The organism is Curtobacterium sp. MCPF17_051 (assembly GCF_003234595.1).
Classification (GTDB): Bacteria; Actinomycetota; Actinomycetes; order Actinomycetales; family Microbacteriaceae; genus Curtobacterium; species Curtobacterium flaccumfaciens.
Genome location: NZ_QKSE01000001.1, coordinates 223,174 through 277,446, shown reverse-complemented (window position 1 = coordinate 277,446; position 54,273 = coordinate 223,174). Strand labels below are relative to the sequence as shown.

Here is a 54,273-nt window from a genome sequence, read left to right as displayed (position 1 = left end):
CCACCCACCCGCACGCAACACGGCGCCGGACGGAACGCACCCGTGTCCCGTCCGGCGCCGCGGTCTCTCCCCGACCGAACGCCGGGCCCGCTGCCTCAGGCCCGACGCACGCGCAGCGTCACGATCTCGAACGGACGCAGGGTCAGCACGACCGGCTCCCCGGCCGACCACGAGCGCTCCAGCGGGCGCTCGAGCAGGTCGACCTGCGACACCGACTCGACGTCGAACCCGAAGGAGACCCCGACGTCCGTCGCCCGGCCGCCGAGCCCCTCGTACAGTCGCACGACGACGTCTCCGGAGCGGTCCTCGGCGAGCTTGACGGCCTCGACGAACACCTGCGGCGACGACACCGTGACGATGGGCGCGACCTCGGCCGACCCGGGGACGCTCCGGACCGGCAGGTTCAGCCGGTACCCGGAGTCGGCGGCGTCGAGCACCGAGTCCCCGATCCGCAGCACCGTCCGGAACACGTGGTGCCCCTGGTCGGCGTTCGGGTCCGGGAACGTCGGCCCGCGCAGCAGCGACTCCCGCACGAGCGTGGTGATCCCGCCGTCCGGCCGGGTCTCGCGCGTGATGTCGTGGCCGTAGGTCGAGTCGTTCGCCACCGCGACGCCGAACCCGGGCTCCGCGACGTGCACCCAGCGGTGTGCCGAGGTCTCGAACCGGGCGTGGTCCCACGAGGTGTTCTGGTGCGTCGGCCGGTCGATGTGCCCGAACTGGATCTCGCTCGAGGCCGACGACGCGAGCACGTCGATCGGGAACGCGAGCTTCAGCAGCTTCTGGTGCTCGTGCCAGTCGACCTCGGTCTCGACGGTCAGCTCCGGTTCGCCCTGCACGGCGGAGTAGCGCGTGGTGAGCGTCGACGATCCGAAGGACCGTTCCACCACGAGCGACGAGCCGTCGACCGAGACGGACGAGGCCGACAGCACCGTGCCGTTGCGCTGGTATGCGCGGTCGATGTCCCACGCCTCCCACTGGTTCGGGGTGTCGCGGAACACCGTGTACTCCGCGGCCGCAGCGCCGGGCGCGATCGCGTCGCGTCCGGTGGCGTGGTCGACGAACGAGACGACGTGGCCGGCAGCGTCGATGGTCGCGGTGACCACGCCGGTGTCGAAGACGAAGCGGTCGCCGCTCCGGACGGGAGGCACGGGTCGCGGCGCGTGGACGACCGAACCTGCCAGGGCGGTCACGTCCCCTGCCGCGACCGGCGAGGCGTTGAAGCGCACGACCGACGCGGCGTCGTCGGTGCCGGCGCGCGCCGTCGTCGCGCTGCCGGCGAGCGCCGTCGTCGCGCTGCCGATCAGCCCCTCGAGCACCTCGGCGACCCGGGCGTACTGCTCCTCGGCGTTCTCGTACACCCACGCGATCGAGGACCCGGGCAGGATGTCGTGGAACTGCTGCAGCAGGACGGTGTGCCAGGCGTCCTCGAGTTCGGCGTACGGGTACTCGCTGCCGAGCCGGACCGCCGCCGTCGCTGCCCAGAGCTCGGCTTCGCGCAGCAGGTGCTCGGAGCGGCGGTTGCCCTGCTTCGTGCGGATCTGCGACGTGTAGGTGCCGCGGTGGAACTCGAGGTACATCTCCCCCGACCAGACCCCCGGCGTCGGCAGCTCGGCCTCGAGCTGCTCGAACACCTGCGCCGGCGTGCCGAGCGTGACGTGTGGCGACCCGTCGAGGTCGTGCTGGCGGTGTGCGGCGCCGACCATCTCGCGGGTGGGACCGCCGCCGCCGTCCCCGAAGCCGTACAGGAGCATCGAGGTGTTCGCGGTGCCGCGTTCCTTGTTGTTCCGTTCGCCGCGGCGCAGGTCGGCGGGCGAGACGTCGGAGTTGTAGGTGTCGGCCGGGGGCAGGTGCGTCAGGACGCGCGAGCCGTCGATGCCCTCCCAGTGGAACGAGGTGTGCGGGATGACGTTCGTCTCGTTCCACGACGGCTTCTGGGTGACGAACCACTTCGACCCGGCGGCGCGGACGATCTGCGGCAGGGCACCCGAGTAGCCGAACGAGTCGGGGAGCCAGGCCTCCGGGGTGTCGATGCCGAACTCCTCCAGGAAGAAGCGCTTGCCGGCGACGAACTGGCGGGCCAGGGCCTCACCGCCGGGCAGGTTGGTGTCCGACTCGACCCACATGCCGCCGACCGGGATCCACCGGCCCTCGGCGACCCGCTGCTTGATGCGGGTCCAGATGGACGGGTACTCGTCGCGGATCCAGGAGTACTGCTGCGCGGACGAGCAGGCGAAGGTGAAGTCGGGGTCGCGGTCCATCAGGTCGAGCACGTTCGAGAACGTCCGCGCGCACTTGCGCTTCGTCTCGCGCACGGGCCACAGCCAGGCGGAGTCGATGTGGGCGTGCCCGACGGCGATCGCGCGGTGGGCGGCGGGGCTGGCGGGGACGGCGAGCACCGGTGCCAGGACCTGACGGGCGTCCGCGGCGGTGCCGGCGACGTCGTCCGGGTCCAGCGCGTCGGCGGCGCGTTCGAGTGCCCGCAGGATGTCGGCGCCGCGGGTGCCGTCGGTGGGGAGCTCGGCCATCAGCCCGCGCAGTACCCAGAGGTCCTGCTGCAGTTCCCACACGGTGTCGTCGCGCTCGACGACCTCGAGTGCCCTCAGGCGGTAGATCGGGTCGTCGCCGGCGGTGGAGCGCGAGCCGAGCGGGGTCGCACCCTGGAACGAGTCGCCGCCGATGTCCGGGTTCGCCCCCGCCTCGATCCAGAGCTCGAAGGACTCCCCCGGGCCGACCTCGAGCGGCACGGTGTCGTTCCGCGGCTCGATCGCCTTGATCGTGGAGCCGTCGGCGCGGAACGCGAGTCCCTCGGCCTGGAACCCGGGCTGCCGCTTGGTGAACCCCAGGTCGACGAGGAGCTCGGCGGTGGTCCCCGGCGCGGTGCCGAAGTCCGCCGGCACGGTACCGGTCACCCGGAACCACGTCGTGCCCCACGGGCGTCCGCCCCAGTGCGACCCCACCGTGAACGGTGTGTACGTCTCGCCCACGGCGGCGTCGAAGGGCACCGGTTCACCCGGCACCTCCCACGCCTCGATCGTCACCGGCGCCGAGCGACGGAGGACGGCGGGGTCGACACGGTCGCGCACGAGGCGGGCGATCCGGGCCTCGACGAGCGGTTCGTCCTGGTGCATGTGCTTCCTTTCTGGTTCGCGGGACACCGGTGTTCGCGGATCGGACCGCGGTTCGCGGGTGTTCGACGCGCGAACACCGGTGTCTTGCGGGGGTGGGGGCCGGCGTCAGCCCTTGATGCCGCCGGCGAGGGCGTTGCCGCCGCCGAGGCCTCGGGACACGATCACGTAGAGGGCGATGACGGGCACGGAGTAGACGATCGAGAACGCGGCGAGCTGGCCGTACGCCACTGCCCCGTTCTGCCCGAAGAAGTTGAAGATGCTCACCGCGGCGGGCACCTTCTCGGGCGAGAGCAGCAGGACGAACGGGACGAAGAAGTTCCCCCACGCCTGGATGAACACGAAGATGAACACGACGGCGATGCCCGGACGCATGAGCGGGATCACGATGCGGGTCAGGGTGGTGAGCATCGAGGCGCCGTCGGTCCACGCCGCTTCTTCCAGCGAGATCGGCACCGAGTCCATGAAGTTCTTCGCCATCCAGATCGCCATCGGCAGCGACGTGGCGGCGAGGAAGAAGATGCAGCCCCACACGTTGTCGATCAGGTTGAGCGACACGAACAGCGCGTAGACGGGCACCATCATCGCGGTGATGGGCAGGCCGGTGCCGAACAGGATGCTGTACAGGAACGGCTTGTTGACGCGCATCTTGTACCGGGACAGCGGGTACGCGGCGAGCAGCGCGAACACCACGGTGACGACCGCGGTGCCGCCGGAGAGCAGCAGGCTGTTCGCGAGCGGGATGAACGACAGCTCGGGGGTGAGCACCTTCGCGAAGTTGTCGAGGGTGAACTGCGAGGGCAGCTTCACCGACAGCGACGCCTGGGTGTCGAACGAGGCGAGCACGAGCCAGAGCAGCGGCACCGCGAAGCACACCGCGATGACGAGCAGCACGGTGTTCGACACCCACCGCATCGTGCGGCCGCGCGGCGACGTCATGTGCATCGACCCCGGTGCGGTCACCGAGCGGGTCGTGGTCTGGTCGAGGGACGGGGCTGTCATGGCCATCAGTCCACCTCCGGCTTGAGGGCCCGGATGTAGATGATCGAGAAGACCGCCCCCACCACGAGCAGGATGGTCGCGATCGCGGTCCCGAAGCCGAGCTGCGAGAACTTGAACGCCTCCTGGTACGCCAGGATCGGCAGGGTCGACGAGTTCGTGCCCGGACCGCCGCCGGTCATCACGAAGATCAGCGTGAAGACCGACAGGGTCTGCAGCGTCGTGAGCATGAGGTTCGTCGAGATGCTCCGACGGATCACCGGGAGCGTGATGTAGACGAGCCGCTGCCAGCCGGTGGCTCCGTCGACCTCGGCGGACTCGGTGATCTCCTCCGGGACCTCCTGCACGGCGGCCGAGTAGACGAGCATCGAGAACGCGGTGCCACGCCAGATGTTCGCCAGGATCACGGCGAGCATCGGGTACGTGTAGAGCCAGTTCGCGCCGGTGATCCCGATCGACGCCAGGAACGTGTTGAGCGTCCCCTCGTCGTTGAAGAACGCGTACGCCGCGAACGACGCCACGATCTCCGGCAGGACCCACGCAGCGACCACGAAGGTGCCGACGATCGCCCGGACGGCCTTGTTGGCCGAGCGCATCAGCAGGGCCAGCCCGAGGCCGAGCACGTTCTGTCCCACCACGGCCGAGGCCAGCAGGAAGACGACGGTCAGGATGACGGACTTCGGGAAGTCCGGGTCCTGGAACAGCTCGACGTAGTTCTGGAACCCGACGAACTGCTGGTCGGCCGCGCTGGCACCGGTCAGCGCCGAGTTGGTGAACGACCCGTAGAACGACGAGATGACGGGGCCGAGCAGGAAGATGACGAGGAGGACCAGGGCGGGCAGGAGCGGGACCGCTCGTCCGACGTTCCGCAGTGGTCGCCGCTTCCGCGGCACGGGTGGATCGGTGCGCTTCGGCGCACCGGGCGCCGACAGCGTCGGCGCGAGGGGGGTGCTGGACACGATGGGTGCCTTCCGGGTGCGGAGGGGTTCCGAAGGTGGGGAAGGACGGACGGGAGGCGCGGTGCGGGACCGCCCCGCGCCTCCAGGCCGTCAGTGGGTGACGTCCGTCAACCAGCGGAGACGGTGTTCTCCTTGCCGACCACCTGCGTGACGGCCTTGTCGTAGGCGGCAGCCGCGTCCTTCGGCGACTGCTGACCCGTCATGACCGCTTCCATCGCGACCTGGATCGCGTTGGAGACCTGCGAGTAGTCACTCGTCGCCGGGCGGAAGTTGGTGTTCTCCACCAACCCCGAGAAGAACTTGAACGTCGGGTTCGCCGCCGTGTAAGCCGGGTCGTCCGCGACGTCCTTGCGGACGGCGATCTGACTGTTCTCGGTGTCGTACTTCAGTGAACCGTCCTTGTCGAGGAAGCTCGTGATGAAGTCGAACGCCGCCTGCGGGTTCTTCGACTTCGCGCCGACCGCCAGGGTCCAGCCGCCGGACATCGAGTTGTAGCCGGGAGCCTGCCCGTTCTGGGTCGGCATGGGTGCCTGGCCCATCACGTCGTTCCACTCGGGCCACGGCGCGGTGCCGGACTTCAGCCACGTGCCGGACTGCCACGAACCGTCCAGGTCGATCGCGAGCTTGCCCTTCGGCAGCCACGTCTGGGCGATGGTCGTGCCGACGTTCGTGTCGAGCGCCTGCTGCGGTGTCGGGCCGAGGCCGCCCTGGTAGACGTCCTTCACGAACTTGAGCGAGTCCTCGAACTGCTTCGAGCCGGTGACCCACTTCTTGTCCTTGTACAGGGTGTTGCCGGAGCCGTCGGCGCCGTACAGGAGCATCTCGAAGCCCTGCATGGTCGAGGCCTCGCCCTGCGCCTTGCCCGAGTAGATGTTGAACGGGATGACGTCGGGCTGCTTGTCCTTGATGGTCTTCGCTGCCGCGAGCACGTCGTCCCAGGTCTTCGGCTTCCACGGGACCTCGAGCCCGGCCTTCTCGAAGATGTCCTTGTTGTACCAGAGGGCTCGGGTGTCGGTGCCCATCGGGACGCCGTAGATCTTGCCGTCGTCACCCTGCCCGGCCTGCTTGGCGTTGTCGAAGAACTGGTCCCACTCGTCCCACTTGTCCGTGTACTCGTCGAGTGGCAGCAGGTAGCCCGCCTCGGCATCGGCCTTGACGAGGAACGTGTCCTCGTACATGACGTCCGGGGCGGTGGCCGGCGCCTTGTTCATGAGCGCGAGCTTCGTGTAGTAGTCGTTGCCCTGCGCCTGGATGGGCACGAGGGTGACCTTCTTGCCGGGGTTGTCCTTCTCGTACTGCTTCTTGACGACCTTCATCTGGGCGTCGAGCTGCTGGAAGGCGCCGAACTTCTGGTACGCGATCTTGATCGTGTCGCTCGAGGCGGACCCCGAGCTCGAGCAGCCAGCCAGACCGACTGCGGCCACGGCCACAGCTGCGAGTCCGGCGATGATGCGGGTGCGTTTCATCGGTGCTCCTTTGCACGGGTGATGTCCGCGGGCACCATCGCCCGCGCGCAGGATTAGTCCACCGTATTGACTTAACCGTGTCAAGGAGTTTCTGGGGCGGAATCGGGCGTGCCGGGCGGAATCGGGCGTACCGGGTCGGAAGTTTCGACCAGGTACGCCCGATTCCGCTTCCCATCGCGTGCGTTCTGGGAAGGAACGTCTGTCAGGAGATCGGGGTCGCGCTCCCCGTCACCGTGATCCCGCCGGCCTCGGGCACGTCCACGAGCAGCAGACTCGGACGCCCGACGTGCCGCCCCTGCCGGATCGTGACGCGGTCGCCCGGCTGCGCTGCACCGATCTGCCGCAGGTACGCCCCGGTCGACGCCGCGGCCGATCCCGTCGCCGGGTCCTCGGTGATGCGCCCGGCGGGGAACAGGTTGCGCGCCTCGTACTCCCGGTCGTCGGTGCGGTACAGCACCGTGATGATCCCAGCCCAGCCGGCCGAGCGCTTGAGCTCGGCGAGGGGCCCCGGCGCGAACCGGAACTGGTGGAACAGCTCGCGGTCGTGCAGCACGAGCACCGGGTTCCAGTTGCCGGCGAAGGACTCCAGCACGGGGAACCCCGGAGCGATGTCCACTGCCTCGAGTCCGAGCAGGTCGAACAGCCGCGCCAGCAGGGCTGGTTCGATGTCCCGTGTCGCCGGCTCGACGCTCGTCATCGCGACCTGCACCGCGCCGTCCGAACCGACGGTCGCATCGAGGGCGACCTCGCCGGCCAGGGTCGTGAACACCCGGCGGCCCGGCCCCTCGCGCTCCGCCAAGGCGACGGCCAGTGCAACGGTGGCGTGCCCGCAGAACGGGACCTCGGCGCTCGGCGAGAAGTAGCGGACGCGTGGCCCGGTCACCGTCGCACCGACGACGAAGGCGGTCTCGGGGTACCCGACCTGCCGGGCGATCGCGAGCATCTGGTCGTCGGTCAGTCCGGCCGCGTCGAGCACGAGCCCGGCGGGGTTGCCTCCGCCCGGCTCGGCGGCGAACGCGGTGTACCGGAGGATCTCCTGCTGCATGCCCCGACGCTACTGCAGCGTCACGACCGGGTGCGCGGGCCGATCGCCCACGGGTGGCCCGGACTGCTGCGGTGCCGCGGGTGGCTCCGAGGGCAGCGCGAGGAACACGGCGAGCGCGATGTTGCCGGCGGGCACGAGGTACAGCAGGACCCACCAACCGGATCGGTTCGTGTCGTGGAGCCGCCGCACCGCGATGGCGATCCAGGGCAGCAGCGCCGCGAGCCCGACGACCACGAAGACGCCCAAAGCGGCCTTGGCGAAGACCGGCATCGACGTGAGCAGGAACCACCAGACCGGGAACGGGTTGAAGGACTGCATCGCCTGGTCGAGGACGCGCGTCTCGTCCGGGCTCGGCACGGTCGGCGGCGTCATGAAGAGTCCGACGCCGTACACGATGTTGATCGCAGCGGAGATGATCGCCCACCAGAGCGCCCACCACCAGAACTCGGCGCGAGCGGCACGACCCCGGAACACGAGGTACCCCCGCCAGAACCGCGAGAACGAGGCGGGGAACGTCGCCTGGTGCCAGGGGACTCCGACCGGTGGCTGCTGCGTCTGGTGCACCGAACCTGCTTACCGAAGCGACCTGAGCAGGCGGGTGGGGGTAACCCCCGGCCGCTTCCGGGTGCGCACGTGATGTTTCAGCGCCGCGTCCGTCGTGAGACTGGATCCATGAGCACCGACACGCGCCCCACCACCGCCCGCCGCACCCTCCGGATCGCCCTCGCCTCCACCGCCGCGGTGTCCGCCCTGCTGCTGACCACCGGCTGCAGCGCGATCCAGGACATCGTGCCGAACAAGACCCCGCAGAAGCACTTCGACGCGTACTCCGACGCCCCACGTTCCGGGGAGTCCGAGGACCTGGCGTTCTTCATGCCGAAGTGGGTGCCGGAGGACGCGAAGGACATCGATGTCCGCCTCCACGTCTCCCGGCCCGGGTACGTCATCGGGTTCGCGTCGAAGGACGGCGTCGACGTGGACGACTGCACCGCGCTCGATGAGTCGTACGGCGGCACGGCGATGACCGCCGACTTCCTGCCCGAGGAGATCCCGAGCAAGGGCCTGGTCACCTGCGGCGACGGTCGCGCGGTCACCGAGATCGACGGCCGCTGGTACGGCTGGACCACGAAGGACGCCATCCCCGGTCAGGACGACACCCAGACCATGCACGGTTCGGCGCACTGACCCCGCCCCGCTGTCGGCCGGGAGGCGCGGAGCGGCCCCGCACCGTGCCTCCCGTCCGCCCTGGGGCCGGCCCCACCGCCCATGGCGTGCAGAAACGGTCGGGTCCCCGCTGCTGACCCGACCGTTCCTGCACACGGAGTGGGCGGAAGGCCGTGTCAGCGCTCCGTGACCTCCGAGAAGTCCGGCGTCCCGTCGGGCAGCGCGGGCAGGGGCGTGCCGTCGACGTAGCGGGGCCACGCCAGCGCACGGGAGGCTGCGGGACGGGCCGCGTAGCGACGACCGTCGGACGCCACGACCGTGTCGGGGGCCGGCGTCGGCGTCGGTGGCGACGCGGGCGGGACGGGCGCGGCGAGCAGCGGAGCCGCGGGCACGGGAGCGTCGGGCGTCGGCGTCGCGCTCCATGCCGGCTGCGGGTCGGGCACCGACCACGTCGCCGACGGCACCGCGGCCCGCGGACGGAACAGTGCGTTGCTGAGCGGCACCACGACGGTCCCGAGCAGGTCGAGGATCACCACCACCCAGACGAGCCGCCAGTAGCCCCGCGCGTAGTCGACGTCCGGCGCGAGCAACGGGATCGAGAGCAGCAGTGCGAGCAGGGCGATCACGCCGACGGTGGCCTTGGCCACGACCTGCAGCGCTGGGGTCGGGTAGCGGCGATGGATGACGAGCAGCAGGTGCACGTGCAGCAGTGCCACCCGGGCCACGCCGACGAGCCACATCCAGTGCCAGAAACGCTCCAGGACGAGCCAGATCCCGTCGTCGTCGGCCAACGGGCTGCTCGGCACGATCCACACCTTGACCAGCCCGGCGACGAGCAGGTACATCGACGTGACGATGCTCACGAAGGCGAAGGTCCCCGACCGCCTGGACGAGACGTCGGCGTCGTACCAGGACAGCAGCGCGAAGACGACCACCACCACGACGGTCAGGAGCAGCTGCACCGCGACCCGTCCGAAGTCGCCGATCAGTACCGCGATGATCCCGATGAGTCCCGCGGCGACGACCGCGCCGATGATGGTCCGGAAGACGAGCGGGCGCACCCGGGCCCACCGCGGGTCCATCGCGTCGGTCGCATTCGCCGCGTCCGTGGCCTGCGTCGTGTTCGTCATGCGTCCCCCACCGTTCCCCGCCTCGGGGCGGATCGTCGATCGGCAGCGTAGCGGGCCGAGGCGGGTACGACGCGGCGTGCGGACTCAGCGCCGGATCAGCAGGGTGCTGGCCCGTGGCGAGAGCGCGGCGTCGAGCACCAGGCAGGCGGCACCCACGGCGGCGACGTCGGCACCGCGGTCGCTCTCCACCACCTGCACGGCGTGCTTCGGCACGAGCAACGGCGACCCGACGATGGCGGTCCGCGCGGCCGGCAGAGCAGCACTCGCGATGCGCGACCAGAACGGGCCGCCGAACACCACGCGGTCGATGTCGAGCAGGTTCACGATGAGGACGACGGCGTTGCCCATGACGGTGCCGGCATCGGCCGCGAGCGTGACGGCGGTGTCGTCCCCGTCCGCGATCGCCACGGCGAGTTCGTCCCACGCGGCGTTCACAGCGTCGACATCGGCGGCGTCTGCATCGGCATCGGCGACCGCGCCGCCGCCCGACAACCCGAGCCCCCGCGACCGGGCGATCCGCACCAGCCGGTCCGGCGCGACGGCTGCACCGACCTCGCCGCGCGTGCCCGAGCCGTCCGGGGTGCCCGCGAGCGACCCCTGGTCGACCATGATGTGCCCGGCGTCGCCCGCGTTGGACCCCACCCCGCGCACGGGTTCGTGGTCGACGACGAGCCCGACGCCGAACCCGGTGCCGAAGTACACGAACGCGAAGTTCCGGGCCGAGGACTCCCCCGCCAGGAACATCTCGCCGACCGCGGCAGCCGTGACGTCCTTCTCGAGCAGGACCGGGTACCCGGTGGCCTCGGCGAGCGCATCGCGCAGCGGCACGTCCCGCCACCGGGGCAGGAACGGCGGGTCGACCACGATGCCCGCCTCGACGTCGATGGGTCCGGGACTCGCGATCCCGACTCCGAGCACGCTGTCGACGGCCACCCCGGCGTCGGCGACGAGCCCGTCGACGGCCGAGGCGATGGTGCGCACCACCTCGGACGGGTCGTCGGCCGTGGGGGTCGAGGTGGTGGACGCGGCGACGACGGTGCCGGCGAGGTCGAGCAGCACGTAGGTGACGACGGCCGGGTCGACGTGCACGCCGACCGCGTACCGGCTGCCCGGTTCGAGCCGCAGGATCGTGCGGGGCTTGCCGCGACCGGACACGACGGTGCCGGACTCGACGATCATGCCGGCCTCGATCAGGAACCGGGTGACGTTCGACACGGTCTGCGCGCTCAGTCCGGTGCGGGCTGCGAGTTCGACGCGGCTCAGGCCGTCGGGTGAGCGGCGGACGGCGTCGAGGACCACGGTGCGGTTGAACCCGCCGATCGACGGGAGGTTCGCTCCGCGTCGATGCTCTGCCATGCCGCGACCATACCGCGGCAACGGTGCGGTCTCGGTCTGCCGTCGTCTCTGGCTTCCGCACGGTCTGCACCGTTAGCCTGGCCGCATGTCCGACCTGCGCCTGGAAGAACTCTCCGCGAAGACCGCTGCCGCGGCCAACTCCCTGACGCTCAAGCCGGGCCAGGAACAGTTCGTGCAGCCGACCACCTACGGGGTCGCCGAGTCCGACGTCAAGCCGAGCTCCGCGTGGACCCGTGTCGTCCTCGACGACGACGAGGTCCTCGGACTGATCATCGGTTCGTTCGACGCCGACAACGCGCAGGAAGAGCTGCGCAGCTGCATCTGGCGCGTCAACGTGGCGGCGAGCGCGCAGGGCCGGGGCGTCGGTCGCTTCGCCGTGCACGGCCTGGCGGACGAGGCACGCAGCCGCGGGTTCGAGCGGCTGACGGTCGTGTACGAGCCGGGCGGTGACGACAGCCCCGAGGCGTTCTTCCGCGCCGTGGGCTTCGAGGTCGTGCGCGAGACCCAGTACGGTGACCACTTCGCGGTCCTGACGCTCTAGCGCTCTCCGACGCCGTGCCCTCCGACGACGTGGCATCCGACGATGACACCGTCGACTTCGGCGCCGCCGTCGCCGAGGTGGTGCGGATGATCCCGCCGGGTCACGTCATGACGTACGGCGACGTCGCCGCAGCCCTCGGGTCGCGGGCGTCGCGTGCCGTCGGCAAGGTGATGGCGCACGAGGGCGCCGACCTGCCGTGGTGGCGCGTGGTGCGGGCGGGCGGGCACCCGCCGCTCCACCACGAGGCCCGGGCACTCGAGCACTACCGCGTCGAGGGGACGCCGCTCGTGCAGGGGACGTCGGCCTGGAGGCTCGACATGCGTCGTGCGCGCTGGTCACCCAGCACGGACGCGGACGACCCGTTCTGACCTCGCGCCACGCAGGTCGGCCTCAGCGGTCGAAGCGCGCACCCTTCGGGTTCGCGGGCAGCAGGCACAGCACGTACACGATGAGCGAGCCGAGGCCCGGCAGCACGTGCAGGAACTGCCAGAAGCCGGACAGGTTCGCGTCGTGCAGCCGTCGGGCGCCGAGCGCGAGCGACCCGATGAGCGTCGCGAGCACCCACAGCATGAACAGGTACGAGCCGACGGGGTTCTCGAGCGCCGGGGAGTCCGGCGTGAACACCTGCGGCACGAGCTGCAGCACGAGTCCGATCGCGAACGACGTCAGCCACCACCACCAGAACTCGGCGCGCGATGCCCGTCCGGTGAACACGGTGTACTTCCGCCAGAACCGTCGGACGGCCTCGGTGAAGGGGGCACCGTAGAAGGGGTCGTGCAGGGCGACGCCGCCGGGCTGCACCACGCTGTCGTTGCTCATGGAGCAAGCCAACCACGTGGTGCAGCCCGATCGGGGCCTAGACGAGCGAGTCGCGCCAGGCCGCGTGCAGCTGGGCGAACCGTCCGGTGCCGGCGATGAGGTCGGCGGGGGTGCCGTCCTCGACGATCCGGCCGTGTTCCATCACGAGCACCCGGTGGGCGATCGCGACGGTGGACAGGCGGTGCGCGATGATCACCGCGGTGCGGTCGGCGAGCAGGGTCTCCAGGCCCTCTTGCACCAGTCGCTCCGAGGGGATGTCGAGCGACGCCGTGGCCTCGTCGAGGATGAGCACCTTCGGGTCCGCGATGAACGCCCGCGCGAACGAGAGCAGCTGCCGCTGGCCCGCCGAGACACGGCCACCGCGCTTGTTCACGTCGGTGTCGTACCCGTCGGGCAGCGCCATGATGAACTCGTGCGCGCCGACGGCCTTGGCGCTCGCCTCGATCTCCTCGCGAGACGCACCGGGCTTGCCGAGCGCGATGTTGTCCGCGACGGTGCCGGAGAACAGGTACGCCTCTTGCGTGACCATGACGATCGCGCGGCGCATGTCCTTCGTGTCGAGGTCGCGCAGGTCCACGCCGTCGAGCTTGACCGAGCCCTGCGTCGGGTCGTAGAAGCGCGCCATGAGCTTGGCGAGCGTCGACTTGCCGGCACCGGTGGACCCGACGAGGGCGATGGTCTGCCCCGACGGGATGTGCAGGTCGAACTCCGGCAGCACGACCTTGCCCTTGTTGTAGGCGAAGACGACCTCGTCGAAGTCCATCTTCCCGGTGGCGTCCGCCAGACGGGTGGGCTTCACGGGGTCCGGCACGCTCGGCCGTTCCTCGAGGACGCCGGAGATCTTCTCCATCGCCGCCGAGGCCGACTGGTACCCGTTGTAGAACATCGCGAGTTCCTGCGCCGGGTCGAAGAAGCGCTTGGCGTACAGCGCGACCGCGAGCAGCGCACCGACCTCGAGCGTCCCGCCGACGATCCGGAAACCACCGACGATGACGACCGCGGCCAGCGTCGCGTTGCCGATGAGCACGAGCACCGGGTCGAACGTGCCGAACAGGTTGAACACCTTCGTGTTCGCCACCCGGTAGTCCTCGACGAAGCCGCCGTACTCGTCACGGTTGCGGGACTCCTTGCGGAACGCCTGCACCGCTCGGATGCCCGTCATCGTCTCGACGAAGTGCACGATCACGCGCGCCGAGGTGACGCGGGTGGCGCGGAACAGCGTCTGCGAGTTCGTCTGGAACCAGCGGATCAGGAACCAGAGCGGCACGAGCGACACCGCGAGCACGAGCCCGGACGTCGGGTCGAGCAGCACCAGGGCCACGGCGGTGAACACCATGTACAGCACGCCCTGGATCAGCTGGTTCAGCCCGGAGTCGAGCAGCTCGCGGATCGAGTCGAGGTCACTCGTCTGGCGCGAGATGATCCGGCCCGACGTGTAGGTCTCGTGGAACTCGAGCGAGAGCCGCTGCGTGTGGAGGAACACCCGCTTGCGCAGGTCGAACAGGATCGCCTGGCTGATCCGTGCCGCGAGCACCGTGTACCAGGCCGTCAGCACCGCACCGAGGACGGCCACGACGATGTACGTCGCGACGACGCCGAACGCCGGCACCCAGTCGTTCTGGTCCATCACCGCGGGCAGGGCGTTGTCGATGCCCCACGCGATGAGCGCCGGACCCGCGACGGTGCCGGCGGTCGAGACCACGACCACGATGCCGAGCAGCACCAGCCGGAGCTTCAGCGGTGCGGCGAGGGACCCGAGCAGGGCGAGGGACCGGCGCCGCAGGCGCTTGCTCTCGGCCTTCGTGAAGTCCTCACGCTCCTCGCCGCGCACGCCCATGGTGGTGATCGAGGCGGTGACGGGGGCGGCAGCCTGCTCGTCCGGAGCTTCCTGCGGGACGGACGCCGTGCCTCCCGGCAGGTTCTGGTCGGTCTGCTGGCTCATGCCATCGCCTCCTGTCGTGCGGTCGCGTCGTCGTCGTCGAGCGACGAGATGACGTAGCGGTAGTGCTCGTTGGTGGCCATCAGCTCGTGGTGGGTCCCGACGGCCGTGACGACGCCGTTCTCCATCAGGGCGACCCGGTCGGCCAGCGTCACCGTCGACGGACGGTGCGCCACGATGAGCGACGTGGTGTCGGCGAGCACGCGGCGCAGGCCCGCCTCGACCCGCGCCTCGGTGTCGACGTCGAGCGCCGACAGCGGGTCGTCGAGCACGAGCACCGACGGCCGGGCGGCGATCGCGCGGGCGAGTGCCAGGCGCTGGCGCTGGCCACCGGACAGCGACAGCCCCTCTTCACCGACCCGGGTGTCGACGCCGTCGGGCAGGTCGTCCACGAAGGACGCCTGCGCGATGTCGAGCGCCTCGCGCATGAGCGCCTCGGCCTCGGCACCCTGCACGTCCGGTCGCCCGAGGAGCACGTTCTCACGCACGGTCGACGAGAACAGGGTGGCGTCCTCGAAGGCGACGCCGACGTGCCGGCGCAGTTCCTCGCGGGTGAGGTCGCGGATGTCGACCCCGTCGATCGTCACTGAGCCGCCCGTCACGTCGTACAGACGCGGCACGAGCGAGAGCAGCGTCGTCTTGCCGCAGCCGGTGAGCCCGACGAGCGCCATGGTCTCGCCCGGCTGCAGCTGCAGTTCGACGCCGTTGATCAGGTCCGGGTACTGCGGTGCGGAGTCCTGGTACCGGAAGTGCACGCCGTTGAACGACAGGGCGCCGTGCGGCTGGGCGATCGTCTTCGGGTGCTCCGGGTCCGTGATGGTGTTCTCGGAGTCCATGACCTCGAAGAAGCGGTCGACCGCCGTGCGGGTGTCGAACGTCATCGAGAGCAGGAAGCCGATCGACTCGATCGGGAACCGCAGCACCGTCGCCGTCGCGAAGAACGCGAACAGCTGGCCGACGCTGAGCTGCCCCTGCGACGCCAGCCAGATGCCGGCGAGCAGGCACAGGGCGAACGCGACGTCCGGCACGAGCAGCAGCCAGAGCCAGATGCCCGCGATGGCCTTCGCCTTCTTGATCTCGGTGCCGCGCAGCGCCTCGGCCTGCTCGCTGAACTCCTCGAGCTTCGCGCCGCCGCGTCCGAACGCCTTGAGCACGCGGATGCCGTGCACCGACTGCTCGACGCTCGTGGCGAGGTCACCGACCTGGTCCTGGCTGCGGCGTGCGACGGCGGAGTACCGGCGCTCGAACAGCAGGCCGTTGATCCACAGCGGGATCGAGGCGATCAGGAAGATCAGCCCGAGGATCCAGCCGAAGGTGAACAGCACGACGAAGCCGACGACGATCGTCACGATGTTCACGACGAGCAGGACGACCCCGAAGGCCAGCCAGCGCCGGATCAGCGACAGGTCCGACACGGAACGGGACAGCAGCTGCCCGGACTCCCAGCGGTCGTGGAACGCGACCGGCAGGTCCTGCAGCTTCGCGTAGAGCGAGTTGCGCATGCTGGTCTCGATGCGGGTCGAGGGGCGCATCACCAGCCGGCGGCGCGAGGCGATGAAGAACGCCTCGAGCACACCGAGGGCGAGCACCCCGAGCCCGGCGGGCCAGATCTGCGCCGAGTCGCGCGACGACAGCGGACCGTCGACGAGCCACTGCAGCACGTAGGGGATTGCGAGCGCCACCAGGGAGGCTCCCATCGCTGCGGCCATGCCGCCGATGAGGCGCCCCTGGTAGGGCTTCACGTAGGGGTAGATCCGCGCGATCGCGCGGAAGGTGGACGGGCGCGCCGTGGTGGGCGACTTGGACATGCGTTGCGTCCTCATGCGTCTGCCGGGTCCCCGGGTCGCGCTGCGCGGTGCTTGCTCGCTGCTGCTTGCTTGCTTGCTGCTTGCTTGCTCGCGTCGCACGGCTTCGGCCTGGAGGCTCGGTGTGGCGTTGCGTGGTGATCATCGGCCGGGCGCGTGGTCGCGTCTCCGCCGTCACTCGCATGACGTCGGTCGGGCCGGAGGCACCGAGGGACAGTCGTCCCCCGGGTTCAGGCGGGTGGTTCGCGGACGCCGGTGCTGCTGCGCCGCGGGGCCGTGGGAACGGCCCGACTAGACGGCGGCCGCGGCGCGGGGCCGCGGTGCGATCAGGGATCGCCGTGCGGGAGTGGTCCCCACGACGGACACGAGACCTGCACGGGCGGCCGTCGCCACGGTTCCGGTCATGTTGTCCATCGTCACTCCAGTCGTCGTCTTCGTCACCGTTGTGTCCGCGGTGCCGCCGGTCCCGAGGGATCGTCGGCTGCCTGCCGCGGAGCCTTACAGACTATTCACAGTGACTCATGGCGCGCAATGGTTCGCCACCGATTGTTCACATCAGTGGAAGAAGTGGCGCTCGCTCGTGAAGTACATCGTGACGCCGGCGGCCTTCGCCGCGGCGATGACCTCGTCGTCGCGGACGCTGCCACCGGGCTGCGCCACCGCGCGGACACCGGCGTCGAGCAGCACCTGCAGGCCATCGGCGAACGGGAAGAACGCGTCCGACGCCGCGACACTGCCGGTCGCGCGGTCACCGGCACGGTTCACCGCGAGGTGGCAGGAGTCGACCCGGTTGACCTGGCCCATCCCGACACCGACACTCGCGCCCTGGTTCGCCAGCAGGATGGCGTTCGACTTCACCGAACGGCTCGCCCGCCACGCGAAGGCCAGGTCGGCGAGGGTCTGCTCGTCGGCGGGCTCGCCGGCGACGAGGGTCCAGGTGGCCTGGTCGAAGCCCGTGAAGCGGTCGGCGTCCTGCACCAGGAACCCGCCGGAGATCTGCTTGACCTCGCGGTCGGCGAGCGCGAAGTCGGCCGGCAGCGTGAGCAGGCGGATGTTCTTCTTGCGCGACAGGATCTCGAGCGCCTCGGGGTCGAACCCGGGGGCGACGACGACCTCGGTGAAGATGTCCTTCACGGTCTCGGCCATGGCCACGGTGACCGGGCGGTTCGCGGCGATGACCCCGCCGAACGCCGAGAGCGGGTCGCAGGCGTGCGCGGCGGCGTGGGCCGAGGCGATCGGGTCGGCGGAGTCGGCCGGGGCGATCGCGATGCCGCACGGGTTGGCGTGCTTGATGATCGCGACGGCGGGCTCGTCGAAGTCGAAGGCCGCACGGACCGCTGCGTCGGCGTCGACGTAGTTGTTGTACGACATCTCCTTGCCGTGCAGCTGCGTCGCCTGCGCGATGCCGGTGCCGTCCGACGTCGTGTAGAGCGCCGCGGCCTGGTGGGCGTTCTCGCCGTAGCGCAGGGTCGCCGACAGCTCGGCCTCGGCCGCCAGGTGCTCGTCGAACGCACCGGGGGTCCGGATGTCGCCGGCGGTCGTCGGGGCCGCAGCGGCGGTGACGACGTCGCTCGCGAAGTAGGACGCCACCGCGGTGTCGTAGGCGGCGGTGTGCGCGAAGGCCTGGGCGGCGAGGCGCTTCCGGAGCTCGAGCGTCGTGCCGCCGGCCCGCACGGCCTCGACGACCTCGGGGTAGGACGCCGGGGACACGACGATCGCCACGTTCGGGTGGTTCTTCGCCGAGGCGCGGACCATCGCGGGGCCGCCGATGTCGACGTTCTCGACCACGGTCGCGGTGTCGGCACCCGACGCCACGGTCTCGACGAACGGGTAGAGGTTCACGACGACGAGCTCGAACGGCGCGATGTCGAGGTCGGCGAGCTGCTGCTCGTGCGACTCGAGCCGCAGGTCGGCGAGCAGGCCGGCGTGCACCGACGGGTGCAGGGTCTTCACCCGGCCGTCGAGCGACTCGGGGAACCCGGTGACGCTCGCGACGTCGGTGACGGCGTAGCCGGCGTCACGGATGGTCTGCGCGGTGGAGCCGGTCGACACGATCTCGACCCCGGAGTCGGCCAGGGCGCCGGCGAGCTCGAGCAGGCCGGACTTGTCGCTCACCGAGATCAGTGCACGGCGGACCGGGACCACGTCACGGTCGCGGTAGAGGCTGGGGTCGGCTGCGTGCACGCTCATGCGCTCGGGGTGCCCTTCAGGTCGGTGGTGCCGTTGGCGATGTCGAGGATGGTCTGGATGAGCAGGCGGCGCTCGACCGGCTTGATGCGGTCGTGCAGCGTCGACTCCGTGTCACCCGGCAGCACCGGGATGCGCTCCTGCGCGAGGATCGGCCCCGTGTCGACGCCGTCGTCGACCGCGATGACGCTCGCGCCGGTCTCGGTGACCCCGGCGGCCAGGGCATCCCGTACGCCGTGGGCACCGGGGAACTCCGGCAGGTACGCCGGGTGGGTGTTGATGATCCCCGGGGCGAACTCGGACACCACGGCCGGGGGCAGCAGGCGCATCAGGCCGGAGAGCACGAGCAGGTCGGGCGACCACGGGCGGATCTGCTCCGCCAGGGCCTGGCCCCACTCGGCGCGCGAGTCGTAGCGGGTGAACGGCACCGTGAAGGTCGGGATCGAGAACTCCTCGCCCAGGCCGAGGCCCTCGGCGTCACGGTCGGCACCGATGGCGACGACACGGGCGGGGTACTCGGCGTCGAAGGTCGCTTCGAGCAGGGCTCGGAGGTTCGACCCGGTACCGGAGATCAGGACGACCAGTTCGAGCACGGCACCAACCCTACCGGGAGCCGCGGCGTCGACGGGCGCTGTTACCGGTCGCCCTTCGGCTGCCGCCACCAGGGCAGCTCGTCCTCGGGGATCTGGTCGGTGACGTCCCACTTCGTCGGGCGGGACTGCTCCGCCGGCCTCGAGGCGGGCGCACGCGTGTCCGGCGCGACGTCCACGCGGTCCGCCTCCGCCGTCTCGTCCACGTCATCCCGGCCGGCGACGAACTCCTCGGTGCTCCACGGGAACGCGGGCTGGGCGTCGGTCGGTACCGGGGTGGGTGCAGCTGCCGGGGCGGGCGCTGCGGGCCGCTCGGAGCCGGGGCGCTGGGGCTCGGCATCGGAGCCGGTCACGCGGTCGCGGAGTGCACCGGCTCGTCCTCGGACACCTTCGGCCGCACCGGCCAGGCGGTCGCGGAGGCCACCCAGGGCTGCTCGCCCGGCACTGCGGCGCTCCGGTTCGGGCTCGGCGGTCAGGCGGTCAGCGGCCACCGCATCGGTCTTCGCCCAGTCGGGGAGCTCGACGTCGTGGTCGGTGTCGTGGTCGCGCGGTGCGTCGGGCGTGGGTGCGGGTGCGGAGGCGGGCTGTGCGGGTGCCGTCTCGGCCGGCTCGCTGCCGATCGACGCGCTGCGGACGGGCTCGCTGCTGACCGGCCCGGTCGGGCGTTCGGTCGTCGCGCGGGGCCGTGCACCGGTCGACCCGTCGTGGGACTCCTCGACCACGAAGCGGTGCACGTCGGTGGTGCGCCCGGCACCGGCCTGGTCGAGCGCGGCGAGCAGGGAACCCTCGCCGAGGTCGACCCCGGCGCGCGCCGTGTCGCGGTCATCGTCGGGATCGTCGGCCTCGGTCCAGCGCTCCCGCGTCCATCCGCTCTCCGGCAGCCGGACCAGGTCACTGCCCGCGGCGAGGGCGATGATCGCCGGCAGGCCGACCTCGAGTGCGGCGAACCCACCGACCGCCAGGGCGTCCGGGCCGACGTCGGCCAGGCGCCCGGGGCCGAACGAACCGGACGACACCCAGGCGATCAGCCCCGTGAGCACACCGGCCACGAGTCCTGCGACGACACCACCGAGTGCACGGTGCAGCGCGGAGTCGGCGGCACCCAGCGCCCGCACCAACCGCGGTCGCATCGAGCCGCCGATCGCGAACCCCGCGATGACCGGCACGAGGATCCAGACGAGCCCGAAGGTGTGACCGGAGGTCGGCAACGCGCCGAAGACCGGCAGACCGGGGATGGGGCCCAGGGTCGTGGCGATCGGGGACACGCTCGACCCGGTGCCGATGGCGAACCCGGGGCCGATCAGCCACGAGGTCGCCCACCCGACGAAGTCCGGCAGGAACGCGAGCTGCCCGACGGTGAGCGCGACGCCGCCGATGACCCCGGCGTGCGACTGCTCGTACAGGGTGATGACCTCGGCGAACGAGGTGAAGAGCAGCAGACCGACCAGCACCGCGGCCACCCCGACGACCACGGCGGTCGCGGCGGTCCCGGCGCGCAGGCCGAACCCGGCGACGGACCGCCACACGGCGGGGATGCGGTCCACCAGGTCGATGACGCGCTGGGTGCCGGCGTCGGCGGGCAGGTCACGGCGACGACGGCAGACCTCGGAGGCGGCGAGTGCGGGGATCCCGAACCAGAGCGCCGGCAGCACCACGGCCTGCCAGAGCGTGGGGCGGGTGGCGGCGGAGGTCGACGACAGCGCGACGGCCAGACCGAGGAGCGCGACGGCGGCGGTCCCGACCAGCAGCCCGGTGGTGCGGTGCTCCGTCTCGGCGAACCGACGTCCGGCGCGGGCGCCGAGCCAGGCCGTCACGACCGCGAACCCGAGGGCCGCGAGGGTCACGTGGATGGGGTCAGCGGCGCCGCTGACCCCGGTGCTCTCGGCGAGTGCGGACCCGAGCAGGAACGAGACGTCGACGCCGTGCCCGACGAGCCACACGCTGCCGGTGGCCTTCCAGAACACGTCCCAGTCGACCTGCAGGCCGTACTCGAACCCCCAGAGCAGTGTCAGGGGCACGAGGGCGATCCCGATGCCGACGCCGACCGTCACGATCGCCTCGATCGCGGCGAGCAGAGCGGTTCCCAGGCGGTTCATCGCAGCGAGGATACGTGAGCCGCAGCCGGAACGACGGGAGGCTCGGCGCGGAACCCGCACCGAGCCTCCCGGCTTCCTCCCGACCGTCTGCCGGGCGCTGGTCACTAGCGAGCGGCGACGACCTCGCGCAGCAGCGCGGCGGTCTCGGACGGCGTCTTGCCGACCTTGACGCCGGCGGCCTCGAGCGCCTGCTTCTTCGCCTCGGCGGTGCCGGCCGAACCGGACACGATCGCGCCGGCGTGGCCCATCGTCTTGCCCTCGGGAGCGGTGAAGCCCGCGACGTAGCCGACGACCGGCTTGGTGACGTGCGCCTTGATGAACTCGGCGGCGCGCTCTTCCGCGTCGCCACCGATCTCGCCGATCATCACGATGGCCGAGGTGCTGGGGTCGGCCTCGAACGCGGCGAGCGCGTCGATGTGCGTGGTGCCGATGACCGGGTCGCCGCCGATGCCGATGGCGGTCGAGAAGCCCAGGTCACGGAGCTCGTACATCATCTGGTAGGTCAGGGTGCCGGACTTCGAGACGAGCCCGATCGGGCCCTTGCCGGTGATCGTCGCCGGGGTGATGCCGACGAGGGACTCCCCCGGGGTGATGATGCCGGGGCAGTTCGGCCCGATGATCCGGGTCGTGCCGCCCTTCGCCTTGGCGTGCGCCCAGAACTCGGCCGAGTCCTGCACGGGGATGCCCTCGGTGATGACGACGACGAGCGGGATCTCGGCGTCGATGGCCTCTGTCACGGCGTCCTTCGCGAACGCCGGCGGGACGAAGACGATCGAGACGTCGGCACCGGTGGTGTCGATGGCCTCGCGCACCGAGCCGAAGACCGGCAGCGACACGTCGCCGTGGGTGACGGTGGTTCCGGCCTTGCGGGCGTTCACACCGCCGACGACGTTCGTGCCGGCCTTGAGCATCAGGGCGGTGTGCTTCGTGCCCTCGCCACCGGTGATGCCCTGGACGATGACCTTGGAGTCCTTGTTGAGGAAGATCGACATGGTCAGTCCCTTCAGGCCGCTGCGGCGGCGAGTTCGGCGGCCTTCTCGGCCGCATCGTCCATGGTCGCGGCGACGGTGACGAGCGGGTGCGCTGCCTCCGCCAGGATCCGGCGACCCTCTTCCACGTTGTTGCCGTCGAGTCGCACGACGAGCGGCTTGGTCGCCGCGTCGCCGAGGATGCCGAGCGCGGCGACGATGCCGTTCGCGACGGCGTCGCAGGCGGTGATGCCGCCGAAGACGTTCACGAACACGCTCTTCACCTGCGGGTCGCCGAGGATGACGTCGAGGCCGTTGGCCATGACCTCGGCCGAGGCGCCGCCGCCGATGTCGAGGAAGTTGGCGGGCTTCACGCCGCCGTGGCGCTCACCGGCGTAGGCGACGACGTCGAGGGTCGACATGACGAGCCCCGCGCCGTTGCCGATGACGCCGACCTGGCCGTCGAGCTTGACGTAGTTCAGCCCGTGGGCCTTCGCCTTGGCCTCGAGCGGGTCCTCGCTGGCGGTGTCCTCGAGCTGCTTGTGGCCCTCGTGCCGGAAGTCGGCGTTCTCGTCGAGCGACACCTTGCCGTCGAGTGCCAGGATCTGGCCGTCGCCGGTGCGGACGAGGGGGTTCACCTCGACGAGGGTCGCGTCCTCGCCCTTGTAGACGTCGTAGAGCTTCACGAAGACGTCGGCGACCTGATCGCGGAGCGACTCCGGGAAGTTCGCCTGCGCGGCGATCTCGAGCGCGGCGGCCTTGTCGATGCCCGTCAGCGGGTCGACCTCGACCCGGGCGAGCGCCTCGGGCTTCTCGACGGCGAGCTGCTCGATCTCCATGCCGCCCTCGACGCTGGTCAGCGAGAGGTAGGAGCGGTTGGCCCGGTCGAGCAGCACGGAGAAGTAGAACTCCTCGGCGATGTCGGCACCCTGGGCGACCATGACGCGCTGGACGGTGTGGCCCTTGATGTCGAGGCCGAGGATCGCCTGCGCGTGCTCGAACGCCTCGTCCGGGGTCTTCGCGACCTTCACGCCGCCGGCCTTGCCGCGACCGCCGACCTTCACCTGCGCCTTGACGACCACGACGCCACCGATCTTCTCGGCCGCCGCCTTCGCCTGCTCGGGGGTGTCGGCGATGATCCCCTGCAACACGGGGACGCCGTAGGACTCGAAGAGGTCCCTGGCCTGATACTCGAAAAGATCCACGCTGTTCTTCTTCCCGCACGGTTCGTGCGATCGGCATCGGTTTCCCGGTCGCGCTCTCCACATCGAGGGTCGCTCGATGTCGAGACAACGGCCGCCACGCAGCCTAGCGCTGCTCGGTGGACGGCCGGTGCACGGGAACCAGGCCCGGGTCGGCCTCGACCCGCACGAGCCGCTGCGCGCAGCGCTGGGACCGGCCCGAGGTCCCGCTCGGCACTGTGGATCGGTGCAACCCGAACTCCGTACCCGTGCCACCGAGGTCTTCGGCTGGACGCTCCGCCCCGACCAGGAGTCCGTCATCGACGCGGTGCTCGACCGCCGCGACGCCCTGGCGGTCATGCCCACCGGATCGGGGAAGTCCGCGATCTACCAGGTCGCCGGTCTCGGGCTGGACGGCCTCGTCGTGGTCGTCTCCCCGCTCGTGGCGCTGCAGGAGGACCAGGTGGTCGGGCTCGAGCACCATCCCGACGCCCCTCGCGCCGTCGCCCTGAACGCCACGAAGAAGGCACGGGACGTCGCCGATGCGTGGGACGCCGTCGCCGCGGGCGAGGTCGGGTACGTGTTCCTCGCCCCCGAGCAGCTGGTGAAGGACGACGTGCTCGAGCGCCTCCGCGATGCCGGGGTCGCGCTGGTCGCCGTCGACGAGGCGCACTGCATCTCGTCCTGGGGCCACGACTTCCGACCGGACTACCTGGCGCTCGGCGAGGTCGCGGAGCGCCTGGGCCGCCCGCCGCTGCTCGCCCTGACCGCGACGGGCTCCGCTCCGGTGCGGGACGACATCGTCGAGCGGCTCGGCATGCGCGACCCGTTCGTGCTCGCCTCCGGGTTCGACCGTCCCGGCATCCGGCTCGAGGTGGTCCGGCACGCCGAGGACGCCGAGAAGCGCCAGGCCGTGGTCGACCAGGTCGCCGAGCTCGACGGGCCCACGGTCGTCTACGTCGCCACCCGCGCCGCGACCACGGAGTACGCCGACGCCCTCGCCGCCCGCGGTCGCCGTGCGCAGCCGTACCACGCCGGCATGCCGGTGGCGGAGCGCGAGGCCGTGCACACCGGGTTCCTGGACGGCGGCGTCGACGTGGTGGTCGCGACGAGTGCCTTCGGCATGGGCATCGACAAGCCCGACGTCCGGTACGTCGTGCACGCCGACGTCCCCGAGTCGATCGACGCCTACTACCAGGAGATCGGACGGGCCGGGCGGGATGCCGAACCGGCGGGCGCCACCCTGCACTACCGCGCCGAGGACTTCGGCCTGCGCACGTTCTTCGCGTCCGGCTCGCCGCGGCCGGCCTCGGTCCGGGCCGTGTTCGATGCCGTCCCGGCGACCGGCTCGATCGCCCGCTCCGCACTGGTGGAGGCCTCTGGTCTGTCGTCCCGCACCGCCGGTCGAGCACTCAACGCCCTGCTCGACGCCGGTGCCCTGCGCGACGACGTCGACGGTGTCTCCCGGGTGCCGGACGGCCCGCAGGACGCCGACCGTGCTGCCCGTGCCACAGCCGACCGTGCCGCCGAACGGGAACGGGTCGAGGAATCCCGCATCGCGATGATGCGCCAGCTCGCCGAGACGACCGGGTGCCGCCGGCAGTTCCTGCTCGGCTACTTCGGCGACGAGCTGCCGGAGCCGTGCGGGAACTGCGACACCTGCTCGTCCGGCACGGCCCGCGACGCCTCTGCACACGTCGCCGACGGTGCGAACGACGAAGCGTGGCCGCCGGATGCGCGCGTCGAGCACGCGGAGTGGGGCACGGGCGTGGTGATGAGCACGGAAGAGGACCGCATCACGGTGTTCTTCGAGTCCGCCGGCTACCGCACCCTCGCACTCGCCGACGTCGAGCAACGCGACCTGCTCGAACGCGTCTGAACGGACCAGGGACGAAAGCGCAGGCGGCCAGCGCGTCGGCCCGGACGACCCGGGCGGGGAAGGCGCGGTCGCTCGACCACCCGTCGGCGACCGCGCTCCACTCCCCCGAGCATCGGCGATGCTGCCGTGGCGGTGTGACCGGCAGGTGACGTCCGGGTGAACACGACACGAAACCGGACGGCCGCCAAGCGCCGACGGGTAGGCAGGAGGCCCGCAACGGAAAGGAACCACCATGAGCGACCCCGGCATCAGCCCCGTCGACGACTTCGAGTCCCAGCAGCGTCGCGACGACGACATCGACCGTGAGCACGTCGGCCCGTACGAGGCGGACGAGGCCGAGGAGTCCCTGCAGACGGTCACGAACGACGCGGTCGCCGGCGAGACCGTGGAGCCGCAACCCGGTGACGGCTCCGACGACGGTCCGACCGGTGGCTCCCCGCGCGAGGGCTCGCCCGACCTGTGGGAGCACGAGAACGAGCAGGACGAGGACCGCGCCGACCTCGGCAACGACCTCGGCACGAAGCCGCTCTGAGCTGATCAGGCCCCCCGGGACACGGCTCGGTAGCATCGGGCCGTGTCCCGACGAGTCCGTGCCAGCGTCCGCAGCATGCCCTCGGCAGCGCGGCTGCTGGCGGTGGCGGTGATGCTCCTGATCGCCGCCGCGGCACACCTCGCCGCCCGCTCGGAGCCCGGTGGTCGCTGGGTCCCGCTCCTCGTCGTCGGCGTCGTCGGTGCGGTCGTCACCGGATCGCCGACCCGCCTCTGGCCGCTCCCCGCGATCTGGCTCGTCGTGACGCTCCTCGCCCTGACCGGTGCACCGGCCGACGCCTCGTCCGCACTCGTCGCCCTGGTCGTCGGCGCAGTCGCGCTCCTCGCGGCGATCGCCGTGGACCTGCGGCCCGTCCTGTGGGCGCGACGCCGACGGGGTGCAGCGTGAGCACCCCAGGGCCTGGAGGCGCGACGCACGACCCGCGCCGTGCCTCCCGTCCGCCTGCTGGGCGCGTCCACGACCGTCACCTGCGTCGGTTCCTCGCCGACAGCACACCCGTGGCCGCGGGCGGCCGCGCCATCCTGCTGCAGATCGCCGACCCGGTCGTCGCGGCCGGTGTCCGACGGCACTCGGACTTCGCCCGGCGACCCCAGCAGCGGCTCGCCCACACTCTGATGTTCGTCTACGCCGTCGTCATCGGCACGGAGACCGACTCGGCGACCGCTGCCGGCTTCGTCAACCGTGCGCACCGGCCCGTCGCCGGCGCCGACGACGTCGACCGGCAGCTCTGGGTGGCCGCGACCCTGTTCGACTCCGCCCGGCGGGCGCACGAGCTGTTCGGCACACGCGTCTCCGCGGCCCGCGCCGAGCAGGTCCTCGCCGCCTACGCCCCGATCGCGACCGCGCTGCGGGTGCCGCAGGAGCGTTGGCCGACCTCGGTGGCGGCGTTCGACCGGTACTGGCAGCGGACGCTGGAGGGGCTCGAGGTCACCGACGACGCCCGCGGGGTCGTCCGTGACCTGCTGCACCCGCGGTTCGCGCCGCTGTGGGTGCGGGCGGCGATGCCCCTCGTCCGCGTCGTGACCGTGGGGATGCTGCCGGAACGGGTGCGCACGGCGTACGGCTTCGCGTGGGGGCCGCGGGAGGAACGGCGCTTCCGGCGCACCGTCCGGGTGGTGGCCGGGGTGCGGGCGCTGGTGCCGAGGGCGCTGCTGCGACTGCCGGGTCCGCTGCTGCTGCGGGCGATGCGGCGGACCGCGGGGCGACACGTCACGTGACCCGTTCGGTGCGTCACCGCCGGACTCCCTGAGCGCCGACCGCCGGCGCACGGTTGGGTGGGTGCATGTCCTCTGCCCCGCTCTCCGGTGACGACTCCCTGCACCTGCCCGAGTTCGACAGCCCGCCGGCGTCTCCGCTCGACCTCGCTCGCGAGTGGCTGTCCGCGGCGAAGGACCGACAGGTCTCCGAGCCGTTGTCGATGACCCTCGCCACGGCCGGGGCCGACGGCCGCGTGTCCGCTCGCACGGTCGACGTGAAGCGCATCGAGGCGGACGGACTGGTCTTCGGGACGTCGGAGGACAGCCCGAAGGGCCGGCAGCTCGCCGAGAACCCGCACGCGGCCCTGCAGGCGTACTGGCGCGAGACGATGCAGCAGCTCCGGTTCGAGGGCCACGTGGTCCGGCTGTCGGACGCCGAGTCCGATGCCCTGTTCGCGGACCGCTCCCCGAAGTCCCGTGCAGCGACGGCCATCGCGGACCAGTCGGCCGTGCTCGAGCCGCGGACCCTGCAGGACCTGATCGACGACGCGAACGACCTGCTCGACGACTCCGGCGACGACGTCCCCCGGCCGGCACGGTGGGTTGCCTGGCGTCTCGAGCCCGACATCGTGGAGTTCTGGCACGGCAGCCGTGACCGGATGCACCGACGACTGCAGTACGCACTCGCCGAGGGTGCCTGGTCGGCCACTCGCCTGCAGCCGTAGTCGGCGCGGCTCCGAGGCCCCGCCCCCTACCGCCCGATCGGGTTCGCCATCACCCCCGCCCGGATGAGCGACGCCGACTGGTCCGCCAGGTCCACCATCGACAGGGTGTTCCGCAGCTGCAACCGGTTCAGGCACGAGTGCTCGAACGTCGGCACGCGCAGGTCCAGGGGACGACGGCGGTCCGGGTGCGCGTCGGCGTGGGCGTCGATGCACTCCCCCACGACCCGCCAGAAGCGGGACTCCGGCAGCACCTCGTCGTCGTCGAGGATCGCGGCGACGAACCGCAGCACACCGTCGAACACGTCGGTGAACACCGCGAGCGCGGCCTCGTCGTCGGGCACCGGGTGCACGATCCGGTCGATGTCGGCGGGTACCGGGCGGTCGTCGTGCCGCCCGAGCACCGCGGCCTCTTCCCCGATGTCCTTCATCACGGCGCGGACCACGACGCCGTCGCGCACGACGAGCACCAGGTTCTCGCCGTGCGGCATGAACACCAGGTCGTGCACGGTCAGGCAGTGCACGACGGGCAGCAGGTAGGCGTCGAGCCAGCGCCGGACCCAGACGTCGGCGGGCAGACCGGAGGCCTCGATCAGCGCCGAGACCACGGCGTTCCCCGAGGCGTCCCGGTGCAGCAGCGCCGCCATCGTCAGCAGTCGCTCGCCGTCCGTCACCCGCGGCAGCGGGCTCTCCCGCCACAGCGCCGCGAGCATCTTGCGCTGCGGTGAGGACACGTCGACCCGGTGGTAGGCGTCCCCCGTGTAGCCGATGGCGGCGTGCTCCCGGAGCACCGAGAACCCGACAGCGGCGAGCGTGGGGTCGGCGGAGACGATCGACTCGACCCAGTCGTTCACGGCCGGCGTGTTCCGCATGTACGCGGGGGACATCCCCCGCAGGAACCCCATGTTCTGCACGGCGAGCGCCGTCTTCACGTACGACCGTGCCGGCTCGGTGCGGTTGAACGCGGTGCGGATGGACTGCTGCGGCTGGTACTCGTCGGGTCCCTCGCCCAGGTCGACCAGGTCCTGTCGGCCCAGGTCGGGTGCGAAGGTCACGGCGATCCGGTGCTGCCACTGCCACGGGTGCACGGGAAGCCACACGTAGTCGTCGGGGTCGAGCCCGCGACGCTCCAGCGTGGCACGGAACCCGGCCACGACAGCCGGCGACAGCTCTGACTCCCAGTGCGCCTGCTCGGTCCGGTCCGCGGCGAGCGCCAGGTGTGTGTGCTCGCGTCGAGCGGCGAGCCACCGGTACCGGAACCGGCCGCCGGACTCCGGCGCGAACGCCCGGTACTCGTCGAGCCCGAACCCGATCCGGCCGTTGGCGGCGACGAACGCCGGGTGTCCCTCGGTCATCGCCGACTCGACGTCCTGGAAGGAGGCAACAGCGGCGTCGACGGATCCCCCGGACCGCGCCCGCGCCGACTGCGCAGCCGACGGACCGCCCCGCCGGTGCTTCGCCGCAGCACTCGCCAGCGTCGACGCGATCTCCTCCAGGTACGTGCCGAGCAGTTCGTCGGGGATCCCGAGCACCGCGCGCAGTTCGAGCACGAGCTCCTGCGCGCTGAGCGGTGCCGGCACCCCCGCACGGGTCCGCGTCAGCGAGGCCTCGTCCACCGACCAGTGCTCGAGCACGTGCTGCCGTGCGCGGAACCGGTAGGTCGACTCCCCCGCGTCGAGCCGCCACCCGTCCCCGTCGGGCACGGGTGCGATCAGCCGTTCGTGGGTGAACTCCGCGATCGCCTTCGCGACGAGGTGCCGTTCGGCGGGTTCCAGGTGCTCGGGTCGCAGGTGTGCGGCCGGCCCGTCGTCGTCGGTCTCGCCGATCCGGTCGGTGTCGAGCACCGACAGCAGGGCCCGTTTGCCGTCGACGTCCACCTGGCGCAGCGCGCGGAACCCGACCTCGGCGTTCTTCGCCTGGACGGCGGTGTTCCGCACGTCCGGTTCGACGACGACCCGGCGCGCGCCGAGGGCGTCCCGGCAGTGCTCGACGACGGCACGCATCACCGCGCTGGTCAGGCCGTGGACACGACCCTCGACGGGCACCGGCGCGACGAGCAGGTGCATGCCGACGTCGCCGGGTTCGGCCGCCCACACGTCGGTGAGCAGGACGGCGGAGGGGTCGTAGGTCTCCGCCAGGAAGCACGGTTCGCCGTTCCGGCGGCCGAGCCACGCTGCCTGCGCGGGGTCCGCCTGCACTCCGGCCAGGTAGGCGCGCACGCCGTCCACGTCGAGGTCGCCCATCTCCCACCACGACGACGCCGGGTGGGTGAGCCACGACTGCACGACGGCGGCGTCCCGTTCCGGGTCCACGGGTTCGACGGTCAGGAGGCCCGGCTCGGCTCCCCCGGGCGCGGTCGCCCCGTGCGCGTCGACCGTCGCAGTGCCCGTGCCATCGCTGCCCGTCACACCGGTGCTGTCGACGACGGCGCTCATGCGGACACCTCCGCACGCTCGGACGCGGGCCGGGCCGGCGCGCGCTCCGCGGCGCCGGGGCGGGCGGTGGACGGCTCCGAGGCGGGCAGGCCGAACTCCTGGAAGGCGATCCGGGCCTCCAGGCCGTACACGGGGCGACCCGTGACGGACCGGATGATCGACGCGTTCCGCCACGCACCCATGCCGAGGTCGGGCGCGGTCAGGCCGTGCGTGTGCTCCTCGGCGTTCTGCACCCAGATGCGTCCGCCCAGGGTGTCGACGTGGTGGTCGCGGGCGACGGCCAGGCGACCGCGGGAGTCGCGGGCGACGAGGTGCTCGACCGGGTCGAGGAACCGCGGGACCCGCGGGGTGTACCCGGTGGCCAGCACCAGCTGCTCGACCTCGTGCTCGTACGTCTGGTCGAGCTGCTCGTGCCGGAGCGTCAGCCGGTACGCGCCGCGGTCGGCAAGCCAGGCGGCGTCGACGACGCTCGTCTCGGTCCGGAGCGTCGTCGGGACCGGCCCGCGCGCACTGATCCGGTAGAGCTGGTCGTACAGGTCGTCGACCAGGTCGGCGCTAATGCCCTTGTACAGGCCACGCTGCTCGCGCCCGAGGCGGTCGCGGACGGCTTCGGGCAGCCCGTGGAAGTGGTCCGTGTACTCCGGGCTCGTCATCTCGAGGGTGAGCTTGGTGTCCTCCATCGGGAAGAACCGGGGCGAGCGAGTGATCCAGTCGAGGCGGTAGCCGTCCTGCCGGATGTCCTCGAGCAGTTCGCGGTAGACCTCGGCGGCGGACTGCCCGCTGCCGACGACGGCGATGGACCCGGCGTCGCGCAGGGCGTCGCGGTTCGGCAGGAACTCGGCGGAGTGGACGGCCGGCCCGCCGATCCCGCGCAGCGGGGCGGGCACGGACGGCTCGGTCCCGATGCCCACGACGACGTGGTGTGCGCGGTACGTCTCGGGACCCTGATCGGTCTCGGCGTGCACCGTGAACGTGTCGGCGACCGGGTCGTGCTCGACGGCGGTCACCCGGCGGCCCCACCGCAGGGTGTCGAGCCGGTCGGCGGCCCAGCGGCAGTAGGCGTCGTACTCGCTGCGCAGGGGGTGGAAGTCCTCGCGGATGTAGAACGGGTACAGGCGCCCGGTGTCCTTGAGCCAGGCGAGGAACGAGAACGGCGAGGTCGGGTCGGCCATCGTCACCAGGTCGGCGAGGAACGGCACCTGGATCGTGGCGTCGTCCAGCATCATGCCGTGGTGCCAGGCGAAGCCGTCGGCGGCGTCGAGGAACACCGCGTCGAGGTCGGCGATCGGGTCCGTCAGACAGGCGAGGCCGAGGTTGAACGGGCCGATGCCGATGCCGACGACGTCGTGCACGACGGGGTCGGCGGTGGTTGCGCGGTCCGTGGTGCGGTCGGCGGTCATCGGGTCGCTCCCTCGGTCTCAGTGGTGGCTGCGCGCACCCGGGCGGCCGTCGCGACGACGTGCTCCAGCGACGCGCGCATCTGCTCCGGCGTCGTCTCCGGGTTGAGCAGCGTGAGCTTGTTGCACGGCCGGCCGTCGATGACCGTCTTGGCGATCAGCACCCGGCCCTCGGCGAGCAGGGCCGAGCGGATCGGGGCGACCAGCGCGTCGGCGGCCTCGTCCGTCATGCCGGCGGGCTGCCAGCGGAACAGCACCGTGCTGAGCTGCGTCGGCGCGACGAGCACCAGGTCGGGGTGCTCCTCGACGATCCGGTGGGTGGTCACGGCGAGGTCGATGACGGCGTCGAACGCGGCCCCGATCGCGTCGGCACCGGTCGCCCGCAGGGTCGCCCAGAGCTTCAGGGCGTCGAACCGGCGGGTGGTCTGCAGCGACTTGTCGACCTGGTTCGGCTCGGCGGCGTCCTCGGGGTTCAGGTAGTCGGCGTACCAGGCGGTGCGGCGCAGGTCCTCCGGGCGCTGCACGAGCAGGGCGCTCGACGACACCGGCTGGAAGAACGACTTGTGCAGGTCGGCGGTCACGCTCCGGGCCCGTTCGACGCCGTCGAGCAGGTGCCGGCGGGTCGGGGACACGAGCAGCCCGCAGCCGTACGCGGCGTCGACGTGCAGCCAGACTCCCTCGAGGTCACAGACGTCCGCGATCGGCTCGAGCGGGTCGATCACCCCGCGGTCGGTGGTGCCGGCGGTGGCGACGACGGCCATCGGCGTCTGCCCGGCTGCGCGGGCGGCGGCGATCGCCTCCGCGAGGGCGGCCGGCACCATCCGGCCGGCGTGGTCGGTGGCGACGGCGACCACGGCCTCGAGCCCGAGCAGCCGCGCCGACTTCGCGATGCTGAAGTGGGTCTCCGCGGTCGTGAACACGGTGCCGCTGGTGCCGAGGGCCTCGCGCGCCAGCAGCAGGGCCTGCAGGTTCGACTGCGAGCCGCCCGAGGTGAAGACGCCGTCCCCCGCGGCGAACCCGATCCGACCGGCGAGCCAGGCGACGACGTGCCGCTCGATCTCGGTGCCGATACGGGACTGGTCCCAGGTGTCGACCGACGGGTTCACGGCGGCCAGGACCGACTCGGCGGCGACCGCGGGCAGCGCGACCGGGCAGTTCAGGTGCGCGAGGTACGCCGGGTCGTGGAACCAGACGGCCTCGCGGACGAACAGCTCGTCGAGTTCGGCGAGTGCACGGTCCGTCCCGAGGGGTTCGGCGTCGAGGTCGACGTCCTGCACCCGGGCCCGGAGGACCTCGGGAGCGGTGTCGGTCGTCGGACGGTCGGCGGCGGCGAAGCGGTCGGCCAGGCGGTCCACCGTGGACGTCACGGCGGAGCGGTAGCGCTCGGCGGTGGCGGTGGTCAGGAGTTCGATGGGAGGTGTCACGTTAGGTAAGGCTAACCTCACAAACCGTGATCGTGCCACCCGAACGAGGGGTGCCTGTCCGGCCGTGCGTGTCAGACGCTCGTCTGCCGGACGGGCCAGGCATCCCCGCCCGGCGAGACGAGGGCGTGCGTCGTGAGGATGACCGGGGTGTGCGGGCCGCAGCGGGCGTCGCGGTCATCATCCGCGACGGCCGGGGTGCTGCCGATCACAGGGGAACGCCCGGCTCCGTTCCGTGAACTCCGGACCGGCCGCGGCTGCCGGTTCGGTGTGGACCGGTGAGAGCTCCTACAGCTTCTCGATCGGGGCGATCTTGATGAGGAGCTTCTTGCGGCCCGCTGAGTCGAACGCGATCTCGGCGATGCGCTTGGCACCCTGACCCGTCACCGCGGACACCGTGCCCTCACCGAAGTCGACGTGCTTGATGCGGTCGCCGGCGACGAGTTCCATGTCGCCGTTGTCGCGCACCTGCCCGGACACCCGGTTCGCCCACTCGGTCTTCGGGCGGGTCTTCGAGGCCGCCGCTGCGCGGTCGTACGAGCCGCCGCCCCAGCCGCCACCACCGCGGTAGCCACCGCCACCGCCGCCGCCGCCGAAGCCGCCGTCGCGCTTGGCGTTCAGGGCGCGGGGCTGCGTGCCACCACGGCTGTTCGCCATGCCCGGGGACTGCTTCCACTCGATGAGCCCCTCGGGGATCTCCTGCAGGAAGCGCGAGGGCATCGCCACGTTCACGTCGCCGAACTGGGCGCGGGTCATCGCGAGGGACAGGAACAGGACCTTCTTGGCGCGGGTGATGCCCACGTAGAACAGCCGGCGCTCTTCCGACGGCCCGCCGGGTTCGTTGGCGGACATCCGGTGCGGAAGCAGGTCTTCCTCGACGCCGGTCAGGAACACCGCGTCGTACTCCAAGCCCTTCGCGGTGTGCAGCGTCATCAGCGACACCGTTCCCGAAGAGTCGTCGAGCTCGTCCGCCGCGGCGACCAGCGAGACCTCGGTCAGGAAGTCCGACAGCGTGCCCTCGGGGTTGTTCTTCTGGAACTCACGCGTCACGGCCACGAGCTCGTCGATGTTGTCGGCACGGGCTGCGTCCTGCGCGTCGGGCGACTTCCGCAGGTTGTCGAGCAGCCCGGAGCCGTCGAGCAGCTGCGTCAGGGTGTCGACCACCGGCTGCGTCGGGGCCTTCTCGGACACGGAGTCGAGCAGCGCCGCGAACTCGGTGATGGCGTTCCGCACCTTCGGCCCGAACCCGAGCTCGCCCGCGTGCCGCAGGGCGTCGCGCATCGTGGTCTCGTGCTCGTCGGCGTAGCGCTGCAGCGTGGTCTCGGTGACCGAGCCGATGCCGCGCTTGGGCACGTTGAGGATGCGGCGCAGGGCCATCGGGTCGGCCGGGTTGGCGACGGTGATCAGGTACGCCATGGCGTCCTTGATCTCGGCGCGCTCGTAGAACTTCGTGCCGCCGAGCACCCGGTACGGGATCGCCGCACGGATGAAGATCTCCTCGAGCGCACGGGTCTGCGAGTTGGTCCGGTAGAACACCGCCATGTCGCGGTAGTCCATGCCGTCTTCACGCAGGCGCTGGATCTCGTCGGCGACGAACTGCGCCTCGTCGTGGCCGGTGTACCCGGTGAAGCCGACGATCTTCTCGCCGGCACCGACGTCGGTGAACAGGCTCTTCGCCTGGCGGTCGAAGTTGTTCGCGATGACGGCGTTCGCCGCGTCGAGGATGTTCTGCGTCGAGCGGTAGTTCTGCTCGAGCAGGATCGTCTTGGAGTTCGGGAAGTCCCGCTCGAACTCGACGATGTTGCGGATGTCCGCCCCGCGGAACGCGTAGATCGACTGGTCGGAGTCGCCGACCACCGTCAGGGACGCGGGGGCGATCGACCCGTCGGTCTCCCGCATCCGGGCGACGTGCTGGCCGGAGTCCTCGAGCTTGTCGACCTGCTCGACCGGCACCGGGCGGGTGAGCTCACGGATCAGGGCGTACTGGGCGTGGTTCGTGTCCTGGTACTCGTCGACCAGGATGTACCGGAAGCGGCGCTGGTACAGGGCAGCGACGTCCGGGAAGGCCCGGAACAGGAACACCGTCTGGCCGATGAGGTCGTCGAAGTCGAACGCGTTCGCCCGGCGGAGTTCGTTCGTGTAGCGCCGGAACACCTCGGTGAACATGACCTCTTGCGGGTCGTTCACGTTGATGTTGCGCGCGTAGGTGTCGATGTCCTGCAGCTCGTTCTTGAGCTTCGAGATCTTCGACGCCGCGGCGCCGACGGTCAGCCCGAGGGAGTCGGCCTCGAGCTCCTTGATGATCCGCTTCAGCAGCGCCTTGGAGTCGGCGGAGTCGTAGATCGTGAACGACTGCGGGAACCCGAACCGCTCGGCTTCGCGCCGCAGGATGCGCACGCACGCCGAGTGGAACGTGGAGATCCACATCCCCTCGGCCTCGCCACCGACCAGGGCCCGGACGCGCTCGCGCATCTCGGCCGCGGCCTTGTTCGTGAACGTGATCGCCAGGATCTGCGACGGCCAGGCTTCGCGGTTGGCGAGCAGCAGCGCGATGCGGCGGGTCAGCACGCTCGTCTTGCCGGAACCGGCACCGGCCACGATCAGCAGGGACTCGCCGCGGTACTCGACGGCTTCCTTCTGCTGGGGGTTCAGACCCGCGGTGAACGGGTCTTCGTACGCGCGGGCACCGGCGCCCGGTTCGGGCGTCGATTCGAAGGGGTCGAGCACGATCGTCATGTCCGGGACAGTCTAGGCGGGACCCCCGACAGCGGACCGGGCGAGCACCGCCAGGTCAGGGTGGTCGGCGAACACCCCGTCGAGTCCGGTGCGGATCACGGACGTGAACCACCGCTCCCAGTCGCCGAACGCCGCGACGTCGCCACCACGACGCAACGGCGACGGCAGGAACCGGTTCTCCGGCCGGAGGGTCCACGTGTACACCGCGAGCCCCGCGGCGTGGGCGCGGTCGACGATCGCGCTGCGCACCGGCGTCGGGTCGTCGAGCGCGACGCTGTCGACGCCGGCCATCAGGGTGCCGAGGTCGACGCTGATGCCGTGGAACTCGGTCGCGAACGACGCGAGCGCGTCCTCGGAGCGCTCGGCGGCGTAGGTGGGGGCGAGCGATCCGTGGGACGCGAGCTCGTCCGCGGCACTGCCACGGGCCTCCTGGAGGTACACGAGTCGACCACCGGTCCCCCGCTCGCGCAGGTCGCGCAGCACGCCCTTCTCGAAGCTCTCCACCGTGAGCCGCTCGTCCCGCCGCCACCCGGCCTCGCCGAGCGCGGCGTCGACGAGTTCACCCATCGGGAACCCGGCGCGGTCGAAGTACGCGGCGTGCTTGACCTCGGCGACGAGCCCGACCGGGCGGGGTGCGGCATCGAGGACGGCGAGCAGGTCGACGAGCCGCAGGATCGGCTGCACACCGTCGTGCTCGGCGGATCCCGGGCGGAGCACCGGCAGGCGCTCGCGGGTGCGGAGCGTCTGCAGCTCGGCCCACGTGAAGTCCTCGGTGAACCAGCCGGTCAGGGTCTGGCCGTCGACGGTCTTCGTCGTGCGCAGGTGCCGGAACTCGGGGTGGTCGGCGACGTCCGTGGTGCCCGAGACCTCGTTCTCGTGCCGGAGCACCAGCACGCCGTCCTTCGTGGGCACCAGGTCCGGTTCGATCGCGTCGGCGCCGAGTTCGATCGCGAGGTCGTACGCGCTCCGCGAGTGCTCGGGACGGTAGCCGGACGCACCGCGGTGGGCGATCACGAGGGTCATGGCGCGACCCTACTTGCCGCGGGTGACCAGCGGGCGCCTGTGTCTGGGGACACACCCGTCGCTCCGAGCGCCGCTGTTCCCAGCGGCGACGCGGAGCATCACCGCATGACCGTCCGTTCGCTCTCCACCGCCGTCGAGGCCCGGATCGACCGGGCCGCACGCCGTTTGCTCGACGCCGGGCACCAACCGCACCGGCCCGTCCGTGTGTTCGTCACCGAGTTCCTGGTGTTCGGCGCGAAGCAGGCCTGGGCGTGCGCGTTCGGGGCGCTGCTGCTCACGACCATGGCCGTGGTGCACCTGACCGTGCCGGCGGCGATGCGGAACGACGTGCTGACGATCGCGGCCGTGCTGCTGCAGGTCGGCATGCTCGTGTTCGGGCTCGAGACCGTCCGCGAACTCCGCGTCGTGCTGCTGTTCCACGTCGTCGGCACCGCGATGGAGGTGTTCAAGACCCACATGGGCTCGTGGACCTACGAGCCCGGAGGACTGTTCGTCGTCGCCGGGGTACCGCTGTTCTCGGGCTTCATGTACGGCGCCGTCGGGTCGTACATGGTCAGGGTGTACCGGCTGTTCGACCTGCGGTTCGACCGGTACCCGCGGCAGTGGCTGCTGGCGGTCGTGGCGTGCGGGATCTACCTGAACTTCTTCGGTCACCACTTCGTCGCCGACGCCCGGTACCTGCTCCTCGCGCTCGTGCTGCTGCTCTTCGCCCGCACGACCATGCACGTCCGGATCCACCGGGCGACACTGCGGATGCCCGTGCTCGTCGCGATGGGCCTCGTCGCGGTGTTCATCTGGGCAGCCGAGAACGTCGCGACCTGGGCCGGGGCGTGGAGCTACCCGGCACAGCTCGCGGTGTGGCAGCCGGTGGCGCCGACGAAGATCGTGGCGTGGTTCCTGCTCATGACGATCTCGGTCGCGCTCGTCACCTGGCTCTACCCGGCGCTGCCGTCCGGACGGGCCGGCTCGACGGGCTCGACGGGCTCGACGGGCTCGACGGCGGACTCTCGACGTCCTCGGGGCGCGCGTGCAGCGGGCGACCCTAGGCTTCCCTCGTCGGGGCCCGCTGGGCCGCGTCCGCTCGCCGCGAATCCTCAGCCTTCCGCGACCGAGCGCCCCTAGGCTGAGAGGACTCGAATCTCCTAGGAAGAGGACACCATGGCCTTCAAGCCCGGTTTCGACCAGTCCCCCGCCTTCAACGCACAGGGGGCAAACACCTGGGGCGGGCGCGGTGCTGGTCAGCAGCAGGCCGGCTGGGGACAGACCCCGCAGCAGGCCCAGGGCGGCATGACCCCCGAGCAGCTGCAGTACATGTACGACCGCCCGACTGCGTCCCCGGTGGACACCGACCGCATGTCGTACGAAGACACCATCGTCAAGACGCTGCTCGCGTTCGGCGTGCTCGTCGTCGGCGCGGTGGCCGGTTGGAACCTGCCCCCGGTCGTCTGGATCGTCGGCGCACTCGTCGGGTTCGTCCTGGCGCTCGTCAACACCTTCAAGAAGAAGCCGTCGCCGGGTCTGATCCTGACGTACGCGTTCTTCGAGGGGCTGTTCGTCGGCGGTATCTCCGGGTTCTACAACACCGCGTTCGAGGGCATCGTGCCCCAGGCCGTGTTCGGCACGCTCGGTGTGTTCTTCGTCACCCTGCTCCTGTTCCGCTCGGGCAAGGTCCGCGCGACCCCCAAGGCCACGCGCTTCTTCCTGATCGCGATGGTCGGGTACATGGCGTTCTCCCTCGTGAACCTGGTCCTGATGTGGACCGGCGTGACGCAGAGCGCGTTCGGCCTGATGGGCGTGACGCTCTTCGGCATCCCGCTCGGCGTGCTCATCGGCGTGTTCGTCGTGCTGATGGCCGCGTACTCGCTGATCCTCGACTTCGACCAGATCAAGACCGGTGTCGAGCGCGGCGCGCCCCGCATCTACGCCTGGACCGCAGCGTTCGGCCTCATCGTGACGCTCGTCTGGCTGTACCTCGAGATCCTGCGCATCCTCGCCATCATCGCGAGCAGCTCGCGCAACTAGTACCACCGCACACGCGAAGGGCCCCGGCGCTGCCGGGGCCCTTCGTCGTTCCCGGGCCGGCGGTGCTGGCGGGAGCGGCGGCGGGGTGGCCCCATTGGTCACAACACCCCGCCAACGCCCGCCGACTGGTCACGAAGTGTCGCCTGGGCCGCGGCCAGCCGACACTTCCTGACCGCTCGGCATCGGGCCCGCGGGGTGTTGTGACCGCTCGACGGACACCAGGACCGCACTGCGCCCGGCAGCGCCGCCCCCGGACGCACGAAGGCCCGGCACGCGTGACGCGTACCGGGCCTTCCGTTGCTCAGGGGAGCCCTACTCCCACTCGATCGTCCCCGGCGGCTTCGACGTGACGTCGAGCACGACCCGGTTCACGTCGGGCACCTCGTTCGTGATGCGGTTCGAGATCTTCGCGAGGGTGTCGTACGGCAGACGCGTCCAGTCGGCGGTCATGGCGTCCTCGGACGAGACCGGACGGAGCACGATCGGGTGCCCGTAGGTCCGGCCGTCGCCCTGCACGCCCACGGAGCGGACGTCGGCGAGCAGCACGACCGGGCACTGCCAGATCTCCTGGTCGAGGCCGGCCGCGGTGAGCTCTTCGCGCGCGATCTTGTCAGCGGCACGGAGCAGTTCGAGCCGCTCCTTCGTGACCTCGCCGACGATGCGGATGCCCAGGCCCGGGCCGGGGAACGGCTGGCGACCGACGATGACCTCGGGCAGCCCGAGTTCGCGGCCGACCGCACGGACCTCGTCCTTGAACAGGGTGCGCAGGGGCTCGACGAGCTCGAACGTCATGTCCTCGGGCAGGCCGCCGACGTTGTGGTGCGACTTGATGTTCGCGGTGCCCGCTCCGCCGCCGGACTCGACGACGTCGGGGTAGAGCGTGCCCTGCACGAGGAACTTGACCTCGCCGGCCTCGTCGTCACCGCGAGCCTCGAGCACGAGTGCCTCGGCCGCGCCCTCGAACGTGCGGATGAACTCGCGCCCGATGATCTTGCGCTTCTGCTCGGGGTCGCTCACGCCGGCGAGGGCGTCGAGGAACTGCTGCTCGGCGTCGATCGTGATGAGCCGGACACCGGTGGAGGCGACGTAGTCCTCTTCCACCTGCTTGCGCTCGTCGGCACGCAGGAGCCCGTGGTCGACGAAGACGCAGGTGAGCTGGTCGCCGACGGCCTTGTGCACCAGGGCTGCGGCGACGGCGGAGTCGACACCACCGGAGAGCCCGGCGATGACCCGTGCGGAGCCGACCTGCTCGCGGATGCGGGCGACCTGCTCCTCGATGACGTTGCTGGAGTTCCAGTCGCCGGGCAGGCCCGCGGCACGGTGCAGGAAGTTCTCGAGCACGGCCTGGCCGTACACGGAGTGCTTGACCTCGGGGTGCCACTGCACGCCGTAGAGCTTGCGCTCGTCGGACGCGAACGCCGCGACGGGCGTCGATGCGCTCGAGGCGAGCACCTCGAAGCCTGCCGGGGCCTTGGCCACGGAGTCGCCGTGCGACATCCACGTCACCTGGTCCGCCGGCTGGTCGCCGAGCAGGGTGCTGGTGCCGGGGGCGAGGGTCACGTCGGTGGCGCCGTACTCGCGCAGACCGGTGTTCGCGACCTCGCCACCGAGGGCGGTCGCCATGGCCTGGAAGCCGTAGCAGATGCCGAGCACGGGGACGCCGAGGTCGAGGATGTCACCGTCGAGGGACGGCGCGCCTTCTTCGTACACGGACGACGGACCACCGGACAGCACGATGGCCGCCGGGTCCTTGGCGCGGATCTCGTCCGCGGTGATGGAGTGCGGCACGATCTCGCTGTAGACGTTCGCTTCACGGACCCGACGCGCGATGAGCTGCGCGTACTGGGCCCCGAAGTCGACGACGAGGACGGGACGCTGTTCGGTCTCGCTCACCGAGCGGCCTCCTTCTCACGCTGCTGGGCAGCGATCAGCTCGTGGTAGGTGTCCATGGCCTGCTGCTGCATGCGGTGTTCGACCACGAAGGACATGAACGGGATGATGCCCCCGAGGGCGATGAGCAGGAAGCGCGACGGCCTCCAGCGCATGATGCTCCACAGACGGAAGTCAGTGAACAGGTAGAGCACGTACAGCCAGCCGTGGGCGATGAGGATCGCGATCGACAGGTTGAACGTGCCCGGGGTCTCGCCCGCCGTGCCGTTGGGCACGAAGAACGGACCGTTGCCGAGCTGCATCTCGAGCTGCAGCGGCGTGTACTTGATGATGACCTCGACCACCAGGGCGAGCAGCAGCACACCGGTGATGTACGCCGAGACGCGGTACCACTTCACCGCCCCCGGGATCTTGGGGATGTCACGGGTTCGGACGGTCAGGGCCATGCCGGCAATCCTACCGTCGGAGCGCGTCGGCTTCGGTGGCGAGCGCTGCCTCGCGCTCCTCTTCCTGCTCGCGCTCCCAGGCGTCCTTCACGAACCGGTACCAGAGGAACACGGCGAAGCCGGCGAACACGACCCACTCGATCGCGTAGAACAGGTTGAGCCAGTCGAACTGGACCTCGCGCGACGGTGCACGGTCGGCGATGGTGCCGAGGTCGGCGGCCTTCGCGGTGGCGCCGTCGGCGACGACGTACCCGAGGTACATGCGGTCGTCGAAGGCCTGCCAGGTGTTCACGAACCGGGCGGGCGCGACGGCGGAGTACTCGCCCTTCTTGTAGGCGTCCTGGTCGGGCGACTCGGCCGGGTAGTAGCGACCCTGGATCGTGAGCGTCTGCCCGTCCGCCAGGCGCTCGCCCCCGGCGATGGCGGCCGACCGCTGGTCGGACCACCCGATGACGACCGGGAGGCTCGCCCCACCGTCCGAGTCCACCAGGTGCCCGACGGTCTGGTACTTCCCACCCCCGGTGCGGCCGGTCAGGACGGTGGTGTCGTCGGCGACGAAGGTCCCGGTGACGGTGACCCTCTGCCCGGCGAGGCTCTCGCTGACGGGGCGCTCGGGAGTGGTGACCGCCTCGAGCGTGCGGCGGGTCTCGGTGGTCGCCGGCAGGGGTTTGCCGTTGGCGATCGACCGTTCCAGCTGCCACTTGCCCAGCCCGGCGAACACCGCCGCCAGCACGAGCGCCAGCAACAGCAGCGCGATCCACCTCGGTCGTCGGGCAACGGCCCACATCTGTATCAGTACTCCGGATCGCGCTGTCGGACCGGGCGCTCGGGGCGCTCGGCGGGGATCTCGACCGGCGACGTCACGGGGGCGGACGTCGGCTCGGACCCCTCATTGTCTCGCTCGTCCCTGCCAGCAGCCTCGACGAGCGCGAACTCCTCGGCGAACTGGCGGTCCCGCTCGGCCTTCCGTGCCGCGGCGCTGGCGTCCGCCTCGGCCTCGGCCGCTTCGGCGCTCTCGGCGGCGGCTGCCGCGGCGACGGCACGTCGGCCGCCCAGGCGTCCGCGCAGGCGGATGAGCCGACCCGGGCGCACCACGAGGCGGCCGATCCGGTCCGAGTTCACCGCGAGCAGCGGCCCGAGGACGGCCATGCAGAGGACGTAGAGGCCCGCGAAGGCGGTGATCCGCGCCTCCAGCCCGGCGGCAGCCGACAGCGTCGCGAGGATCAGCGCGAACTCGCCACGGTTCACCAGGATGACGGCGGTGTTGATGCCCTGCTGGACGTTGAAGCCGTTCATCCGCGCGACGATCTGGCCGGCGACCGCGTTGAGCACGACCGTCATGCCGATGGCGCCGAGGACGGGCCAGAGCACCTCGCCGAAGGTCGACAGGTCGAGGCCGAGCCCGAAGTTGACGAAGAAGAACGCGGCGAAGACGTCGCGCATCGGCAGGGCGAGCTGTTCGATGCGGTCGCGGTACCGGGTCGCTCCGCAGAGCAGGCCGATGACGAAGGCACCGATGGCGTCGGTCACGCCGAGCAGGTCGCCGATGCCGCCGAACATGACCGCGAGTCCGAAGAACAGCACCGTGAACAGCTCGTCGTCACGGGTGGCGAAGATCTTCGAGACCCACTTGCCCGCGAAGCGCGCGAGCGTGAACATCACGATGAGGAACCCGAACGCGAGTGCCAGCTTGCCGACGACGGCCCAGACGTTGGTGTCGCCGGACAGCACCACGGAGACGATCGCCAGGTAGACGGCGATGAAGACGTCCTCGATCACGGTGACGCCGAGGATCATCGGGGTCTCGTCGTTCGCCAGGCGCCGGAGCTCGATGAGGAGCTTCGTCACGATGGCGCTCGAGGACGTCGCCGTCATGCCCGCGATGATCAGGGCTTCACGGGTGCCCCAGCCGAGCGAGAACCCGAAGGCGAACCCGACGCCCATGTTGATGACGACGTAGGTGCCGCCCGACACCAGGAGCTTGCCGGCGTTGCCGTAGAACTCCTCTTGGTCGAACTCGAGCCCGAGGTTGAACAGCAGCAGGATGAGCCCGAACGTCGCGATGAGCTCGATCGTGTGGGACTCGACGCTCAGCCCGAACCACGGCGTGTTCGGACTCGCGACGAGTCCGACCACCATGTAGATCGGGATGGCCGGCAGACCGATGGTCTTGCCGAGCCGGCCCAGGACGTAGGCGATGACGAAGAGCACACCGATGGTGAGCAGCTCACCACCCAGGTGCATGCGCTAGCTCTTCCGCGGGGCCTCGGCCGAGGCGGCCGCAAGCTCTCCGCTGCGGTAGAAGGAGAACGCCTTGGCGACCTTCTCGGGGGAACCGGCGACGACGATCGTGTCTCCGGGGAACACGACGAAGTCCGACGAGGGTGCCGGGTTGGCGCTGTCGCCGCGGACCACGGCGACGACGGTCAGGCCGATGAAGCCCGAGTCGTGCAGGTCGCCGAGGGGCTTGCCCGCGATGGCGTCGTCGTAGTCGACGGAGAACCAGTCGATGGACAGCCCCGGGATCTCGTCGAGCTTGTCGAGGCCCTCGGTGATCCGGGTGCCGCCGAGCAGTTCGGCGAGCGTGTGCGCTTCGTCCTCGCTGAGACGCAGCGAGACCTTCTCGGACTTGTCCGCGCCGTCGGAGACGTCGGCGAACGAGATGAGGTCGGAGTGCCCCGACCGGTGCGTGATGACACCGCACTTGCCACCGTCGTCGGTGTAGAAGCTGTGCAGCACGCCGACTCCGGGGAGTTTGACGCGATGGACGTCGACCATGATGGCTCCCTCTTCGAGTACCCCCATGCTAACCACCCGGTGGTCCCGCGCATTCCGCGCACTACTGTTCTGCGGATGGGGAGAACACGGATCGTCGTCGCCGTCGTCGGGGTGCTGGTCGTCGCGCTGTACGCGGCACTGCTGGCGGTGAACGCACTGGTGCTGGACCCGCTCGCCGCGGTCCCCGGTGCGACCCTGGCCGAGATCCACGCCGAGCTCACGCAGCAGGGCTTCCCGGTCGGGGCGGACGTCGCGACCGTCGTCGGGATCGCCGTCGTCGGCGTCCTGTTCGCCGCGGGGCTGTCGGTGCTGCTGCTGGTCACCCGGGCGCCGGCGCACGTCATCGCGGCGGTGCTGCTCGCCGTCGTCGTGGTGGGGACGCCGATGTCGTTCGTGGCGGCGCTCGCCCTCGGCATGGACGTCGCGGACGCCTACGGGGTCGGCGGCGGTGACCACACGATCTGGTCGGGCGTGCTGTACGTGACGAGCCTCGTCGCGCTGATCGCGATCCCGGTGGTGCTCGTGGTGGGCCAGTCGGTGCACGTGCGCCGCGCCGCCCTGCGGGCGCGCGCCGTCTGACGGACGAACCACGGGCCTCCAGTCCGTCCTTCCGTCCTTCCGTCCTTCCGGTCTGGAGGCGCGGGTGGACCCCGAAAGACGCCGTCGTCTTGTCGAGACGCCGCGTCGACACCGAGACGCCGCCAGTTCCGGCGGCGTCTCGGTGACACGACGGCGTCTTCTGGCCTCGCTACTCCGGCTCGCTCGTCTTCTCGCCGACGACCTGCTCGTCGGACGCCTTCGCGCCCTCGGCACCGTCCGAGCGACCCCCGCCCACGACCACGTCGTCCTCGTCGAAGCCGAACGCGATGTCCGGGGCCTCGAGCCGCACACGGTCAGCGCTCTCGTCGTCGGGCTGCAGCTGCGACTCCCGTTCGGCGGCGACGCGCTTCAGGTAGTTCGCGACCTCGTGCTCGGTCGTCTCCTGGTCCCACCCGAGCACGTCCGCCATGAGCTTCGCGGCGACGGGCGCTGCCGAATCGCCGCGGTCCCAGGCCTCGATGGAGATGCGGGTGCGACGGGCGAGGACGTCCTCCAGGTGCAGGGCGCCCTCGTGCGAGGCGGCGTAGACGACCTCGGCGCCGATGTAGTCGTCGGCCCCCGGCAGCGGTTCGGCGAGCGCGGGGTCCTGCTCGACGAGCTGCAGCACCTCGGTCGCGAGGGTGCCGTACCGGTTGAGCAGGTGCTCGATGCGGACCTTGTGCACGTTGAAGCTCCGTGCGGTGCGGGCGCGTCGGTTCCACGCGGCGGGGTAGCCCTCGGCACCGAGGAGCGGGATGTCCTCGGTCGTCGACTCCGGGATCCTGCCGTCCATGGCCGCGACGGCCTCGTCGATGGCGTCCTTGCCCATCACCCGGTAGGTGGTCCACTTGCCGCCGGCGACCACGACGAGGCCCGGGACGGTGTGGGCGACGACGTGCTCCCGGCTGAGCTGCGAGGTCTGGTCGGACTCCCCCGCCAGCAGCGGCCGGAGTCCGGCGTAGACGCCCTCGACGTCCTCGCGGGTCAGCGGGACGGCGAGCACCTTGTTGACGTGCTCGAGGATGTAGTCGATGTCCGCCGCGGTCGCTGCCGGATGCGCCTTGTCGAGGTACCAGTCGGTGTCGGTCGTGCCGACGAGCCAGTGCCGGCCCCACGGGATGACGAACAGCACGCTCTTCTCGGTGCGCAGGATCATGCCCGTGTTCGATTGGAACCGGTCTCGGGGGATCACGAGGTGGACGCCCTTCGACGCGCGCACCTTGAACTGGCCGCGGGTGCCGATCATCGCCTGGGTGTCGTCGGTCCAGACACCGGTGGCGTTGACGACCTGCTTCGCGCGGATCTCGAACCGTTCGCCGGTCTGGATGTCGTGGGCCTGCGCGCCGACCACGCGCTCTCCGACCTTGATGAACCCCTCGATGCGGACGCGACTCGCTGCCTCGGCGCCGTACGAGGCCGCGGTGCGCACGAGCGACGCCACGTAGCGCGCGTCGTCGACCTGGGCGTCGTAGTACGTCATGCCGCCGACGAAGGCGTCCTTCTTGAGCCCGGGCATGTTCCTGAGCACCTGCTTCCGGCTGAGGTGCCGGTGGTGCGGGACGCCGGGCGGACGGCCGCCGGACCAGCTGAACACGTCGTACATCGCCATGCCGATGCCGATGTAGAAGCGCTCCCACACCCGGTGGTTCAGCGGGTAGAGGAAGCGCACGGGCTTCACCAGGTGCGGGGCGATGCGCTGGAGCAGCAGGCCGCGTTCGATGAGGGCCTCGCGGACGAGTGCGAAGTTGAGCTGCTCGAGGTAGCGGATGCCACCGTGCACGAGCTTGGACGAGCGACTCGACGTCCCCGAGCCCCAGTCGCGGGCCTCGACGATGCCGACGCTCAGGCCGCGGGTCACGGCGTCGAGCGCACTGCCCGCACCGACGATGCCGCCGCCGATGACCAGGACGTCGAGCTCCTTGGTCTTCAGCGTCTCGATCGCGGCCGCACGTTCGTCCGGTCCGAGCTTCGCCGCGGGGTCGAACCCCACGCCGGGCGCGACGTCACGTGGACGTCCGGCCGTGCTGGTCTGCTTCGTCGTGCTGGACTTGGCCATCGTCGCCTCCGGGTCACGGTCGGCGCCGTGGCGTCACCCGGGGTCGTGCCCGGGTGCCACCGTCACTGGTGGTACGGCGCCACGACCACTTCTACTCGCTGGAACTCCTTGGCGTCGGAGTATCCGGTCGTGGCCATCGAGCGGCGCAGGGCACCGACGAGGTTCGCGCGGCCGTCGTGGGTCGGCGTCGGGCCGTTCAGGACGTTCTCGAGCGGGGCGATCGTGCCCACCTCGACCCGGCGGCCGCGGGGCAGCTCGGGGTGGTGCGCCTCGGCACCCCAGTGGTAGCCACCACCCGGGGCCTCGGTCGCACGGGCCAGTGCGGTGCCGAGCATGACCGCGTCGGCGCCCACGGCGATGGCCTTGACGATGTCGCCCGCGGTGTCGAGCCCGCCGTCGGCGATGACGTGCACGTAGCGGCCGCCCGACTCGTCGAGGTAGTCACGACGGGCACCGGCGACGTCCGCGACGGCGGTGGCCATCGGGGCGTGGATGCCGAGCGCGGCACGGGTGGTCGACGCTGCGCCGCCACCGAACCCGACGAGCACGCCGGCTGCACCGGTGCGCATGAGGTGCAGCGCCGACGTGTACGTCGAGGCACCGCCCACGATCACCGGGACGTCGAGCTCGTAGATGAACTTCTTGAGGTTGAGGGGTTCCTCGGTCTGGGAGACGTGCTCGGCCGAGACCGTGGTGCCGCGGATGACGAACAGGTCGACACCGGCGTCGACGACCGTCTTCGAGAACTCCTGGGTGCGCTGCGGGCTGAGCGAACCGGCGACCGGCACACCGGCTGCGCGGATCTCGGCCAGGCGTGCGGTGATCAGCTCGGCCTTGATCGGCTCCGAGTAGATCTCCTGCATGCGCTTCGTGACGTTGCCGTCGGTGAGCGACTTGATCTCGTCGTAGTACGGGGTCGGGTCCTCGTAGCGGGTCCACAGGCCCTCGAGGTCGAGCACACCGAGGATGCCGAGCTTGCCCATCTGGATGACCGTCGCCGGCGAGGACACGGAGTCCATCGGCGCCGACAGGATCGGCGACGCGAACGTGAACGCGTCGATCGACCACTGCACGCTGACGTCGCGCGGGTCACGCGTCCGCCTGGAGGGGACCACCGCGATGTCGTCGAACGCGTACGCCCGACGTCCGCGCTTGCCTGCACCGATCTCGACTTCGCTCACTCGGACAGCCTACCGGGCGGGCTCTGCGGCGTGCACGGGCCGGACGGTGCGGGCCGAGTCGTCAGCGCGGACGCCGCGGCGCCCGTCGGCGCTTCCGGAGCGCCCGCAGCACGAAGCCGAGCAGGAGCGCGAGCACCACGAGCACGACGAGCAGCACGGCCGCGACCTTGACGAGCAACGCCGCGCCGACGAAGAGCGCGATGAACACGAGCCAGACGAGGGCGTCGAGCACGAGGGGTCCGGAGGTGCGCACCCGCGGAACGATACCGACCCGCGCGGGGCGAGCCGCGCCTCCGGGCCGGGGTGCGACGGAGGACGCCGTCATCAACGGAAGACGCCGTCGTCAGCGCAGGACACCGCCCTACGAACGAGACGCCGCAGGATTCCGAGGCGTCTCGACGGGACCGCGGCGTCAACAGAACACGACGGCGTCATGCGACCACAGTCATGCGACCGGACGCGAGCCGCGCCTCCGGGCCGGGTACAGGAGCGGGGCCGTGCGGCGCGAAGCGACCACGCACGGCCCCACCCGTCACGGATACCACCCCCACAGCGGTACCCGTAGCCGACGACAGCGCTAGCGCTGTGCGTCGACGTCCTTGGCGAGCGTCCCCAGGTAGAGCTCGATGACCTTGGGGTCGTCAGCGAGTTCCTTCCCGGTGCCCGAGTACGCGTTCTTCCCCTGGTCGAGCACGTACCCACGATCGCAGATCTGCAGACAGCGTCGCGCGTTCTGCTCCACCATGATGATCGACACACCGGCCTTGTTGATCCGGCGGGTCCGCAGGAACGTCTCGTCCTGGCGCACGGGGGAGAGTCCGGCGCTCGGCTCGTCGAGCAGCAGCACCTTCGGGTCCATCATCAGCGCACGGGCCATCGCGACGGACTGCCGCTCACCACCCGAGAGCGATCCGGCCCGCTGGTTCCGCCGCTGAGCGAGGACCGGGAACAGGTCGTAGATGACCTCGAGCCGTTCGGCGAACTTCCGGGGCCGCAGGTACAGCCCCATCTGCAGGTTCTCCTCGATCGACAGCGAGGGGAACACGTTGTTCGTCTGCGGCACGAAGCCGACACCGGCCTGCACGAGCTTGTTCGCCTTGAGGTTCGTGATGTCGTCACCCTGCAGGGTCACCGAACCCTCGCGGATGGACACGAGCCCGAACAGCGCCTTGAGGAGCGTCGACTTGCCCGCACCGTTCGGCCCGATGATGCCGATGAGCTCGCCCGGGTAGCAGTCCAGGTCGCAGCCGTTCAGGATGTTCACGCCCGGCAGGTAGCCGGCGACGAGGTTCTTCGCGCTGAGCACCGGCTCGCGTTCCAGCGTGGCCGCCGGGGACGGACTGGAGGCACTGCTCGCGTTCGTGGGGTCCGTTGCGTCCGTCATCGGGTCGTCTCCTCTGCTGCGTCCTCTTCGGCGACTTCCTCCGCCAGTTCCTCGAAGGTCTCCTCGGTGAGGAGCGAGTCGTCACCCAGGTCGGTGTCGTGGTGCGCACCGAGGTAGGCGTCGATCACGGCCTGGTCGTCCATCACCGTGTCCGCCGGGCCCTCGGCGACGACCTTGCCCTCGGCCATCACGACCACCCAGTCCGAGATGTGCCGGACCATGTGCATGTCGTGCTCGACGAACAGCACGGTCATGCCGTCGTCGCGCAGGGACTGGATGTGCCCGAGGAGCGACTGGGTGAGCGCGGGGTTCACGCCGGCCATCGGCTCGTCGAGCATGATCATCGTCGGGTCGGACATCAGCGCCCGCGCCATCTCGAGCAGCTTGCGCTGCCCGCCGGACAGCGAACCGGCGTAGTCGTCCGCCTTCGTGTCGAGCTTGAACCGGGCGAGGAGGTCCTCGGCCTTGGCCGTGATCTCGCGCTCCCGCTTCGCCCACACCGGCTTGACCAGGGCGGCGAAGAAGTTCTCGCCGGGCTGGTCGCGGGCACCGAGGAGCATGTTCTGCATCACGGTGAGCCGGGACAGCGCCTTGGTCAGCTGGAAGGTGCGGACCATGCCCTTGTTCGCGATGTGCGTCGCGCTCGTCTTCTGCAGCGTGGCGCCGTCGAACTGCGTCTTCGCACCCGGGCTCGGCTTGTCGAACCCGGTGAGCAGGTTGAAGAACGTCGTCTTGCCGGCGCCGTTCGGGCCGATGAGGGCCGTGATGGAACCACGCTGGACCTCGAGGTGGTCGACGTCCACGGCGGTCATGCCCCCGAAGCGGCGGGTGACGTCGTCGACGGTGAGGATCGGGTCGGCCTTGGGGTGGCCGTAGGTCTCAGACACTGAACGTCAGCTCCTTCTTGTTGCCGAGCAACCCCTGTGGACGGAACACGATGAGCAGCATGAGCGCGACGCCGACGAGCACGTACGAGAACTGCTCCGCCTGCTGCGCGTTCATGATCGAGTCGGGGATGAAGTCGCCGGCCAGCGTGCGGATGAAGAGCCGGACGACGAAGAAGAGCACGGCTCCGAGCACCGGTCCGAACACCGTCGCCGCACCACCGAGGATGAGCGCCGTCCAGATGAAGAACGTCATCGAGCGGCCCATGGCGTCTGGTTGCACCGAACTCGGCAGCACGTAGATGATGCCCGCGATCGCACCGAGCGCCCCACCGAACACGAGCGCCTGCATCTTGTACGAGTAGACGTTCTTGCCGAGCGAGCGGACCGCGTCCTCGTCCTCGCGGATGGCCTTCACCACGCGGCCCCACGGGCTGCGCATCAGCAGGAAGAGCACCAGGGTGAACAGGGCGACCATGGCCCACGCGGCGATGCGGATCCACCAACCGTTGACGCCGTTGTTCGCGTACGTGAACCACAGGATCGTGGTGGTGCCGTCGGGCAGCGGGCTGAGGGCGGTGAACGGGTCGCGGTAGCTCGACCCGGTGATGCCGTTCGAGCCGCCCGTGGTCGAGGTGAGCAGGCTGGAGCGGCCCACCATGCGGATGATCTCGGCGCCGGAGATCGTGACGATCGCCAGGTAGTCGCCGCGCAACCGAAGGGTCGGGATGCCGAGGATGATCGCGAACACGATCGCGACGAGCAGGGCGATGAGGACCGCCATCACGAACGGCAGTCCGTTCGTGATCGAGATCGCGAAGCCGTAGGCACCGAGCAGCAGGAACGCCGCCTGGCCCATGTTCACGAGGCCGGTGAGCCCGAAGTGCACGTTCAGGCCGATCGCGGCCAGGGCGAACGCCGCCGTCGTCGGGGCGAGTGCCTCCTGGGTGAGCGAGGACAGCAGGTTGAGGATGTAGTCCATGCGCGTGCTCCCTTAGCCGATCCGCTCGGCGCGGCCGAAGATGCCCTGCGGCCGGAACAGCAGGATGAGGATGAGGATGACGAGGGCGGTGGCGTACTTGAAGTCACCGGGGAGCACCAGGTTCGTGAGCTCCACGACGACGCCGATGATCATCGAGCCGACCAGGGCGCCGTACGCGGTGCCGAGGCCACCGAGCGTGACCGAGGCGAACATGAGCAGGAGCAGCTGGAGCCCGGTCTGCCAGTTCACGCCGTTCAGGACGAGTCCGAGCATCACGCCGGAGAGCCCCGCGAGGCCGGCGGCGAGCGTCCACACGAAGCGGATCACCCGGTCGACGTCGATGCCGGAGGCCGCGGCGAGCGCCGGGTTGTCCGACACGGCGCGGGTCGCCCGGCCGAAGCGCGTCTTCGCCAGGAAGAGCCCGGTCGCGACGAGGACCACGAGCGCGATCCCCATGGCGACGTAGGACTGCACCGTCAGGGTGACGCCCGCGAACCGCACGGTCTCCGGGTTGCCCTGCTGGATGCGCACCGTCGAGGCACCGAAGAAGTACTGGAACGCGTACTGGGCGGCGATCGACAGACCGATCGTCACGATCATGAGCTGCGTCAGGCTGATGCGCCGTCGCCGGAGTGGCCGCCAGATCGCGGCGTCCTGCAGGTACCCGGTCGCGGCGCACAACAGCGTGACGACGATGCCGGTGACCCAGATGTTCCAGCCGAGCTGGTTGGCGAACACGTACGCCAGCAGGCCGCCGAGGGTGACCTGCTCACCGTGCGAGAAGCTCGACAGCCCCGTCGTGCCGTAGATGAGCGAGAGCCCGATGGACGCCAGGGCGATGAGCAGCCCGAGCCGGAGCCCCGAGGCGAACTGCTGCCAGGCCCGCTGGATGCTCACGCCCGACGAGTCCGCCGAGGTCGTGGCGCCCTTCTGGTCGGACAGCTGGAAGATCTGCCCGACGTTGGCGTTCAGGGTGGCCTGCACCTTGCGCTCGGCGTCGGCGGCGTTCGTCAGGTACTGCCCCTTCGGCAGGGTGCCCTGGTCGACGCTCACCGTGTACTCGCCGGCCGTGTCGACGCTGACCGACCAGCGGCCGTCGGCGTTCGTCGTGGCCGTCTCGTCGAAGCCGCTCGGGCCGGTCACGTCGACGTCGACGCCCTCGGCCGGTTCACGCTCGGAGTCGGTGATCGTGCCCTGGATGCACCCGTTGTCGGGGCTGACGGTGCACGCCTGGCTGGTGGCCGGTGCCGAGGTGGCACTGAAGGCCGGCAGGGTGACCGCCCAGTCGATCAGGAAGGTCGCCAGGAACGCGGCGACGAGCACGGCCGCCAGGACCGGTCGTCGTCGTGCGTGGCGGAGGCGGAACAGGCGCGGCTGCGCCCGTCCCGGAGGAGTGATGGATCCCACGGAAGAGCCTCTCGTTCGGATGACGAGGAACCTATGGGGATTTTGTGACACCCGTGTTTCCAACACGTTCCCTGTGTGATTCGTACCCGAACTGTGACGTTGTGGAGGAACGCTCCGAGGCGGGCGCGATCCGTGCCTCCAGGCGGAATGCGGCGACAGCCGCTCGCGTTACCATGTCCTATCCGGAACCCGTCGTCGTGTTCCCGGTGTCTCGACACTTCACTCGCCCACGAAGGGGACCCATGGACCAGCCGGATCCGTTCGGATTCATCGGACTCACGTACGACGACGTCATGCTGCTGCCCGGGCACACCGACGTCATCCCGAGCGAGGCGTCCACGGCGTCCCGGCTCACCAAGCGGATCTCCGTCAACGTCCCGCTGCTCTCCGCCGCGATGGACACCGTCACCGAAGCCCGCATGGCCATCGCCATGGCGCGCCAGGGCGGCATCGGGATCCTGCACCGCAACCTGTCCATCGAGGACCAGGCGGCCTACGTCGACAAGGTCAAGCGCTCCGAGTCGGGCATGATCACCAACCCGGTGACCACGACCCCGGACGCCACCGTGGCCGAGGTCGACGCGCTCTGCGGCCAGTTCCGCGTCTCCGGCCTCCCGGTCGTCGAGCAGGACGGCACCCTCGTCGGCATCATCACGAACCGCGACATGCGCTTCGTGGCCTCGTTCGAGCAGGCCACCACGTACGTGCGCGACGTCATGACGAAGGCCCCGCTGATCACCGCGATGGAGGGCATCGACCCCGAAGAGGCGATCGCCATCTTCGCGCAGCACAAGATCGAGAAGCTGCCGCTGGTCGACGCCGAGGGCAAGCTCCGCGGCCTCATCACCGTCAAGGACTTCGACAAGAGCGAGCAGTACCCGGACGCCACGAAGGACGACGAGGGCCGGCTCCGCGTCGGTGCCGCGATCGGCTTCTTCGGCGACGCCTGGCAGCGCGCCGAGGCCCTGCGTGACGCCGGCGTCGACGTGCTCGTCGTCGACACCGCCAACGGCGAGAGCGAAGGCGTGCTCGACATGGTCCGTCGCCTGAAGGCCGACCCGACGTTCGACGCGATCGACGTCATCGGCGGCAACGTCGCCACCCGCGCGGGCGCCCAGGCGCTCATCGACGCCGGTGTGGACGCCGTCAAGGTCGGTGTCGGCCCGGGCTCCATCTGCACCACGCGCGTCGTCGCCGGAGTGGGTGTGCCGCAGGTGACCGCCGTGTACGAGGCCTCCCTCGCCGCACGCGAAGCCGGTGTGCCGATCATCGCCGACGGTGGCCTGCAGTACTCGGGCGACATCGCCAAGGCCCTGGTGGCCGGTGCCGACACCGTCATGCTCGGCTCGCTGCTGGCCGGCACCGATGAGTCCCCCGGTGACCTGGTGTTCGTGAACGGCAAGCAGTTCAAGGCCTACCGCGGCATGGGGTCCCTCGGTGCCCTGCAGACCCGTGGCAAGAAGACCTCGTACTCGAAGGACCGCTACTTCCAGGCGGACGTGCCGAACGACGACAAGCTCATCCCCGAGGGCATCGAGGGCCAGGTGCCCTACCGCGGTTCGGTCGGCAACGTCGTCTACCAGCTCACCGGAGGGCTGCGGCAGTCGATGTTCTACGTCGGCGGTCGCACGATCCCCGAGCTGAAGGCCCGTGGCAAGTTCGTCCGCATCACGGCGGCGGGGCTCAAGGAGTCCCACCCGCACGACGTCCAGATGGTCGTCGAGGCGCCGAACTACCGCAGCTGAGTTCTGGTCCGGGCCGATTCTGGTCCGCAAGACGCCGTCGTGTCGTTGAGACGCCGCCGAATTCGGCGGCGTCTCAACGCTTTCCAGGCGTGGTTCGGAGACGACGGCGTCTTGCGACTCCTCCACAGCCGGAAACGGCCTGGAGGCTCTCCACCGGTCCGACGTGCGAGTCGCCTCGCGCCGTGGCCGC

General features: G+C 70.6%; 46 protein-coding genes. 12 read left to right on the top strand and 34 right to left on the bottom strand.

All coding sequences use genetic code 11. The features are described from left to right. Window positions 1–95 precede the first annotated feature (95 nt). The 6 genes from DEJ35_RS01405 to DEJ35_RS01380 all read right to left on the bottom strand — a co-directional run bounded on the left by DEJ35_RS01405 (window position 96) and on the right by DEJ35_RS01380 (window position 8,158). Window positions 96–3,128, bottom strand: a complete 3,033-nt coding sequence (locus tag DEJ35_RS01405; protein ID WP_111191899.1) for a glycoside hydrolase family 38 C-terminal domain-containing protein — start codon at window positions 3,126–3,128, stop codon at window positions 96–98. A gap of 105 nt (window positions 3,129–3,233) precedes the next feature. Further along, on the bottom strand, window positions 3,234–4,127 hold the full coding sequence (locus tag DEJ35_RS01400; RefSeq protein WP_371836703.1) for a carbohydrate ABC transporter permease: 894 nt from the start codon (window positions 4,125–4,127) through the stop codon (window positions 3,234–3,236). 5 nt (window positions 4,128–4,132) lie between these two features. Next, on the bottom strand, window positions 4,133–5,083 hold the full coding sequence (locus tag DEJ35_RS01395) for a carbohydrate ABC transporter permease (protein WP_110894824.1): 951 nt from the start codon (window positions 5,081–5,083) through the stop codon (window positions 4,133–4,135). A 107-nt stretch (window positions 5,084–5,190) separates the two neighbouring features. Next, a complete protein-coding gene (locus DEJ35_RS01390; RefSeq protein ID WP_110859553.1) occupies window positions 5,191–6,549 on the bottom strand; it encodes an extracellular solute-binding protein in 1,359 nt (452 codons plus the stop codon). A gap of 202 nt (window positions 6,550–6,751) precedes the next feature. After that, window positions 6,752–7,594, bottom strand: coding sequence for a PhzF family phenazine biosynthesis protein (locus DEJ35_RS01385; RefSeq protein WP_111191898.1), 843 nt, complete (start codon window positions 7,592–7,594; stop codon window positions 6,752–6,754). A gap of 9 nt (window positions 7,595–7,603) precedes the next feature. Next, complete coding sequence (locus tag DEJ35_RS01380; protein WP_111191897.1) at window positions 7,604–8,158, bottom strand: DUF805 domain-containing protein; 555 nt, start codon at window positions 8,156–8,158, stop codon at window positions 7,604–7,606. 108 nt (window positions 8,159–8,266) lie between these two features. Here DEJ35_RS01380 and DEJ35_RS01375 point away from each other — a divergent pair, with 108 nt between their 5' ends. Beyond that, the gene (locus tag DEJ35_RS01375) at window positions 8,267–8,779 is read left to right on the top strand and encodes a hypothetical protein (protein WP_111191896.1); all 513 of its coding nucleotides are present in this window, start codon (window positions 8,267–8,269) and stop codon (window positions 8,777–8,779) included. Between the two features lie 155 nt (window positions 8,780–8,934). On the opposite strand, the gene DEJ35_RS01370 is transcribed toward DEJ35_RS01375, so the two are convergent. Then, entirely contained in the window at window positions 8,935–9,888 is a 954-nt protein-coding gene (locus DEJ35_RS01370) for a hypothetical protein (RefSeq protein WP_111090934.1), read from the bottom strand. 84 nt (window positions 9,889–9,972) lie between these two features. After that, window positions 9,973–11,244 carry an ROK family transcriptional regulator gene (locus tag DEJ35_RS01365; RefSeq protein WP_110859548.1) on the bottom strand — a complete coding sequence of 424 codons (1,272 nt, stop codon included), beginning with the start codon at window positions 11,242–11,244 and terminating at the stop codon, window positions 9,973–9,975. 85 nt (window positions 11,245–11,329) lie between these two features. On the opposite strand from DEJ35_RS01365, the gene DEJ35_RS01360 reads away from it, so the two are divergent. Next, window positions 11,330–11,785: a GNAT family N-acetyltransferase gene (locus tag DEJ35_RS01360; protein WP_027466669.1), complete on the top strand. Its 456-nt coding sequence runs from the start codon at window positions 11,330–11,332 to the stop codon at window positions 11,783–11,785. Between the two features lie 29 nt (window positions 11,786–11,814). Further along, on the top strand, window positions 11,815–12,153 hold the full coding sequence (locus tag DEJ35_RS01355; protein ID WP_111191908.1) for an MGMT family protein: 339 nt from the start codon (window positions 11,815–11,817) through the stop codon (window positions 12,151–12,153). Window positions 12,154–12,175: 22 nt separating this feature from the next. Here the strand turns inward: DEJ35_RS01355 and DEJ35_RS01350 are convergent, their stop codons facing one another. From DEJ35_RS01350 to sucC, 8 genes are all read right to left on the bottom strand, one after another. Then, a complete protein-coding gene (locus DEJ35_RS01350; RefSeq protein WP_110859547.1) occupies window positions 12,176–12,604 on the bottom strand; it encodes a DUF805 domain-containing protein in 429 nt (142 codons plus the stop codon). Window positions 12,605–12,641: 37 nt separating this feature from the next. Continuing rightward, window positions 12,642–14,441, bottom strand: a complete 1,800-nt coding sequence (locus DEJ35_RS01345; protein ID WP_110859571.1) for an ABC transporter ATP-binding protein — start codon at window positions 14,439–14,441, stop codon at window positions 12,642–12,644. A 101-nt stretch (window positions 14,442–14,542) separates the two neighbouring features. Continuing rightward, window positions 14,543–16,351 (bottom strand): ABC transporter ATP-binding protein, encoded by a 1,809-nt coding sequence (locus DEJ35_RS01340; protein WP_110859546.1) that lies wholly within the window; start codon window positions 16,349–16,351, stop codon window positions 14,543–14,545. 552 nt (window positions 16,352–16,903) lie between these two features. Then, window positions 16,904–18,538: a bifunctional phosphoribosylaminoimidazolecarboxamide formyltransferase/IMP cyclohydrolase gene (gene purH / locus DEJ35_RS01335; RefSeq protein ID WP_110859545.1), complete on the bottom strand. Its 1,635-nt coding sequence runs from the start codon at window positions 18,536–18,538 to the stop codon at window positions 16,904–16,906. Next, window positions 18,535–19,128, bottom strand: a complete 594-nt coding sequence (gene purN / locus DEJ35_RS01330) for a phosphoribosylglycinamide formyltransferase (RefSeq protein WP_071404669.1) — start codon at window positions 19,126–19,128, stop codon at window positions 18,535–18,537. The genes purH and purN overlap by 4 nt, the downstream gene beginning before the upstream one ends. A 41-nt stretch (window positions 19,129–19,169) precedes the next feature. Next, window positions 19,170–21,221, bottom strand: coding sequence for a DUF6350 family protein (locus DEJ35_RS01325; RefSeq protein WP_111191895.1), 2,052 nt, complete (start codon window positions 21,219–21,221; stop codon window positions 19,170–19,172). 104 nt (window positions 21,222–21,325) lie between these two features. Next, complete coding sequence (gene sucD / locus DEJ35_RS01320) at window positions 21,326–22,213, bottom strand: succinate--CoA ligase subunit alpha (RefSeq protein ID WP_111090930.1); 888 nt, start codon at window positions 22,211–22,213, stop codon at window positions 21,326–21,328. 11 nt (window positions 22,214–22,224) lie between these two features. Continuing rightward, on the bottom strand, window positions 22,225–23,394 hold the full coding sequence (gene sucC, locus DEJ35_RS01315) for an ADP-forming succinate--CoA ligase subunit beta (RefSeq protein WP_110859542.1): 1,170 nt from the start codon (window positions 23,392–23,394) through the stop codon (window positions 22,225–22,227). Window positions 23,395–23,617: 223 nt separating this feature from the next. Here sucC and DEJ35_RS01310 point away from each other — a divergent pair, with 223 nt between their 5' ends. The 5 genes from DEJ35_RS01310 (at window position 23,618) to DEJ35_RS01295 (ending at window position 27,720) form a co-directional block, all read left to right on the top strand. Continuing rightward, window positions 23,618–25,249, top strand: coding sequence for a RecQ family ATP-dependent DNA helicase (locus DEJ35_RS01310; RefSeq protein WP_111191907.1), 1,632 nt, complete (start codon window positions 23,618–23,620; stop codon window positions 25,247–25,249). 232 nt (window positions 25,250–25,481) lie between these two features. Further along, window positions 25,482–25,781 carry a hypothetical protein gene (locus DEJ35_RS01305; RefSeq protein WP_110859541.1) on the top strand — a complete coding sequence of 100 codons (300 nt, stop codon included), beginning with the start codon at window positions 25,482–25,484 and terminating at the stop codon, window positions 25,779–25,781. Between the two features lie 42 nt (window positions 25,782–25,823). After that, window positions 25,824–26,186: a hypothetical protein gene (locus DEJ35_RS17110; protein ID WP_181435465.1), complete on the top strand. Its 363-nt coding sequence runs from the start codon at window positions 25,824–25,826 to the stop codon at window positions 26,184–26,186. After that, entirely contained in the window at window positions 26,183–27,016 is an 834-nt protein-coding gene (locus DEJ35_RS01300) for an oxygenase MpaB family protein (RefSeq protein WP_181420024.1), read from the top strand. The genes DEJ35_RS17110 and DEJ35_RS01300 overlap by 4 nt, the downstream gene beginning before the upstream one ends. A gap of 65 nt (window positions 27,017–27,081) precedes the next feature. Then, complete coding sequence (locus DEJ35_RS01295; RefSeq protein WP_110859539.1) at window positions 27,082–27,720, top strand: pyridoxal 5'-phosphate synthase; 639 nt, start codon at window positions 27,082–27,084, stop codon at window positions 27,718–27,720. Window positions 27,721–27,746: 26 nt separating this feature from the next. Here the strand turns inward: DEJ35_RS01295 and DEJ35_RS01290 are convergent, their stop codons facing one another. The 6 genes from DEJ35_RS01290 to DEJ35_RS01270 all read right to left on the bottom strand — a co-directional run bounded on the left by DEJ35_RS01290 (window position 27,747) and on the right by DEJ35_RS01270 (window position 36,729). Further along, window positions 27,747–30,152 carry a GNAT family N-acetyltransferase gene (locus DEJ35_RS01290; RefSeq protein ID WP_258378397.1) on the bottom strand — a complete coding sequence of 802 codons (2,406 nt, stop codon included), beginning with the start codon at window positions 30,150–30,152 and terminating at the stop codon, window positions 27,747–27,749. After that, window positions 30,149–31,552, bottom strand: coding sequence for a lysine N(6)-hydroxylase/L-ornithine N(5)-oxygenase family protein (locus tag DEJ35_RS01285; protein WP_111191894.1), 1,404 nt, complete (start codon window positions 31,550–31,552; stop codon window positions 30,149–30,151). The genes DEJ35_RS01290 and DEJ35_RS01285 overlap by 4 nt, the downstream gene beginning before the upstream one ends. Beyond that, window positions 31,549–32,973, bottom strand: a complete 1,425-nt coding sequence (locus DEJ35_RS01280; protein ID WP_111123230.1) for a pyridoxal-dependent decarboxylase — start codon at window positions 32,971–32,973, stop codon at window positions 31,549–31,551. Before DEJ35_RS01280 ends, DEJ35_RS01285 begins: the two co-directional genes overlap by 4 nt. Window positions 32,974–33,044: 71 nt before the next feature. Continuing rightward, complete coding sequence (locus DEJ35_RS17105; RefSeq protein WP_181420023.1) at window positions 33,045–33,182, bottom strand: hypothetical protein; 138 nt, start codon at window positions 33,180–33,182, stop codon at window positions 33,045–33,047. A gap of 76 nt (window positions 33,183–33,258) precedes the next feature. Then, complete coding sequence (locus DEJ35_RS01275) at window positions 33,259–35,706, bottom strand: ATP-dependent helicase (protein ID WP_027466686.1); 2,448 nt, start codon at window positions 35,704–35,706, stop codon at window positions 33,259–33,261. A gap of 12 nt (window positions 35,707–35,718) precedes the next feature. Then, a complete protein-coding gene (locus DEJ35_RS01270; protein WP_111191893.1) occupies window positions 35,719–36,729 on the bottom strand; it encodes a glycerophosphodiester phosphodiesterase family protein in 1,011 nt (336 codons plus the stop codon). 105 nt (window positions 36,730–36,834) lie between these two features. Between DEJ35_RS01270 and DEJ35_RS01265 the strand changes: the two genes are divergently transcribed. Further along, window positions 36,835–37,851, top strand: a complete 1,017-nt coding sequence (locus DEJ35_RS01265; RefSeq protein ID WP_111191892.1) for a DUF817 domain-containing protein — start codon at window positions 36,835–36,837, stop codon at window positions 37,849–37,851. Window positions 37,852–37,887: 36 nt separating this feature from the next. Further along, complete coding sequence (locus DEJ35_RS01260; RefSeq protein WP_111090921.1) at window positions 37,888–38,751, top strand: Bax inhibitor-1/YccA family protein; 864 nt, start codon at window positions 37,888–37,890, stop codon at window positions 38,749–38,751. A gap of 312 nt (window positions 38,752–39,063) precedes the next feature. Here DEJ35_RS01260 and guaA read toward each other — a convergent pair whose 3' ends face one another. The 5 genes from guaA to DEJ35_RS01235 are packed head-to-tail and all read right to left on the bottom strand — an operon-like array spanning window position 39,064 to window position 43,865. Continuing rightward, entirely contained in the window at window positions 39,064–40,644 is a 1,581-nt protein-coding gene (gene guaA / locus DEJ35_RS01255; protein ID WP_111090920.1) for a glutamine-hydrolyzing GMP synthase, read from the bottom strand. Further along, a complete protein-coding gene (locus DEJ35_RS01250) occupies window positions 40,641–41,087 on the bottom strand; it encodes a DUF3817 domain-containing protein (protein ID WP_027466691.1) in 447 nt (148 codons plus the stop codon). The genes guaA and DEJ35_RS01250 overlap by 4 nt, the downstream gene beginning before the upstream one ends. A gap of 10 nt (window positions 41,088–41,097) precedes the next feature. Continuing rightward, a complete protein-coding gene (locus DEJ35_RS01245) occupies window positions 41,098–41,874 on the bottom strand; it encodes an SURF1 family cytochrome oxidase biogenesis protein (RefSeq protein WP_111191891.1) in 777 nt (258 codons plus the stop codon). Between the two features lie 5 nt (window positions 41,875–41,879). Continuing rightward, window positions 41,880–43,331 carry a cation:proton antiporter gene (locus tag DEJ35_RS01240; protein WP_111090918.1) on the bottom strand — a complete coding sequence of 484 codons (1,452 nt, stop codon included), beginning with the start codon at window positions 43,329–43,331 and terminating at the stop codon, window positions 41,880–41,882. A gap of 3 nt (window positions 43,332–43,334) precedes the next feature. Beyond that, window positions 43,335–43,865, bottom strand: coding sequence for a cation:proton antiporter regulatory subunit (locus tag DEJ35_RS01235; protein WP_017885470.1), 531 nt, complete (start codon window positions 43,863–43,865; stop codon window positions 43,335–43,337). Window positions 43,866–43,940: 75 nt separating this feature from the next. On the opposite strand from DEJ35_RS01235, the gene DEJ35_RS17100 reads away from it, so the two are divergent. Further along, the gene (locus DEJ35_RS17100) at window positions 43,941–44,444 is read left to right on the top strand and encodes a hypothetical protein (protein WP_181435464.1); all 504 of its coding nucleotides are present in this window, start codon (window positions 43,941–43,943) and stop codon (window positions 44,442–44,444) included. A gap of 169 nt (window positions 44,445–44,613) precedes the next feature. Here the strand turns inward: DEJ35_RS17100 and DEJ35_RS01225 are convergent, their stop codons facing one another. From DEJ35_RS01225 to DEJ35_RS01195, 7 genes are all read right to left on the bottom strand, one after another. Further along, window positions 44,614–46,500, bottom strand: coding sequence for a glycerol-3-phosphate dehydrogenase/oxidase (locus tag DEJ35_RS01225; RefSeq protein WP_111191890.1), 1,887 nt, complete (start codon window positions 46,498–46,500; stop codon window positions 44,614–44,616). A 62-nt stretch (window positions 46,501–46,562) separates the two neighbouring features. After that, window positions 46,563–47,681 (bottom strand): GuaB3 family IMP dehydrogenase-related protein, encoded by a 1,119-nt coding sequence (locus DEJ35_RS01220; protein ID WP_027466694.1) that lies wholly within the window; start codon window positions 47,679–47,681, stop codon window positions 46,563–46,565. A gap of 61 nt (window positions 47,682–47,742) precedes the next feature. Next, window positions 47,743–47,934: a hypothetical protein gene (locus DEJ35_RS01215; protein ID WP_027466695.1), complete on the bottom strand. Its 192-nt coding sequence runs from the start codon at window positions 47,932–47,934 to the stop codon at window positions 47,743–47,745. A gap of 324 nt (window positions 47,935–48,258) precedes the next feature. Continuing rightward, window positions 48,259–49,065: an ABC transporter ATP-binding protein gene (locus DEJ35_RS01210; RefSeq protein ID WP_027466696.1), complete on the bottom strand. Its 807-nt coding sequence runs from the start codon at window positions 49,063–49,065 to the stop codon at window positions 48,259–48,261. Next, entirely contained in the window at window positions 49,062–49,952 is an 891-nt protein-coding gene (locus tag DEJ35_RS01205) for an ABC transporter ATP-binding protein (protein WP_110859529.1), read from the bottom strand. Before DEJ35_RS01205 ends, DEJ35_RS01210 begins: the two co-directional genes overlap by 4 nt. Next, window positions 49,945–50,931, bottom strand: a complete 987-nt coding sequence (locus DEJ35_RS01200; RefSeq protein WP_027466698.1) for a branched-chain amino acid ABC transporter permease — start codon at window positions 50,929–50,931, stop codon at window positions 49,945–49,947. Before DEJ35_RS01200 ends, DEJ35_RS01205 begins: the two co-directional genes overlap by 8 nt. A 12-nt stretch (window positions 50,932–50,943) precedes the next feature. Further along, a complete protein-coding gene (locus tag DEJ35_RS01195; RefSeq protein ID WP_110859528.1) occupies window positions 50,944–52,254 on the bottom strand; it encodes a branched-chain amino acid ABC transporter permease in 1,311 nt (436 codons plus the stop codon). A gap of 326 nt (window positions 52,255–52,580) precedes the next feature. Here DEJ35_RS01195 and guaB point away from each other — a divergent pair, with 326 nt between their 5' ends. After that, the gene (gene guaB / locus DEJ35_RS01190; protein ID WP_110859527.1) at window positions 52,581–54,083 is read left to right on the top strand and encodes an IMP dehydrogenase; all 1,503 of its coding nucleotides are present in this window, start codon (window positions 52,581–52,583) and stop codon (window positions 54,081–54,083) included. The last annotated feature ends 190 nt before the right edge of the window (window positions 54,084–54,273 follow it).

Coding starts and splice junctions, on each gene's coding strand:
- DEJ35_RS01405 (WP_111191899.1), bottom strand. CDS start 3,128: ATGCACCAGGACGAACCGCTCGTCGAGGCCCGGATCGCCCGCCTCGTG.
- DEJ35_RS01400 (WP_371836703.1), bottom strand. CDS start 4,127: ATGACAGCCCCGTCCCTCGACCAGACCACGACCCGCTCGGTGACCGCA.
- DEJ35_RS01390 (WP_110859553.1), bottom strand. CDS start 6,549: ATGAAACGCACCCGCATCATCGCCGGACTCGCAGCTGTGGCCGTGGCC.
- DEJ35_RS01385 (WP_111191898.1), bottom strand. CDS start 7,594: ATGCAGCAGGAGATCCTCCGGTACACCGCGTTCGCCGCCGAGCCGGGC.
- DEJ35_RS01375 (WP_111191896.1), top strand. CDS start 8,267: ATGAGCACCGACACGCGCCCCACCACCGCCCGCCGCACCCTCCGGATC.
- DEJ35_RS01370 (WP_111090934.1), bottom strand. CDS start 9,888: ATGACGAACACGACGCAGGCCACGGACGCGGCGAATGCGACCGACGCG.
- DEJ35_RS01365 (WP_110859548.1), bottom strand. CDS start 11,244: ATGGCAGAGCATCGACGCGGAGCGAACCTCCCGTCGATCGGCGGGTTC.
- DEJ35_RS01360 (WP_027466669.1), top strand. CDS start 11,330: ATGTCCGACCTGCGCCTGGAAGAACTCTCCGCGAAGACCGCTGCCGCG.
- DEJ35_RS01350 (WP_110859547.1), bottom strand. CDS start 12,604: ATGAGCAACGACAGCGTGGTGCAGCCCGGCGGCGTCGCCCTGCACGAC.
- DEJ35_RS01345 (WP_110859571.1), bottom strand. CDS start 14,441: ATGGGCGTGCGCGGCGAGGAGCGTGAGGACTTCACGAAGGCCGAGAGC.
- DEJ35_RS01340 (WP_110859546.1), bottom strand. CDS start 16,351: ATGTCCAAGTCGCCCACCACGGCGCGCCCGTCCACCTTCCGCGCGATC.
- purH (WP_110859545.1), bottom strand. CDS start 18,538: ATGAGCGTGCACGCAGCCGACCCCAGCCTCTACCGCGACCGTGACGTG.
- DEJ35_RS01325 (WP_111191895.1), bottom strand. CDS start 21,221: ATGAACCGCCTGGGAACCGCTCTGCTCGCCGCGATCGAGGCGATCGTG.
- sucD (WP_111090930.1), bottom strand. CDS start 22,213: ATGTCGATCTTCCTCAACAAGGACTCCAAGGTCATCGTCCAGGGCATC.
- DEJ35_RS01305 (WP_110859541.1), top strand. CDS start 25,482: ATGAGCGACCCCGGCATCAGCCCCGTCGACGACTTCGAGTCCCAGCAG.
- DEJ35_RS01295 (WP_110859539.1), top strand. CDS start 27,082: ATGTCCTCTGCCCCGCTCTCCGGTGACGACTCCCTGCACCTGCCCGAG.
- DEJ35_RS01290 (WP_258378397.1), bottom strand. CDS start 30,152: ATGAGCGCCGTCGTCGACAGCACCGGTGTGACGGGCAGCGATGGCACG.
- DEJ35_RS01285 (WP_111191894.1), bottom strand. CDS start 31,552: ATGACCGCCGACCGCACCACGGACCGCGCAACCACCGCCGACCCCGTC.
- DEJ35_RS01275 (WP_027466686.1), bottom strand. CDS start 35,706: ATGACGATCGTGCTCGACCCCTTCGAATCGACGCCCGAACCGGGCGCC.
- DEJ35_RS01270 (WP_111191893.1), bottom strand. CDS start 36,729: ATGACCCTCGTGATCGCCCACCGCGGTGCGTCCGGCTACCGTCCCGAG.
- DEJ35_RS01265 (WP_111191892.1), top strand. CDS start 36,835: ATGACCGTCCGTTCGCTCTCCACCGCCGTCGAGGCCCGGATCGACCGG.
- DEJ35_RS01260 (WP_111090921.1), top strand. CDS start 37,888: ATGGCCTTCAAGCCCGGTTTCGACCAGTCCCCCGCCTTCAACGCACAG.
- DEJ35_RS01250 (WP_027466691.1), bottom strand. CDS start 41,087: ATGGCCCTGACCGTCCGAACCCGTGACATCCCCAAGATCCCGGGGGCG.
- DEJ35_RS01245 (WP_111191891.1), bottom strand. CDS start 41,874: ATGTGGGCCGTTGCCCGACGACCGAGGTGGATCGCGCTGCTGTTGCTG.
- DEJ35_RS01240 (WP_111090918.1), bottom strand. CDS start 43,331: ATGCACCTGGGTGGTGAGCTGCTCACCATCGGTGTGCTCTTCGTCATC.
- DEJ35_RS01235 (WP_017885470.1), bottom strand. CDS start 43,865: ATGGTCGACGTCCATCGCGTCAAACTCCCCGGAGTCGGCGTGCTGCAC.
- DEJ35_RS17100 (WP_181435464.1), top strand. CDS start 43,941: ATGGGGAGAACACGGATCGTCGTCGCCGTCGTCGGGGTGCTGGTCGTC.
- DEJ35_RS01225 (WP_111191890.1), bottom strand. CDS start 46,500: ATGGCCAAGTCCAGCACGACGAAGCAGACCAGCACGGCCGGACGTCCA.
- DEJ35_RS01210 (WP_027466696.1), bottom strand. CDS start 49,065: ATGACGGACGCAACGGACCCCACGAACGCGAGCAGTGCCTCCAGTCCG.
- DEJ35_RS01200 (WP_027466698.1), bottom strand. CDS start 50,931: ATGGACTACATCCTCAACCTGCTGTCCTCGCTCACCCAGGAGGCACTC.
- guaB (WP_110859527.1), top strand. CDS start 52,581: ATGGACCAGCCGGATCCGTTCGGATTCATCGGACTCACGTACGACGAC.